Below are 55,632 nucleotides of genomic sequence, written 5' to 3' on the forward strand. Positions count from 1 at the left end.
CGGGCACCGCCGCGGCGAGGTCCACGAGATGCCCGGCGGCGCCATCGGCCACGCCGAGATCGGCATCGGCGACGCGGTGCTGATGCTCGCCGACGCCGACGCCGCGGGCGGTGTCCCCGTCGCCGCCCCCACCCCGGGGCAGCCGCACTCGCACACCCTGCACGTGCGCGTCGGCGACGTCGACGCGGTGTTCACCCGCGCCGTCGACGCGGGCGCCCACCCCGAGCGCCACCCCACCGACTACCCGTACGGGCGCGTCGGCGTGCTCGTCGACCCCTTCGGGCACCGGTGGATGCTCAACGCCGAACCCGCCCACCCCAGCAGGGCCCGCGCCGGGGACGTCGGCTACACCACCATGGTCGTCGCCGACGCCGAGCGGGCGAAGACCTTCTACGGTGCGGTGCTGGGCTGGACGTTCAGCGGCGGGTCGGTGCCCGGCGGCTGGCAGGTCGAGGGCCGCGACATCGGCCTGTGGGGCGCGGCGGGCGCGGCGCCGCGGGTGGACCTGTGCTTCCGGGTCGCCGACCTGGGCGCCGCGCTGGAGCGGGTGCGCGAGCAGGGCGGCACCGCCTCGGCCGTCGACACCAAGCCCTACGGCCTCTACGCCGAGTGCGCCGACCCCGACGGCACCGCCTTCCAGCTCTGGCAGAGCGTGACCTGACGGTCCTGGCAGGGCTTTCGCCAGGTCGGAGGCCAGGAGCGACACCACCGGCAGGCGGGCGCTGACGTCGAGGCCGCGATCTGGGGCGGTGTGTGGCGGCGTTGCCCGACAGGCCGTCGCGTCGCCGCAGGTCGCAGCGACCTGACTCGCAGCGACCTGACGAAGCCCTGCTAGAAGGCGGGCCAGGGGATGGGGCGCCCCGCCGGGTCGGGCACCGGGAACAGCGGGGCGCCCAGCAGCCGCGCCACCCGGGTGCGCAGCGCCTTGACCTCCCGCAGCGTCAGGTGCTCGCCCAGGGTGTCGGCGACGGTGCCGTCGAGGCCGGACTTGAGGCGGGCGAGGGCGTCGAGGATGTCGGCGGGCAGCGGCTCCCCCGCCCACCCCCACAGCACCGTGCGCAGTTTCGGCTCGGCGTGCAGGCAGATGCCGTGGTCGACGCCGTAGACGCCGCCGTCGGTGCCGTGCAGGACGTGCCCGCCCTTGCGGTCGGCGTTGTTGAGCACGATGTCGAGGGCGGCCAGGCGGGCCACGGCGACGTCGGCGGCGTGCACGAGCACCGCGGGGTCGCCGTGGCGGTCCAGGGCGCGCAGCACGGTGCGCCAGCCCGCCGGGACGTCGCCGGGGGCGCGGATGTCGACGAGGTCGTCACCGTCCTTGGTGTCGACCCACAGCTGCACCATCCCCGGCCCGAGCGGCCCGTCGCGCAGCACCGTCGGCGGGATGACGTCCAGCCCGGCGGCGCGGGCGATGAGGTGGGCGGCGACCTCCCGCCCGGCCAGCGTCCCGTCGGGGAAGTCCCACAGCGGCCGTTCCCCGCGCACCGGCTTGTACACGCAGCGCGCGGTGACCCCGTCGAGGGTGATGGCGCAGAACAGGGTGACGTTGGAGGCGTCGACCAGCCTGCCCTCGATGTCGATGTCGCCGCGCGTCAGGAAGTCCCCGGCGGCCGGGTCGGTGGGGGAGATCACCTCAGGTCAGGTTTCCTCGCCGCGGCGGTAGCCGTTCTGGCGGGGGCAGACGTGCCCGACCGGGTCCAGTGGCTCCCCGCACAGCGGGCACGGCTTGCGCCCGGCCTTGAGGACGCGCCCGGCGCGCTCGGCGAAGGCGCGCGCCATGACCGGAGTGAGGAACACCCGCACCGCGTCGGGGCCTTCCTCGGTGTCGTCGAGCACGACGGACTCGTCGACCTCGCCCTCGGTGATGGCCAGCAGCTCGATGACCACCGCGCTGCTGTCGGCGTCCCAGCCCAGGCCCATCGTGCCGACCCGGAACTCCTCCTCGACGGGCACGGTCAGCGGCTCGGAGTCGACCTGCTCCTCCTCGACCTCGTCGGGGACCTCGGCGCCGAAGCGGCGGTGCACTTCCTCCAGCAGCGACCCGATGCGCTCAGCGAGCACCTGGACCTGCTGTTTCTCGATGGTGACGCTGACGGTTCTGACGTTCTCGACCGCCTGCAGATAGAACGTGCGGTCGCCGGGCTGCCCGACGGTGCCCGCGACGAAGCGGTCGGGCTGGCGGAAGACGTGAATGACGCGAGCCATGGCACCTTTGACCTTATTGCACGAGGCGGGGACGAGCAGGTCGTGCCCCCTGGACAGCGTTGACGTGTCCACCGTATCGGTCGGCGCCGGGGACCTCGGTAGGGTCGTGGGCGTGGTCAGGATCGCCGCCCACGGCGCGTGGGAGTCCCCTATCGATGCCGCCGACGTCGCGCGCGCGAGCAGCACCCCCGCGTGGGTGACCCAGCACACCTCCGGGGTGTGGTGGACGCGCTCGTGCCCGGACGAGGGCGGGCGGCTGGCGGTGATGCGCGAGGGCCGCGACGGGCCGGTGCGGGTGCTGGGCGCGCCGTGGAACGCCCGCAACCGGGTGCAGGAGTACGGGGGCCGCCCGTTCGTCCTGCTCGGGGACCGGCTGGTGTTCACCGAGTGGAGCGACCAGCGCCTCTACGCCCTGGACACCGGCGCCGACGGCGCGCAGCCGCTGCCGCTGACCCCGGCGCCCGCGCGGGAGCACGGCCTGCGCTACAGCGACCTCACCGCGGGACCGGGCGGGACCGAGGTGTGGTGCGTGCGCGAGAGCGTCACCGGCGATGCCCCCACCGACGTCACCCGCGACCTGGTGGCGGTCTCGCTCACCGGCGGGGTCCGGGAGCTGGGCGCCTCGCACCACTTCATGACCGCCCCCTCCCCGTCGCCGGATGGCCGGTTCGCGGCGTGGATCGGCTGGTCGCACCCCGAGATGCCGTGGGAGTCCACCGAGCTGTGCGTGGCCGCCGTCGGCGCGGACGGGCGCCTCGGGCCGCACCGGGTGGTCGCGGGCGGGCCGGGTGAGTCGGTGTGCCAGGTGGTGTGGGAGGCGCCGGACTCGCTGCTGGCGGTGACCGACCCGGGCGGCTGGTGGAACCTGGTGCGCGTGGGCCTGGACGGGTCGGTGGCGACCCTCGCCCCCGGGGAGCACGAGCTGGGCGGCCCGCTGTGGCAGCTGGGCCGCCGCTGGTTCGCCCCGCTGGGCGGCGGGCGGCACGCGGTGCTGCGCTCGGGGCGCCTGGCGATCCTGGACGAGCGCAGCGGCACCGTCACCGACGTCGACTCCGACTTCGCGGTGTGGACCGCGGACCTGCACGCCGCCGACGGGGTGATCGCCGGGTGCGCGGCGGGCCCGCGCACCGACTGGACGGTGCTGACCCTGGACCTGTCCACCGGCGAGCAGCGCGAGCTCACCACCGCGACGACCCCGGACCCGCGGTACCTGCCCGAGCCCGAGCACCGGGTGATCACCTCCCCGGACGGGCACGGCGTGCCGGTGCTGCTGTACCCGCCGACCAACCCCGACTTCACCGGCCCGCCGGGCACGGCCCCGCCGTACCTGGTCTACCCGCACAGCGGCCCCACCACCGCCTTCCACACCGCCCTGGACCTCGACATCGCCTACTTCACCAGCCGCGGCCTCGGGGTGGTCGCCGTCGACTACGGCGGCTCGACCGGCTACGGGCGCGCCTTCCGGGAGCTGCTGGCCCAGCGGTGGGGTGTCCTCGACGTCGCCGACACCACCGCGGTCGCCGCGGCCCTGGCCGCCGACGGGGTGGCCGACCCGGCGCGGCTGGCGGTGCGCGGGGGCAGCGCCGGGGGGTTCACCGCCGCGCTGGCCGTGGCCACCGGCGGGGTGTTCGCCTGCGCGACCCTGATGTACCCGCTGCTGGACCTCTCCGGCTGGCCCGAGGGGCGCGTCGAGACCCACGACTTCGAGTCCCGCTACGTCGAGGGGCTGGTGGGGTCGCTGCCCGAGCACGCCGCGCGCTACCGGGACCGCTCCCCGCTGACCCATGTCGCGACAGTGGCGGTGCCGGTGCTGGTCTTGCAGGGCGCCGAGGACCCGGTGTGCCCGCCGGAGCAGGTCGACCGGTTCGTCGCCGGGCTGGGCGTGCCGCACGCGTACCTGAGTTTCGACGGCGAGCAGCACGGGCTGCGGCGCACGGAGTCGATCGTCGCCGCGCACGAGGCGGAGCTGTCCTTCTACGGGCAGGTGTTCGGGTTCACCCCGCCCGGGGTGCCGGTGCTGGAGCTGGCCCCGTGAGCAGGCTGCGCCCGTCGCGGCTGCGGGAGGGCTGCACCGTCGCCGTCGTCGCCCCGGCGGGCCCGGTCGAGGCGGACCTGCTGGCGGCCGGGGTCGCGGCGCTGGAGTCGTGGGGGCTGGCGGTGCGCGTCGGCGAGCACGTCCTGGACCGCCACCCGACGCTGCCCTACCTGGCCGGGCGCGACGCCGACCGGGCCCGCGACCTGCAGGACGCCTGGTGCGACCCACAGGTGGACGCGGTGCTGTGCGCGCGCGGCGGCTACGGCTCGCAGCGCATGGTGGACCTGCTGGACTTCGCCGCCCTGGCCCAGGCGGGCCCGAAGGTGTTCGCCGGGTCCAGCGACGTCACCGCCCTGCACGCGGCGTTCGCCGGGCTGGACGTGGTGACGCTGTTCGCGCCGATGGTGGCGGGCGCCCTGTTCGACGCCGAGGCCCGCGAGCACCTGCGGGCGACGCTGTTCGAGCCGGAGTCCACGCTGCTGCTGCGCGGCCCGCACGCGGCCACCGCCGAGCACGGCGTCGCCGAGGGCGTCACCTGCGGGGGGACGCTGAGCCTGCTGGCCGCGGACCTGGGGTCCCTGGACGCCACCCCGCCGCCGGACGGGTCGATCCTGCTGCTGGAGGACGTCGGGGAGGACCCGTACCGGGTGGACCGGCTGCTGACGCAGCTGCTGCGGGCGGGCTGGTTCACCGGGGTGTCGGGGATCGCGCTGGGCTCGTGGAGCGGCTGCGGGCAACCGCACCAGATCTACGACGTGGTGGCCGACCTGCTCGGCGGGCTGGGGGTGCCGATGGTGTGGGAGCTGGGTTTCGGGCACTGCCCCGGGCAGCTGACCATCCCCCTCGGCGTGCACGCCCGCCTGGACGCCGACGACGGCACCCTGACGGTGTCCGAGCCCGCCCTCGCCTAGGCCCCGCACCGGGTCGCGGTGGGAATCGGCGGCACCGGAGCCGCGATCTTCGCGGGTCTTCCCGGCCAGGTCGGATATCAGCGGCACCCATCAGGGCAGGAGAACTCACCTACAATTCACGGGTGGATGTTCGGCTTATCGGGCATGTGCGGATAGTGGATTCGGTTGGCACCATCGAGCTCGGACGGCCTCAGCGTCGCCTCGTGCTCGCCGCGCTGGCGATCGATGCGGGCGTGATCGTCGCCGTGGAAGAACTGCAGCGCAGGGTGTGGGACGACGACGTCCGGCCCGAAGGCGCGCGCCGCGGCCTGCACGCGCACATCAGCGCGTTGCGCCGGGCCCTGCGTCCGTTGGCCGACCACGGGCCGGTGCGGATTCTCAGCCGCGCCAACGGATATGTGTTGGACGTCGACCCGCACGCGGTGGACATCCTGCGTGTCGATCGGCTGATGGCGCGGGCGCAGGCCGATCCGGAACCGGACAGTGCCCTGCGTCTGTTGCGGGAGGCCAGACAAACGGCGGAGGGCACGCCGTTGACCGGGCTCGAGTCGCGGTGGGCCGAGGGGGTGCGACTGCGCTGGCACACCAGGTATCGCGATGTGCTCACCGCCTGGGCGCGGGCGGAGATCGGCGCGGGACATCCCGACGTCAGTGTGGAGCCGTTGCGTCGACTGGCAGGCGACCACCTCCACGATCAACATCTGGTCGGCACGCTCATGCTGGCTCTTTATGCCACTGGGCGGCCGAAAGACGCGCTGGATTTGTTCCAGCGGGCCTATCAGCAGATCGTGAAGCAGGACGGCGTGGAGATCGGGCCGGAATTGACCCAAACGCAGCTCGGCATTCTGCGCGGCGATCTGCCCACAGCGGCGCCGGGCACGCGTCGCGACCGCGTCGTCGGGCCCGACCGAGCGGTCGGTGGCCCGGTGCGGATCGGCGCGCTGCCGCCACGAGCCGACAACTTCCAGGCCCGAGCGGCCTCCGAGGTGCTCCGCGCGGCGACCGGGCCCGGGCAGACCACCGTGCTCACCCAGGTGGTCGCGGGCCTCGGCGGGGTGGGCAAGACCCAGCTCGCGGCGGAGTTGGCCCGGCAGCTGCTGGCCGAAGCGGAGCTGGACCTGCTGCTGTGGGTGTCAGCGCTCAGCCGCGACGCCGTCGTCTCGAACTACATGGTCGCCGGGTCGGTGCTCGCGCTCGGTCCTGAGAACGAGGCGCCCGAGCGGACCGTCGCCCGGCTGCTGTCCTTCCTGGCCACCACCACCCTGCGCTGGCTGGTGGTCCTGGACGACCTCGCCGGTCCGGCGGACATCCGTGACCTGTGGCCGCCCGAGCGGCCCAACGGGCGCACGGTGGTCACCACCCGGCGGCGTGACGCGGACCTTCTCACGGGACGCAACCTCGTCGAGGTCGCGGTGTTCACCGAAGCGGAAGCCACGGCGTACATACGGCGCAAACTGGGGCGCTTCCCGCTGCTGGCCGACGACGTGCTCGGTGTCGTGGCCGACCTGGGCGCGTTGCCGCTCGCCCTGAGCCACGCCGCCGCCTACATGATCGACCTCGATCTGCCGTGCAGCGCCTACCGGACGCGATTCGCCGATCACAAACGCCGCCTCACGGACCTGTTCCCCGCCGCGGGCACCCTGTATGACGGCACCTCCCACACGGTGGCGACCACCTGGTTCACCTCGATCCAGGCCGCCGACAGGTTGCCCCCGGTCGGCCTCGCGCAACCGCTGCTGGAGATCGTCAGCTCGCTGAACCCCCACGGCATTCCCGAAGGCGTTTTCGCCGCGCCGGCCGCGCAGCGGTACTTCGCCGGGCGTCTGGGACGACGACCGGGTCCGGAGGAGATCCGCGACGGGTTGCGCGGCCTGCACCGGTTTCACCTCATCGACCACACCGACGGGATCATCCGTGTGCACGCCCTCGTGCAGCGGGCCGTGCGGGAGGTGCTCGGCGCGGAGAAGTCGACGGCCGTCGCGCGCGCCTCCGCCCAGGCGATCCTCGAGATCTGGCCCGCCGCCGACGTTGACGACGGCCAGTTGCTGCGCGCCAATGCGATGGCACTGCAGGACAACTGGTCGGCGGCGATCTGGGACCCGACCCGCGGCATCCACCCGGTGATGCTGCGCACCGTCGAGAGCCTGGGGTTCGCCGTTCAGCTCAGCGAGGCGATTCGGCTGTGCCGCCAGCTGACCGAGAGGGCGGTCGAGCACCTCGGCGGGGATCACCGCGACACGTTGACCCTGCGCAACCAGCTCGCCGTGTGGCTGGGCGACGCGGGCGAGTCCCGGGAAGCGATCACCAGCCTCGGAGCGCTGGTCGTGGACACCACAGCGGCGCTGGGGCGGGATCATCCGTTGACCATCAGCGTGCGAAGGGACCTCGGCTACCAGTGGGGCCAGGCCGGGTTTCCGGCGAAAGCGGTCTCGGAACTCGACACGGCGCTGCAGGACCAGCGGCGTGTCCTCGACCCGGATGACAGGGCGATCGCCACCACGCGTGTCCAATTGGTGTTTTGGCGGGCCAAGGCCGGGGACACCGGGACCGCGATCAGCGAGTTGGAGGCGCTCGCGGCCCAGGCGGCCCGGCAACGGGGCGCCCACCACCCGGAGACATTCGAGTTGCGCGGCCTGCTGGCCCAGTTCCGCCCGGATGCCGCGCGGTCGGCTCAGGAGATGCGGCAGGTGCTCGATGACATGCGGCAGGCGTTGGGCGCGAGTCACCGGACCGTGTCGGTCATGCGGCTCAACACGGCCATGCGCCAGAAGGATGCGGGCGATCTGACCGCCGCTGCCGCCGCGCTGGAGGAACTGCTCGTCGATCGGATGAGATCCCATGGGCCCTACCACCGCGACACGGTCGCCACCCGCCACGGCCTCAGTGAGGTTCGCACCGAGCTGGGCGACTTCGCGGGTGCCGCGACCGAGTTGGCGGAGGTGATCGAGGGCATGCGCCGGTTGGCGGGCCCGATGCACTCGGACACGCTCCGACGGCGATTCGAGCACGCCCATGTGCTCGGGCTCGCAGGCCAGCCCGAGCACGCCGCCGACCTGTTGCGGTCGCTCCTCGCCGACCAACTCAGGGTTTCCGGCGATGAGACGGACGAGTCGGTCGCCACCCGCGATGCCGTGGCCCGATGGGAACGCGCCGCGGAAGACGGCGACCCCTGACCGCCCCCGAGCAGGCGTGTCCCAGCGCGCACGAACGATGCCACCGGTTCTCCGGGGCGGCAACAATCCGTCAACATCGCGGTCCACAGCCGGGTTCGACTCTGTGTGCTCAGCGCACACCGACCCGGAAGGGATCTCATGAGCTTTCTCGGCCGCAGCAACTCCCATCGATGGGCTCGTCGCCGCAGGGCCGTCGTCGTGGCGCTCAGCGTCATCCTGGCGTTGGTCGTCAGTGGCGGTACCGCCCACGCGGTTGGTTACAAGCAATTCACCTCGGGAAACGACTTCAGGTCCGGGGACTGCACAATGTTCCGCGGTGCGTCCTGGACGCTGTCCTCGGACGGGACGGCAGAGTTCAACGGAGTCGTCACCAGCGGCGACAACAACGACGCGTGGCTGATGTGGGTCGACCTGAAGAACGCCTACGGCCAGTCGATTGGCCGTCTCGTGGCCAACACCCACTGGGACGACCTGACGAAGTTCGTCAAGAACCTGCCTGATCGCACCCGTCAGTACTCGTGGAACCAGATGGGCACCTATCCAGCCCACCTCTTCGCCCAGACCCACACACTGACGATGAGCTACCGCTGCTGATCGAGGGGCCGGCCAAGGCCACGGGCAGGACCGTGCCGCGCCTGGCGCTGGAGGTCGAGCGGCTCCGCAGTGAGCCGTCCCGGACGCGACGTGGCCCCGCCAGATCTCGGCGGGGCCACGTTCGACGTGGTGGTGGGGTGTGGTCAGTCTGGCCGGAGCGGGTCGACGAGTTCGATGCCGACGCGTCTCCGCGGGGGGCGCCGGTCTGATGGGACTAGTGGGTTCCGGTCGCCGCGAGGGTGGCGGCGGCGGTGCGCAGGGCGGCCCCGGCGCTGGCCACGACCGGGTCGCCGTGGCCGAAGCAGGCGATCTCCACCCCGGGCAGCTCGGCCTGGGCGGTGAAGGAGGCAACGGCCTGGGCGGGGTCGGCGTTGAACACCCCGAGGATCACCTGCCCGTCGTGGGAGGCGATGGTGTCGCCGGTGAACAGCACCCCGTGGGCGGGCAGGTGCAGCGCGACGCTGCCCGGGGTGTGCCCGGGGACGGGGATGACGCGGGCGCCGTCGCCGAAGTCGAGGACCTCCCCGCCGTGCAGGACCACGTCGACCGGGCAGGGCGGGGCGGGCGGCACCCCGGGCACGATCCGGTCGTACAGCTCCTGTTCCCAGTCGGTGAGCACCGGCACCGGGGGCGGCGCCTCGCCCCGCACGAGGGGGGTGTCGTCGCGGTGGGCGTGCACCGGGGCGCCGTGCCAGGCGCGGACGTGCGCGGCGCCCCCGGCGTGGTCGTTGTGGCCGTGGGTGAGCACGATCCGGGTGATGGCGGCGGTGCCCAGGCCGAGTTCGGCGACGGCGGCGGCGATCGCCGGACCGGACCCGGCGGCCCCGGTGTCGATCAGGGTCAGCTGGTCCCCGTCGCGCCACAGGTAGGCCTGTCCGACGGGGAAGCGCAGCATGCTCAGCCGCTGGGTGATCCGCATGTCCGCGAGGCTAGGCCGCGCCTGTGGCGGGCGTCCCCGTGTTCGCCCAGGGCATGACGGCCGGGGTGGCGTCACCGGGGAACGTGCCCGCCACCCCGGCCGGGGGTCCTGTCAGCCCAGGCGCGCTTCGAGGGCCTCGATGCGCTCGACGAGGGATGTGAGGGCGGCGGCGGCGACCGCGGCCGACCTCTCCCCGCTCTGGGCGCGCAGGTGCACATACCCGGCCAGGGCGGCGGTGACGGTGGAGCGCACCACCCGCGGTTCGGCGCCTGCCGCGCGCAGCGCCGCCCCGCCGGGCCCGTCGGGTTCGGCGGCCAGGCCGAGGAGCAGGTGTTCGCAGCCGATGTAGTTGTGCCCCAGGGCGGCGGCCTCGGTGACGGCCAACTCCAGGGCGTTGGCGGCGTCGGAGCCGAAACGCTCCCCGGAGCCTCCGGCGCCCTCGGAGTTCTCTGTGCCCTCGTTCTCTGTGCCCTCTGCGGGGGTGAGGGCAGCGCGCACCCGGGCGGGGGTGATGTCGAGGGCGGCGAGCACGCGCAGCGCCAGGTTGCTGCCCTCGGCGAGGATGCCCTCGACGAGGTGGGCGGTGCCGACCTCGGCGGCGCCCTGGGCGCGGGCGGCGTCGATGCCCAGCCGCACGGCGGCGCGGGCGCGGTCGGTGAAGTGGGGCAGGTCGGCGTCGGCCTCGGCCAGCGTGGTCGCGCGGATCGCGGTGACGCGGCGCACGGACTGTTCGAGGGCGCGCTGGCAGATGGCCGAGACGGGCACTCCGGAATCGCGGACGGCCTCGGCGAGGTCGTCGGGCAGGTACACATTCACCTTGGGCATACCCCCAAGGCTACCCCTAGTTGGGGTTACACACGAGCGAGTTCGTCGCGGTCACTGAACAGGCGCAGCGGGTCCGGGCGCAGCAGCGAGATCCCGGCCAGCACCGACACCGCCACCGCGCAGGCGATGAACGGCCAGTTGTAGAGCAGGTCCTCCCCGTTCGGGGAGTAGGTCAGCACCAGGAACACCGCCCCGGCGACCAGGATCGCCAGCTGGCGCCGCTGCCAGGCCAACGCCGCGGCGATGACGAAACCCCAGCTCAAATACCAGGGCAGCATGGTCGGGGACAGCACGGCGATGGCGATGAACACGAACGCCATGCGCCGCACCGCGTCCGGGCCGCCGCCGCGCGCGCGCCACCACTGGCGCACGGCGATGGTGAAGAACACCAGCCCGCCCAGGACGCGCACGATGTTGACGAACCAGCTCTTGTTCGCCTCGACGAACAGCGAGACCACCGAGTGGATGACCTCCCCGATCGCCGTCGGCAGCGACAACCAGTTGACGATCATGGTGGGGGCGTTGACCGAGTTCAACCAGCCCAGGTCGAACGAGCCGAGCGCCAGGTACGTCGCCCCCACGAACGTGGCCAGGAACGTGGCCAGCGCCGCGCTGAACGCGCGCAGGAAGTTCCGCAGCGGCGTGGAACTCAAATGCCCCGCCCACACCCACACCAGGAACGGCAGCGCGATCATCGAGGTCGCCTTCACCGCCGCCCCCAACGTCACCAGCACCACCCCCAGCACGTGGCGTCGGTCCAGCACGCACAGCGCCCCCGCGGCGAGGAACCCCACCATCAGCAGGTCGTTGTGCGGGCCGCCGACGAGGTGCACCACCGTCATCGGCCCGGCCACCGCCAGCCACAGCGCCACCGGCAGCGACCCGCCCAGGTGCCGCACCAGCCCCGGCAGCGCCCACAGCACCAGCCCGAGCCCGACGAGCAGCACCAGCCGGGTCAGGATCACCCCGGCGATGACGTTGCTGCCCGACACCGCCGCCACCCCCTTGGCGAGCAGGATGAACAGCGGCCCGTAGGGCGCCGGGGTCGACACCCAGAACGGGTGCACGTTCTGCACGATCTCCGGCACCCCGAGCATGATCGGCCCGACCGCGTACGGGTCCATGCCGTGCAGCGGCAGCGCGCCCTGGGCGAGGTAGGAGAACACGTCACGGGTGAAGATCGGCGGGGCGATCAGCAGCGGCGCGGTCCAGCTCGCCGCGGCGATGAGCACCGCCCGCGACCCGACCCGCCCGGCCAGCACGTGCCTGCCCAGGCGCACCCACGCCCACACCGTCATCAGGAACCCGATGTAGAGCAGCCCCGTGGCCAGCATCTGCCCGTGCCCGTAGCGAATCCACGACAGCGGCCCGTGCCCCAGGACCGGGTCGCGGGCCAGGATGCCCGCCGCGCCGAAGGCCCCCAGCAGCACCAGCACGCTGCCCGCCGCGCCCAGGGCGATGGTGCGCACCGGCAGCGGTCCGGACACCGGCGCGACCGCGTCGACGGCGGGCTCTGCGTTGTGTGCGACCAAGGACTCGTCCGTGTCTGGGGAGGGGCCTGCGGTGGTGGTCATCGGGAGCTGAGCCTACACAGCCACATCCGGGGCGTTTCGCGCAATGCGCACCCTGGCAACCGCCGAACGGGTCAGGTGGGGGCGGGCCTGCCGGTGCGCGGGAGCGCCGCGAGCAGCGACCGGGTGTAGGGGTGCTCGGGCTCGGTGAGCACCCGATCCACGGGCCCGTGCTCGACGACCCGCCCGGCCCGCATGACCACCACCCGGTCGGCCACCGTCCACGCCACCCCCAGGTCATGGGTGATCACGAGGGCGGCCAGCCCGAGGCGGGCCCGCAGCCGCAGCAGCAGCGCCAGGATCTCCCCGCGCACCGAGGCGTCCAGCGACGCCACCGGCTCATCGGCCACCAGCAGCCGCGGCGAGAGCGCCAACGCCGCGGCGATCACCACCCGCTGGCGCTGCCCGCCGGAGAGCTCGTGCGGCAGCGCCGCCAGGTACCGCGACGGCGGCCGCAGCTCCGCCTCGCTCAACGCCCGGGCGACCAGCTCGTCCTCGTCGCCGGGGACCTTGTGCACCCGCAGCCCCTCGGCGACGGCGTCACCGACCCGGTGGCGCGGGTTGAGCGCGCTGCCCGGGTCCTGCGCGATCCACTGCACCCCCCGCCGATACGTGCGCAGCGCCCGCCCCCGCGCCGGGACCGGCTCCCCGTCCACCAGCACCTGCCCACCGTCGGGGCGCACCAGGCCCAGCACCGCGCGGGCCAGGGTCGTCTTGCCCGACCCCGACTGCCCCACCAGCGCCACGATCTCCCCGGCCCGCACGTCCAGGCTCGCCCCGTCCACCGCGACGGTGTCACCGAAACGCACCCGCAGGTCCCGCACCCGCAGCAACTCCCCACCGATGCGCTCGGTCCCCGCCGGGGGCGCCGCACCGGCGGTCGCGGGGGCGTGGCGGTGGCGCGGGTCGCCCACGGCGGGAAACGCCGCCACCAGCGCCCGCGTCTTCGGATGCCGCGGCGAGCCCACCACCCGCGCGGTCGGCCCGGACTCCACGATCACCCCGGCGTCCATCACCGCCAGGCGCCCACACGTGCGCGCCAGCACCGACAGGTCGTGGCTGATCAGCAGCATCCCGATGCCCCGCTCGGCGACCAGCCCCGCCAACAGGTCCAGCACCTGCGCCTGCACCACCACGTCCAGCGCGGTCGTCGGCTCGTCGGCCACGATCAGCCGCGGCCCGCACGCCAACGCCATCGCGATCATCACCCGCTGCTTCTGCCCACCGGAAAGCTCGTGCGGGTAGGCCCGCGCCCGCGCCGCGGGCAGCTCCACCTGGGTCAGCAGCTCGGCCACCCGCGCCCGCGCCTCCCCGGCCCCCACCCCCGGCTCGTGCAGGCGGATCGGCTCGGCGATCTGCTCCCCCACCCGGCGCACCGGGTTGAGCGCGTGCATCGCCCCCTGGAACACCACCGACGCCGACGCCCAGCGCAGCGCCCGCAGCGCCCCCCAGCTCAACGCCCCCACCTCGGCCCCGTCGAGCAGGATCGAACCCTCCACCGCCGCGGTGCGCGGCAGCAGCCGCAGCAGCGACAGCGCCACCGTCGACTTCCCGCACCCGGACTCCCCCGCCAGGCCCAGCGCCTCCCCCGCCGCGACATCCAGGTCCACCCCGCGCACGGCGTGCTCACCCGGGTAGCGCACCCGCAGGCCCCGCACGCTCAACACCGGCGTCGGCTCGCTCACCGTCATCCCCGCTCCTCGAGCCGCGGGTCCAGCACCGTCTCCAGCGCCCGCCCGACCAGCGTCACCGCCAGCACGATCCCGGCGATGGCCAACCCCGGCGGCACCAAATACCACCAGGCACCCGCGGTGACCGCCCCGGTGCTCGACGCCGAACGCAGCATCGCCCCCCACGAGACCGCCGTCGGATCACCCAACCCCAGAAACGACAGCGTCGACTCCGCCACGATCGCCGTGCCCACCGCCAACGTCGTGTTGACGAACACCAGCGGCAGCACCCCGGGCAGCACGTGCCTGCCCACCACGTGCAACTGCCCACCACCCAGGGCGTGTGCCCGCTCCACGTACGGGCGCGCCGCCACCGTCAACGTCTGCGCCCGCACCAGCCGCGCCGCCGAGGGCCACGACGTCAACCCGATCGCCAGCACGATCGTGCCCACCCCGCGCTCCAGCACCGTCGACAACGCGATCGCCAGCACCAGCGACGGCAGCACCAGGAAGAAGTCGGTGACCCGCATCAACCCCGCCGACACCCACCCACCGGCCATCGCCGCCACCAACCCGACCAGCGTCCCGATCCCCACCGACAGCACCGCCGCCGACACCCCCACCAGCAGCGACACCCGCGCCCCCCACCACGTCAGCAACAACACCGAGCGGCCGTTCTCATCAGTGCCCAACCAGTACCGCCCACTCGGCGACGCCAGGCGCTCCCCACTCGCCCGAGTCACGTCCAACCCCGCCGGGTCCGACAGCCACGGCGCGAACACCGCCAGCAGCGCCACCGCCACCAGCACCCCCGCCCCGATCAGCCCACCGCGGCTCACGAGGCCCGCACCCGCGGGTCCAGCACCCGGTACAGCAGGTCCGCCGCCAGGTTCGCCAGCACCACCGCCGCGGCCAACACCAGGAACGTGCCCTGCAACAGCGGCAGGTCCGGGCCCCGCAGCGCCTCATAGGTCAACAGCCCCAACCCCGGCCACGAGAACACCGTCTCCACCGTGATCGCACCCGACACCACCAACCCCAGGTGCAGGAACACCAGCGTCACCGTCGGCAGCAGCGCGTTGGGCACCGCGTGACGGCGCAACACCTGGTCCTCGCTGAGCCCCTTCGCCCGCGCCGTCAGCAGGTGCGGCGCGCTGAGCTCCTCCACCAGCGACGAGCGCATCACCAACTGGTACTGCGCGTACACCACCGCCACGAACGTCACCACCGGCAACACCATGTGGTGGGCGGTGTCCAGCGCCTGGGACAGGAAATCCGGCGGCGTGTCCGGGTAGACGATCCCCCCGGACGGGAACAGCCCCGAGGTCGCCGAGAGCAGCAGCAACCCCAACCAGAACGTCGGCACCGACCACAACCCCAGCGCCACCCCCGTCGCCACCCGGTCGAAACGCCCCCCACGCCGCCACGCCGACCGCGTCCCCAGCCACAGCCCAAACGCCACCGCGATCACCGTCCCGGTCCCCACCAGCAGCAGCGTCGGCCCGACCCGCTCGGCGATCTTCTGCGCCACCGGCACCCGGAAGGTGTAGGACACCCCCAGGTCCCCGCGCAGCAACCCGCCCAGGTAGCCGAAGAACTGCTCCAGCATCGGCCGGTCCAACCCGTAGGCGGCCTCCAGCTCCGCGATCTGCGCCGCGCTGACCGGGCGCCCCCGCGTCATCGTCGTCACCGGGTCCCCCGGCAGCGCCCGGAACAGCAGGAACCCCAGCACCGCGATCAGCCCCAGGCTCAACGCGGCCCCACCGACCTTGCCCGCCACGTACCGGCCCAGCGCGCGCCGCGCGGGCCGCTCGACGGGCGCGACCTCGACCGGGGCGTCGCTCACTCGCGATCGCCCGCGCTCGCCGAGCGCCGCCGCGCCAGCAGCCACCCCGCCCCCGCCAGCAGCACCACCGCGCCGCCGACGATCCCCAGCACCAGCCCGGTGTTGGAGCCCGACTCCTCCCGCGCCAGCGGGGCACTGCTGTAGTAGCCCCAGTAGGACTGCTGATTCATGATCACCCCACCGGGGTCGGGGGACACCTGGAAGGCGGCGAAGCGGTCGGAGCGGTAGGCCTCCAGCATGTCGTCGTAGCCCAGGATCACCATCGGCGCCAACTCGTGCAGCCGCTCCTGCATCCGCTTGACCAGCTCCGCGCGCGCCCCCCGGTCGAACTCCGCGACCTGCTGGGCGTAGAGGGCGTCATAGCGCTCATCGCACAGGAAGCTGTCCGGCGTGGCGCCTTTGCCATCAGCGCCCGGACGGGCCGCGCACGTCTGCAGCGACAGCACGTAATCCGGGTCCGGGTTGGCGCTCCACCCGCTGTAGGCCAAGTCGAAGGTGCCCGCCGTGGTGGCCTCGTTCACCTTGGAGTCCGACACCGGCTGGACCTCCACCGCGATCCCCAGGTCCTTGAGCCAGGACACGATGAACGGCGCCGACTGCTCATCGAAGTTCGTGCCCGCGTGCGCCAGCAACCGCAACCGCAGCGGCCGCTTGCTCACCGGGTCCACCCGCACCCCGTCACCGCCACGCGCGTACCCGGCGGCGTCGAGGTCGGCGTTCGCCCCGGCGATGTCGAACGGGCGCGGCTGCGGCGGGCTCCAGTGGAACTCGGCGAACAACGGCGGGATGTAGCCCGAACCCGGCTCCCCGTACCCGCCCCACACCTTCTCCACCAGCGTCTTCGTGTCGACGGACTGGGCGATCGCCCGGCGCAGCACCGGATCGCGCAACGCCGGGTGCCCGTCACCGATCGGCGCGCCGCTGGAGTCCGCGGCGCCGGGGTTCATCAGCAGCTCGTTGAACCGCTTGCCCTTGGCCTTGTTGCGGGTGATGCCCTGATCGCCGTCGAGCTCGTCGAACTGCGCCGGGGTCAACCGGTTGACCAGGTCCACCTCCCCGTTGCGCAGCGCGGCCACCGCGGCGTCGGAGTTGCGGTAATAGACGAAGTCCAGGCGGTCGATCTTCGGCTTGCCCCGCCAGTACCGCTCGTTGGCGACCAGCCGCGTGTACTGGCCCTCCTTGAACTCGGTGATCACGAACGGGCCGCTGCCCACCATCGGGAACTCCGGCGCCGCCCCCGGGTCACGCCCCGACCACACGTGCTCGGGCACGATCGGCACGTCCAGGGCGGTCATCGTCGCCTGCGGGGACTTGGTCTTCACCACCAGCGTCCGCTCGTCCTCGGCCGCCACCGAGTCGAACAGCGCCACGAAGTTGCCGTTCGCCGTGCGCGCGGTCTCATCGCTCATCATCAGGTTCAGCGTGAACGCCGCGTCCTTGGCCGTGATCGGCTTCCCGTCACTCCACTGCGCGCCCTCACGCAGCGTGAAACGCCACATCAGCTTGTCCGCCGAGGGCTCCCACGACTCCGCCAGCGCGGGCACCGGCGCCAACGTCTTCGCGTCATAGGTGCTCAGCTGCTCGAACGTGGTGCGCAGCACGTCGGTGCCGGTGCGGGTGATCGACAGGAACGGGTTGAGCGAATCGATCTCCTGGGTCACCGCCACCCGCAGCGTCGTCTCCCCCTGCGCCTGGACCTGGCCCGCGGGGACGAACCCCGCCACCGCCAACGCCGCCACCAGCACGACCCGCACGCCGACCACCCCCGGACACCCGTAGTTGGGAAGAAAGTAACCACCCGGAGCGAGTCGGAGTCAATGACCCGTCCAATACCGGTACCGTGATGCCGGTGCGCATCTTGATCTCCGCGGACATGGAAGGCGCCACCGGCGTCACCACCACCGCCGACGTCATCCCCGGCACCGAGGCCTTCGCCCGCTTCCGCCGCCTGCTCACCGCCGACGTCAACGCCGCCATCGCGGGCCTGACCGACGGCGGCGCCACCGACATCCTCGTCAACGAGGCACACTCCAGCCAGCGCAACATCCTCATCGAAGACCTCGACCCCCGCGCCCGCCTGCTCACCGGCCGCCACAAACCGCTCTCGATGATGCAAGGCATCGACACCGGCGTCGACGGCGTCGTCTTCCTCGGCTACCACACCGGCGCGGGCACCACCGGCGTCCTGGCCCACACCTACCTCGAGAACTCCATCACCGAGGTCCGCCTCGACGGCCACCCCGCAGGCGAAGGCGCCCTCAACGCCGCCCTCGCCACCGAACACGGCGTCCCCGTCATCCTCATCACCGGCGACGACCTCACCTGCGCCGACGCCGCCCACTACGCCCCCCGCGCCCGCCTGGCCCCCGTCAAAACCGCCATCAGCCGCTACGCCGCCATCTGCGACCCACCCACCGTCACCGCCGCCCGCATCCGCGACGCCGCCCGCCACGCCACCACCAGCGCCACCCGCACCACCCCCGACCCGCGCCCCCACCGCGTCGAGGTCGACTTCGACGCCACCCACCTCGCCGACGCCGCCGCCGTCATCCCCACCGTCGAACTCACCGCGCCCCGCACCGTCGCCTTCACCGCCGACACCATGACCGACGCCATGAAAGCCTTCAAAATCGTCACCACCATCGCCGCCCGCGCCATCGAAGGCATCTACGGCTGACCTACCCGGTCGCCCGCCACGCCGAAGGCACCACAGCCAACCGCTCCAAAAACTCCACCGCCCGCTGCACATCCAGCAACGGCGGCCCCGACCGGTGCGCGTGCGACGACCCGATCAACAACGCCGAGCGCACCTGCGCCCCCACCGCCTCCGGGAACATCCCCCACACCAACGCCCCCGCCCCCGCCACCAACGCCGCCGCCACCCCATTGCCCGACGCCGGACCCCACGGCCCCGGCACATCCTGACCCGGCGCCAACAACCCCCGCTGCGCGTCCTCGAACTCCACGAACCAACTCAACCGCCCCGACAGCGAACACGACGCCACCGGGATCACCCACGGATGCCCCGTCAACGCCACCGGACCCGCCGCCGCCGGAACCACCACCGGCACCCCCGCCGCCGCCGCGCCATCCACCGCCGCCACCAACGCCCGCCGCTCCCGCTCCGACCCATCAGTCACCGGCGTCCCCACCAGCACGATCCGCACCCCCTCGGCCACCAACCCCGCCACCGCCACCGCCAACCCACCCGGCGTCGCCCCCGCCACCCCCACCGGACGCACCACCACCGGCGACAGCGGACACACCGCCAACGGCTCAGCCGAGAGCACCGCCGCCAACACCCCCGCCTCAGCGGGCTCGGCCACCAACCCCACCGCCAGATCCGGCGACCCCGCCCCCCGCCGCCGCGCCGACGACAGCCGAACCAGGTCCATCAACGGCGAACGCGGCCCCGGCACGGACGTCAACCCCTCTCACAGCCCGCCGAACATGCGCGCACTGTAACGACCACAACACACCCCTGTACTCATCCAAGTGAGTGACACTCAACCCGAAGATGATCACTCACAGTCGCCCGCCCGAGAACTCCCGCACCGCCGCCACCACCTCACCCACCCCCCGCGTGTACAACCGCGTATCCACCGGCAACCCCGGACCCGACGCCACCGGCCACGCGTCCCGCCGATGCATCCCCCGCACCCCCTCCGTCTGCGGCGTCACCCCCGCCCGCACCCGAAACCGCAACGTCGGCCCATCCACCACCACCTCCCGCACCGTCTCCCACGGCAAAAACGCCGGCCCCTGCGCCGTCGGCACCCACACCCCACCCCCATCCAACGACAACGGCGTCTCCCGCCGCCTGCGCCGCGCCACAAAACCCACCACCTTCACCCCAGGCGCCACCAACCCAAGAACCACCCCCACCAGCACCAACCCCACCGACACCCCCACAACCACCAACACCACACCCAACCCCACCACCGCCCCGGCAACCCCCAACCACGGAACCAACCGCCGCCGCCACGCCACATGATCCACCTCGGCCACAAACCGCGCCCCGACAGCCACCATCGCCAGTCCTCCCCGATCAACTGGCACCAGAGGCTACTTGACCAGCACTAACACCCCGCCACGACCCGCCAGCCAACCCGAGAACGAGCAATGGCCGGGCGTCGCTTCCTCGTCGACACCCGGCCACCCAACCCCCATCATGCCGTCACCTGCCCACCCGATGCCAACGCGAATTTCCGCACCCCGCACACCACCGATTCGGCCACCCACCCACCATCACGCGCCGTATTCGGCCACCCCGCACACCCATCACCCCCGGTTCTCGGCCGCCGCCCCCGTCGACCCACCCACCGTCGCATCACCCGACGCCTGCCCCGGCTCCGGCTCCACGGGCACCACCCCACCCAGACCCCCACAGTCATTCACCCGCAGCACAAACGGCCGCGTCGCCGTATACCGCACCACCGACACCGACGCCGGGTCCACCACGATCCGCTGAAACGAATCCAGGTGCTGCCCCAACGCGTCCGCCAAAATCGACTTGATCACATCCCCATGGCTGCACAGCAACCACACCGCCCCCTCCCCGAACTCCGCCGCCACCCGCGCGTCATGCGCCCGCACCGCCGCCACCGCCCGCGCCTGCACCCCGGCCAACCCCTCCCCACCCGGGAACACCGCCCCCGACGGATGCCGCTGCACCACCGCCCACAACGGCTCCCCCACCAGATCCCGGATCGCCTTACCCGTCCACGACCCGTAATCCACCTCCACCAACCCCGGCTCCACCACCGGAACCAACCCCAACCCCGCCGCCAACGGCGCCACCGTCTGCCCACACCGCGTCAACGGCGAGACCACCAGCGACCGCAACGGCAACCCACCCAGGCGCCCCACCAACCCCGCCGCCTGCCCCTGGCCCACCTCATCCAGGAACACACCCTCACTGCGCCCGGCGAGCACCCCCGCGTTGTTCGCGGACGACCGGGCATGACGAAGCAGAACAACAGTGGCCACGCACCCGAGCCTAAGCCCCGATCACGTCGGGCTCACCGCCCCCGTCGCCAACAACCCGCACAACACCGCCCCCAACGCGATCCGATACCACACGAAAACCATGTAATTGTGCTTCGCCACATACCTCAACAACCACGCCACACACGCATACCCCACCACGAACGACACCACCGTCGCCGCGACCGTCTGCGGAACACTCGCCTGCAGACCAGGCCCACTGCGATCCAACACATCAGGGATGCTGAACAACCCCGCCCCGAACACCGACGGCACCGCCAACAAGAACGCGTACCGCGTCGCGTCCTCCCGCCGCAACCCCAGGAACAACCCCGCCGTCAACGTCCCACCCGAACGCGACACCCCCGGCACCAACGCCATCGCCTGCGCGAACCCCATCACCCAGCTATCCTTCAACGTCAACTTCGTCCGCACCTGCTTACCCGTCTCATCAGCCACCGCCAAGATCGCCGCGAACACCATCAACACGATCGCGGTGATCCACAGGTTCCGCAGCCCCGACCGGATCTCATCCTTGAACAACACCCCCAACACCGCGATCGGCACCGACCCGAAGACCACATACCACGCCAGCTTGTAATCCGGATCACTGCGCGCGTCCCGAGAGAACAACCCCCGAAACCACGCCGACAGCAACCGCCAGATGTCCTTGGCGAAATAGATCACCACAGCCGCCTCGGTACCCAACTGGATCACCGCCGTGAACGACGCCCCCGCGTCCTCCCCGAACCACAACTCCGACACGATCCGGATATGCGCCGACGACGAGACCGGCAGGAACTCCGTCAACCCCTGGACAAGACCAAGGACAAGCGCTTCAAACCAAGTCAAGAACCGACTCCCGAACGATCCAGGGCTTCCGCGGCGACCCGCAGCGCCGCCAGGCTTCGCTCAAGATCTTGCAGGATGGGTGAAACCGTCAACGTGGTGACCCCCGACTCCGCCAGGGCCTGCATCTTCTCCGCGATCCGCTCCCTGGACCCCAACAGCGACGTCTGGTCCACAAACCCCACCGGCACCGCCGCCGCCGCACCAGCGTGATCCCGCGCCAGGTACAAGTCCTGCACCCGCGCCGCCTCCGCCTCAAACCCCATCCGACACGCCAGGTTGTTGTAGAAGTTCTGCTCCCGCGACCCCATCCCACCCACGTACAGCGCCGCGTACGGCCGCACCACGTCCGCCGCCGCCTCCCAGTCCTCCTGCACCACCAACGGCATCGTCGGCACCACGTCGAACCCCTCGAGCGACCTGCCCACCTTCGCCCGCCCGCGCCCGATCAGCTCCAACGACTCCCGCCCGTGCTCCGGCGAGTAGAAGATCGCCAACCACCCATCGGCGATCTCCCCGGTCAACTCCAGGTTCTTCGGCCCGATCGACGCCAGGTAGATCGGGATCTCCTCCCGCACCGGGTGCACCGTCAACTTCAACGGCTTGCCCGGCCCATCCGGCAACGGCAGCGTGAAGTGCTTCCCCTCATAACTCACCCGCTCCCGGCGCAACGCCGAGCGCACGATGTCCACGTACTCCCGCGTCCGACCCAACGGCTTGTCGAACTTCACCCCGTACCAGCCCTCGGACACCTGCGGCCCCGACACACCCAGCCCCAACCGGAACCGCCCACCCGAGAGCGTGTCCAGCGTCGCCGCCGTCATCGCCGCCATCGTCGGCCGCCGCGCCGGGATCTGCAGGATCGCGCTGCCCACATCGATGCGCTCGGTCTGCGCCGCCACCCACGCCAACACCGTCGGCGCGTCCGACCCGTACGCCTCGGCGACCCACGCCACCGAGTACCCCAGCCGGTCAGCTTCCCTGGCCAGCGCCAGGTTCGCCGCGTCGTTGCCCGCACCCCAGTAGCCCATGTTCAGTCCAAGTCGCACCCGCGTGACATTACCCGCAGGTAGTACCAGTCCGGAGTGGCGCTCCCCACCAGCACCCACCCGCGTCCTAGGCTTCCCCGACGTGGAGCAACGACACCTCGGCCGCAGCGGCCTGCGAGTCTCCCGGCTCGCCCTCGGCACCATGACCTGGGGCCGCGACACCGACGCCGAGACCGCCGCGGCCCAACTCGTCGCCTTCACCGAAGCGGGCGGCACCCTCGTCGACACCGCCGACGTCTACGGCGACAGCGAAGCCATCCTCGGCGCACTGCTGGACACCGTCGTCCCCCGCGACGACATCGTCCTGGCCACCAAAGCCGTGGCCCGCCGACACGACGGCCCCTTCGGCGGCGGCGCCTCCCGCGGCGCCCTCCTCGCCGCCCTGGAAACCTCCCTGCACCGCCTCGACACCGACCACGTCGACCTCTGGCACCTGCACGCCTGGGACGCCAACGTCCCCCTGGAGGAAACCCTCTGCGCCGTCGACGCCGCCGTCCGCAGCGGCAAGGTCCGCTACGCGGGCATCTCCAACTACAGCGGCTGGCAGACCGCCACCGCCGCCACCCGCCAGGCCCACACCGCGGGCGCCGCCCCCCTGGTCAGCACCCAGGTCGAGTACTCCCTGCTCGAACGCGGCATCGAACGCGAAGTCGTCCCCGCCACCGCCCACCACGGCATGGGCATCCTCGCCTGGGCCCCGCTGGGCCGAGGCGTCCTCACCGGCAAGTACCGCGCCAACACCCCCGCCGACTCCCGGGGCGCCTCCCCCCAATGGGGCGGCTACGTCGAGCAGCACCGCGGCGACCGCGCCAGCCGCATCGTCCAGGCCGTGGTCACCGCCGCCGAGGGCCTGGGCGCCACTCCCCTGGCCGTGGCCCTCGCCTGGGTCCGCGACCGCCCCGGCGTAGCCGCCCCCATCGTCGGCGCCCGCGACACCACCCAGCTCAACGGCTGCCTCGCCGCCGAGACCCTCACCCTCCCCCTCGAGATCTGCGCGGCCCTGGACGACGTCAGCAAGCCCGACCTCGCCTACCCCGAACGCCACCTCGACTGACCCGGCAGACCCCCTCCTTCTGTGTGTTTTTGCTTTTGATGGTTCTCGATGCTGCGCAGGATCGGCGGTGTGGAACAGTCTAATATCTTGATAGTGAATATTGAATAGTTAGATTGTGAACGGTTGGTCAATCGAGTCATGGCGGCCAGCTGGGTCTCTGGGCAGTCCACGCCAGTGGGCGCGACCGGTCATGAGCAAACAGGGGTAGAGAGGGCGGAGAGGTCGACTACGAGAGGCACGTCCAGCACGCGACAAACGAGGACCTCCCCTGGAGCGCCCCCTCTCGAACCCTTCAACAGCGGCCATCCCGCGTGGGCGCCCTGTCCTCCTCGCGCAAGGCGCCCATCTGCGATGCCAGTCCCCTCCTTGGGCTCCACTTCGGCCTCAAGCGACATTCGCGGAACGAACGCAGTCGAATCCGGGTCGACCGCCGCACTCCATCTCGGTGACCAGCACCCAATCGCCCTCACCGCGCGCGCCCTTGCCCTCCCGTGTGCCTTCCTCGCCCCCTCTTCGCGCCCCTCCTCTCCCCTGCTCCCTCTCCTTGCGCCCCTTCCTCGCGCTTTGGACCTGGCCCTTCTACGGCGTTTTGTTCTTGTTCCGTCGTGCTTGTCATCACGGTGACCAGCCTCGCCAATCACCCGTTATCTTGATAGTCGATAGTGAATAGTGAGATCGAGCGTCGTGGGGGAGTCGGACCAGCAAAAGATCAAGGGGTCAGGAAGGTCGCCGCGGTCGGAGGTGACTCAGTGGAGTCAGACGATCTCGGACTCGGTGGTCGGCAGGAAGTAGTCCCGGACATCCGCCCGGTACATCAGCCGGGTGGCGGTCAGCAGGAGCGTCGCGGAGACGGCGACGGCCACGAGGTCGACCACTCCCCTGATCAATCCGATCGTCAGGGCCAGTGACAGGAACGCGCTCAGGCAGACCGCCACCCGCGCCCAGTCGCGTCCGCCGCGAACGCTGAAGGTGAACCACACCGTCAGCAGCAGGGGAATGGCGAACAGCATCGGATCGACGGCCGCGCGCGCCACTTCGACCACGGTCACCACGGCCTGGAGCAGCAGCAAGGCCGCCGCCGTCCGGATCGCGGCAGGCGGGTCGACCGGCCGCGGATCACCGAAGATCGGCAGGTGCATAGGATCGATCGACATTGATTCCTCCCGCACTCGTGCCCGGTTATTCGGTACTGCCGCACCTGTCGTTACAAACGGATAACCATCGGTTGTCCGGGCGACACAGCCCACATGGGCGTGGCTTGCCGCCGGTCGGTGCGGGATGCTGGAAGACGTCCTTTCAGCTGATGCCCGTCGGAGGAGTTCGTTGCGCCGTCCGGTCGCCACCGTGGCCACTGCCGTCCTGCTCGCCGCCGCGGGCTGTTCCTCCGAACAGCCCCGTGACGAGCTGATGGTCACCACGGACCCGGTGGCCGCCACGGCCGCCCGCTCCCCCGCCCCCACAGCCACCCCCACGGGCCAGGTCGTGCCCGCCGAGGCCGCCTCCGCGCTGGCCATTGCGTCAGGCACTCTCGCCGTGGCCACGGCAACCGGCGTCGACCTCTACGACCTCGACGCCCTGGACGCGGCGCCCCGCACCGTCGCGCTCCCCGGCCCGGTCGAGACCCTGACCACCGACGACGGCGCGCTGCTGGCCGCCGTGCCCAGCAAGAACCTCCTCGTCCGCGTCGACCCGGGCACCGCCACCACCACAAAGGTGTCCGTCGAGGGCGGCCCAGCCGCCGCGGCGAGGCACCCCGCCGGGACGCTCGTCGCCGTCCGCGACACCAAGGGCGTCGTCGTCATCGGCGCGGACGACGCCAGGAAGACCTTCTCCGGCGGCCTGCTCAGCGCCGACCAGGTGTATGCCGTGGGCGACCAGGCGATGGTCCTCGACCGGCTGCGCAACGCGGTGTTCCGAGTGGACTTCGCCGACGGCGACGTCGAGGAGGGGTTGCGCGCGGGCCAGGGCTCCACGAACGGCGTCGTCGACCGGTTCGGCCGCGTGCTGGTGGTCGACACCCGCGGCAACGCGCTGCTGGCCTTCGGCATGGAGCCGCTGCTGCTGCGCCAGCGCTATCCCGTGCCCGGATCTCCGTACGGCATCGCCTACGACGCCACCCGCGACCTGGCCTGGGTCACGCTGACCGCGACCAACGAGGTGGTCGGCTTCGACGTGGCGGGCGGCGAGCCCCAGGAGCGCTACCGGTTCCCCACCGTCGGCCAGCCGGACTCGGTGGCCGTGGACCCGGCCGATGGCCGCGTGGTCGTGGCCTCGGCGAACGGAGGAGGTGTCCAGGTGATCACACCATGACAGAAGGGGTGATCGACGGCGACTGGGAGTACCGGCCGCTGCGGCTGCCGCCCCAGGTGTCGCGGCTGACCGCGGCCACCCAGCTGGCCATCCACGCGGAGTTCTCCGGCTGGGAGCTGTCCAACGTGCGGCTCTACGCCGACGGCACGCGCAAGGTGTGGCTGCGGCGCAAGCGGCGGCCCGGGGCGGTCCCCGGGGTCATCACTTAGCGGGCAGGTTGGCCACGCCTTCCCACACCGCGCGCGAGCCCGCCTCGCCGACGCGGAAGACGTGCACCGACGCCGCTCCGGCCAGGCCGACGGCCAGCACCGCGGCCGCGATGACGGCGACGCGGGCGCGAGTGGTCCTGCCCTCGGAGCGCTCGGCGGACTGGTGGGCCGTGTGGGCGACCATCAGGGCCAGCACGGCGATCAGCTGCGGGACGACGAAGTAGATCAGGGCTTCGCCGAGTTCCTGGTGTAAGAGGATCGCCGGGTTCGACGGCAGTCTGCGCTGGAGGAGTTCCCCGCTCTGGGCGGCGATCGGGGTGAGGGCGGTGCCGACACCCACGATCGCGGCGACCACCCAGCCGACACGGCGGCGGGCTGCGGGCCACACCGCGATGGCCACGGTCCCCAGCGCGCCCAGCGGCACCAGGACGACCACCGCGTGGATGATCAGGACGTGCAGCGGCAGTCCGTTCACGAACTCGGGCATGGACACCTCCGGCTGATAGATCCTGAGTCTCTCGAAACTACGGTTCGATGACCCCACGGGTTCACAACTTTCCCCCACTTTGCGCAAGGCAGACGATCTTGGGCAGGACTCCGGCGGGAGCATGTGCCCGAAGCCGGGCAGGACCACCGCGGTGTCAGACCAGGGCGTCGGCGTGGGTGGTCCGGACGAGCTGGCCGACAACCATGGCGCCCATCAGGTACGTCGACGGTGAGGGCGGCTCCGTGGTCGAGGCCGGGCCTGTCCGGCCAGTGCGCGGCGGTCATCTCCGCGCCCAGGCGCAGGTCATCGCGGCGCACGGACTGTTCGAGGGCGCGTCTGCAGATGGCCGAGACGGGCACTTCGGACGCGCGGACGGCCTCGGCGTCTTGGCCTAGCGCGCGGTGGTGTCCGAGCGCACCGCCGCGCACCGGCCTGTGCGGTCTGACGGCCATGGCCTTGCCGCTGACCCGGTCGAGCCGGATACCGCGCAGGTCTTGGACGAGGCATCCGACGGAGTGCGGCAGGGCAGCGGAGGAGCCGACCAGTTCGCCTGCGGACAGGAACACAGAGCCAGCGAAGATATCGACGTGCCGGACGGTCAGCGCGATGACCGCGAGCCCGGCCCTGCCTGCGCGGTGTGGCCTGCCGCCCGACGCCTTGTCGGCTGGGTGGTCGCGGCGTCCGGTGAGGACGACCTGCTCGACCGGTCCTCCGCGACGAGCACGGCCTCCGCCCGCACGGCGGAAGCCAAATCCGGTCTGCCCACGGGGGGCGTAACGGCCCGGCGGTTCTCCCTGCGGGGCGCACTCTCGACGGCAGGCGCCGCATCGGCGAGCTTTGCCTCGGCTGGTGGGCGCCACAGCCAGTTGGGCGAGGTCGTCAGTTGGTCGGATGTCTCCGGGTTTGATGGACCGGACATGCCCGCGGTGGTCGTGGGCCAGGACGTGGACAGGTTGTTCGGTGGCGTGCGGGAGGGCGTCGACGATCTTGTGCGGGACGCGGCGGTGTGGGGCGTGGCTGTGCGCGAGGAGGGCCGTGACCTCGGCGGCGGGATCGCCCGCCGCGGCCACGGCCAGCTCTGCCCCGTCATCCAGGACGCCCCGCGTGGCCACGTCGCATCCTGGCACGCCGGTGTCAGCAGTTGCGCAGGAACCGGTCCAACACGCGCGTGCCGAACTGCAGGGCGTCGACGGGGACGCGCTCGTCCACGCCGTGGAAGAGCGCGGTAAAGTCGAGGTCGGCGGGCAGCTTGAGGGGGGCGAAGCCGAAGCAGCGCATGCCGAGGCCGCTGAACGCCTTGGCGTCGGTGCCGCCGGAGAGCATGTAGGGCACGGCGCGGGCGCCGGGGTCCTCCGCGACGATGGCGTCGGTCATGGCGTCGACGAGGGCGCCGTCGAAGGTGGTCTCGACGGCGGGCAGCTTGCTGACCCACTCCCGCTCGACGTGGGGTCCGAGGATGTCGTCGAGTTCGCGCTCGAAGGCGGCCTCGCGGCCGGGGAGCACGCGGCAGTCCACGATGGCCTCGGCCACGGAGGGGATGACGTTGGCCTTGTACCCGGCGTTGAGCATGGTCGGGTTGGCGGTGTCGCGGAGCGTGGCGCCGATCATCCTGGCGACGGTGCCGATCTTGCCGACCGTCCCGTCGAGATCGTCCTCATCGAACTCCAGCCCGGTGAGCTCGCTCATGGCGGCGAGGAATTCCCGCACGGACTCGGTGAGCACCAGCGGGAACCGGTGCGTGCCCAACTTGGCGACCGCCTCGGTGAGCTTGGTGACCGCGTTGTCCTCGTGCACCATCGACCCGTGCCCGGCCCGCCCGCGGGTCCGCAGCTTCATCCAGGCGATGCCCTTCTCGGCGGTCTCGATCAGGTAGGCCCGCACCCCGTCCTTCACCGTGATCGAGAACCCCCCGACCTCGCTGATCGCCTCGGTGGCCCCCTCGAACAGCTCCGGGCGGTTCCGCACCAGCCACTGCGACCCGTAGTCCCCGGCGGCCTCCTCGTCGGCGAGGAAGGCGAAGATGATGTCCCGCGGCGGCGTGGCCCCCTCGCGCTTGAACCGGCGCGCCGTCGCCAGCGTCATCCCCACCATGTCCTTCATGTCGACCGCGCCACGGCCCCACACGTAACCGTCCTGCACGGCGCCGCTGAAGGGGTGCACAGACCACTCGGACGGGTCAGCGGGAACGACGTCAAGGTGCCCGTGCACGAGCAGCGCCCCCCGCGACGGGTCCGCCCCCTCCAGCCGAGCGAAGACGTTCCCCCGCCCCTTGGCCCCCGACTCCACGTAGGTGGTCTCGTACCCCACCTCCGCCAACTTCTCCGCGACGTACTCCGCCGCCTTCCGCTCCCCCACAACCGTCGCCGGGTCCCCGGTGTTGGTGGTGTCGATCCGGATAAGTTCGCTGGTCAGCCCCACCACCTCGGCCTCAGCGCTAGACGGGGTCGACCCACCCATACCTGTCTCCTGCTCGCTCACACCGCCCTTCCTACCACCCTCCCCACCCAACGACCGCCCCGATTTGGGCCCCCCGAGGACGATCAGATAAGGTATCCCCACACCACGCGGGAGGGCCCAGCCCCACCCCGCACTGTCCGGGTGGCGGAATGGCAGACGCGCTAGCTTGAGGTGCTAGTCCCCGTTAAGGGGGTGGGGGTTCAAGTCCCCCCTCGGACACATAACTGCCCCACGGGTGCATTCTGAGTCTATCAGGTGCGTTCCGTGGGGCTTGTTGTTTCGGCTCTCTTCGGTTCGATGATGGTGCCGTTCACGGAGTGTCGGATGACCATTCCGGTACTCCGCAGGTAGCCCTCCACGCCAGCCTCCTGGACGCCGTCACCGTGGTGAGCAAGCCGTACCGCGATGGTCTCCAGGAGATGGTCCTCCCGCACATACAGCGGCTTCGGCACGTCGGGGCTCGGGGTGTGCGCGCTGGTGCGGCCATGGCGGCAGCGGTAACCAGGGCGCCTGTGGACCCAGTGCGAGTCCATACGCCGCCCGCACAGCCCACAACGCACCAGCCCCGACAGCCGATACCTGCGCGTACGGCCACACTGATCGACCCTCACCACCTGGGCCGCCTGCGCCGCAACGAAGTCCACCTCCGCGACCAACGGCTCGTGCGCCAACCGCTCCGAGACCGCCCACTCCCCCACCGGTCGCCGCACCGACGGCCGCCGACCACTCGCTGACCGCTGGCCACGGTCGGCAGCGGTCCGGCTCCACACCTGCCTGCCTGTATAGCGCGGATTCTCCAAGATCTCGATCACCGACCGCAACGTCCACCGCGCGCCGGAGCGATGCCGATTGCGGTCCCGGTCGACCGCCGACGGACACGCGACACCCCGCTCGTTCAACCCCCGCGCGATCCCCGCCGCGCTCTTCCCCGCGATCCGCTCAGCGAAGATCCACCGCACCGTCTCCGCGGTCGCCGGGTCCGGCTCCAAGCGCTGCAGACGACGACCCCACCCGGCATGGCGTCGGTTCGGATGCGGTCCCGCATCCACCAGGCGGTACCCGTACGGGGGCCGACCACCCAGGTACCGGCCTTGTTCCACCACCTGACGGCGCATCGCGGTCATCGCCCGATGCCGAGCACGCAACACCTCGCGCCGCGATTGTGCGCCCAACACCTTCACCAGCGCTTCATGCCACACACTGCCCCGCTCCACCGGCCCCTCGGCCTCCGGAAGCCACAACTGCACCCCGGCCTCATCCAGCACCGTCAACACCGCATCCAACTGACCAGCATCGAACGCCCGCTCAAACTCGCCCACCACCACGGCGTCGAACTCTCGGTCCGAACTCACCGCCGCGGCCAACAACGCAGCACCGGCCGGGCGCTGCATCCATGGCACCTGACGTGACACGCCGACGTCGAAGAACTCCGCCACGATCCGCCCGTGGCCCTCGATCAGGCGCGACGCGACGTCCCACTGCCACGCCCGAGTCGTCACCGGATCCTGAAACCCCACCGTCGAGGCACGGCCGAACAAGGCGAATCGCAACCCACCTGCCCCCTCTCCGGCTCGGTCCGACCCCCTGTTGCAACCCAACCACCGATCCAACGACGACCCACCAGAGTCCGGCATCCCTCGGCACCTCCCGCTCGACGGCCCTGCAAAACCGACGAGTCCCGGACAACGCGATGACGACGACGCCGCGACGATCACCCGAGCGGCCCAACGCGCCACACGTCAACGGGCGCGCGTGTGGCAAGGTCGTGATCATGCCGGTCAACAGGCGCGGGCCCGGAAGGATGACGGCCACCAAGACGACGAACAGGAAGGGCCCCGGGGTGGCCGAGGACAACCAGGGCCAAGACACGAACACCGCCCGGCTTGGCCGATCGACACCCGGCTCGTCAACGGCATGGCCCGCGCGGCGCGAGCCGAGTACGTTCCGGCCGCCCGTGCCGAGCTGCAGGCGTGGCTGGCCGCCGGGCCGGGGCCGCGGACGCTGCGCCCCGGGCGCGGGCGGGCCGGGGTCGAGCGGGCCCGCGCGGCGCGGGAGCTGGGCGCCGCCGAGCTGGTCCACCTCGGCGAGCACCTAGCCGCCGCCATCACCGAGGCCACACCGACGTTGCCCGGCTGGTATCGGATGCGCGCCGAGGACACCCCCACCGCGGCCGGGTTCGCCACCTACGCCCGCCCCCCACTGGTCAACGGGGCGCCGGTGCGGGCAGGGGTGTGGTGGCCGCGGCGCGGCAGGTGGACGGTGACGCTATGGGCCGAAGGCGAGCGGGGCCTCGAGGAAACCGCGCCCGCCGAGCAGGACCCGGACGAACTCGCGCGGACACCCGCCCGGCTCGTCGACATCGCCGCCGTGCCCGTCCCCCCGCCACAGCGGGCGGACCCGGCGACCCCGGTGGCCGAGGCAGGCGAAGCGGTGCGGCTGATCGTGGCCACATGGCTGCTCCTCGCCCAGGACCGCGCCCTCGACATCGCCGAAGTACGCGGGTCACGGTCGGTACGCCTCGCCATCGCCGTGGACGGGATGCTCCCGCCCGAGACCGCCGTGCGCGCCGTCGAACTCCGCTCCCCCGCCGAGAACGAGCACCAAGACGTCGAGGACGGGGCGGGCCCGCGCGGTTGGTGGCGACCCCAACGGGGCCCGGGTGGGCCGGTCGGGACGCGGCGACCATGGTGGGTGGTCAACCACCAACAGTGAGGTTGGCGGGGCGGTGCTGGCAGGCGCAGCCACCCACAGAACGCACCGGAACCCGCGCCAACCCGGATTGGGTCAACACGTTCGGACACCCTGGCCGATCGAGGCAGGACGCGGCCTTGCCCGCGGCTCCTCCTGGCCCATCGTGGCCGCGGTGATGGAGAGCCAGCACCCGGTCGGCATCGGCTCGTCAGGTGCTCAAAGGCTGTAGATGGTGAGGGTCGTCGGGCCGGTGAGGCTGCTGATGCCCGACCCGGCACAGGCGGCGGCGTCCGGCGTCACGAGGGTCGCGACCTGGACCGCGCTGCCCGGCGCGTACCGCCCCGCCGTGATCAGACCCGTGTTGGTGATCACGGCCTGTCCGCCGACCACGGTGGTGGTGAAGTTGTAGGTGAAAGTGGTCGGCGTGGCCAGCGGGTTGCCCCAGTTGTACGTGCGGGACGTCGAGCCGGCGTTGAGCAGTGTCGTGCAGGAGACAGTGTCGGTGAACACCTGGGTGTAGGACGCGGCGGGGGCCTGGAGGTCGGTGCAAGCGGGGAAGAACCCGGTGAGGACACCGGTCAGGAACGTGGGTGTGTTGGTGATGGGCGGGTCGTAGGTGATCGCCCAGGTACCGACACAGGTCTGGACGGGGGTCTCGGCGTGCGCCGAACCCGCGGAGGCCAGAACGCTCCCCGCCACCACGAGCACCGCCGCCGAGAAAGCGCCCAACGTCCGCGACCTGCTCATGGCGGTTCCCCTTTGCTCAACCCGTTCCGTGCTACGACCTTCCCCATGGTTCACGGGCGCAGGGGCGCTGAGTACCGCCGTTGCGGCATTCCGCGTGGCTGGTGCGGGAGCGTTGACATGGTGGCTACGGCTACACGGTCAGGTGCGCATCGAGCGGCAGCGCGGCGCGAACGCGGCCCAGGTCGCCGACCGCCTGCGCGGCAGGGGCGGGCGCCTGCTGGAGCGGCGCGTCGACGGCTCGGTGACCGAACTGGTCATGGGAGCAGACGATGACCGGTGACCGCAGCGACCCCGAGCCGCCGGTACAGGCCCCACCGCTCGGGCAGGACCGCCTCGGCGCCCCCGACCGCGAGCACGACGCCCCGTTCTCCACCTTCTACCGGGACTACACGCCCAGCCTGGTGCGGTTCCTGCGGTGGCAGGGCGTCCCGCTCGGCGAGGCCACCGACATCGCCCAGGAGACCATGACCCAGCTCTACCGCCACTGGCCCACCGTGACCAACAAGACCGCGTGGGCCCGCACGGTCGCCTCCCGCCGCTGGGCCCGCCGCATCGCCGACACACACCGCGAACAGCCCGTCAACGGCGACGACCTCGACACCCTCGCCGCCGCGAGCCTGATCAGCACCGAGCAAATCCTCGCCTACGAACAGCGCCACCACGCGCTGCGCCTGCTCAACACCCTGCCGCCCCGCCAACGCCAAGTACTGGCCTGGACCCTCGACGGCCACACCCCCACCGAGATCGCCGAGGAACTCCAGATCACCTCCGACGCCGTGCGCGCCAACCTGCACAAAGCCCGCCGCACCATCGCCCAGCACGTGCGCAAGGAGCAGCGATGACCCCCACCCACGAACCACACGAACCCGAGCCAGACGACCTCTCCCCCGAAGCACTCGCCGAAGCCGACACCTGGCTGACCCGACAGCACCACGACACCGGCACCGACCTCACCAACACCCTCGACCTCGACACCGGCCTAGGCGAGATCCTGCTCGCGGGCCACCACCGCGACACCGGCACCGACCTCACCAACACCCTCGACCTGACCGCAGGCCTCGCTGCCATCCTGCCCACCACCACACCCACCACACCGCCACCCACGCGGTTCACCGACCTGCTCGACCGGCTATCCGCCACACCCACCACCCGCCTGACACACCGACACCTACTGCGAGCACTAGCCACCGACATCTTCCACCACGCCACCAGCGCGAACGCCCGCCCCACCCGCACCCGCGACCTCGACCTCGTCCGAGCCCGTACCCTCGCCCTCGACCTCGTCTTCGACCGCGGCCACACCCGCGCCAGCAACCTTGACCGCGCCCGCGACCACGCCATCGACCTCGCCCGCGACCTTAACCGCGCCCTCGACCTCGCCCTTACCCGCGCCCTCGACCGCGGCCACACCCTCGACCGCGACCTCGACCTCGACCATCAGAGGGACGTTGAAGCACAGATCCTTGCTCTCGCCGGTCAGCTCTGCACAGCGGTGTGTGAGGCTGTAGTCCGTTCCGGGGTCGGCCAGCTGGTGCGTGCGATCAACCGGGAACCCATTGTGGACACCTCGTGGCTGGACATGGCGACCATCGACGCCCACACCGCAGACCGCCTCCATGACCTGACCGATGACTTCGTGACCGCCGACCTACGCCAAGTCAACGTGACGAACCTGGATCTGATCGGTGTGCAATGGTCGAGGTCGACCACCAAATGGCCACCAGCCGACGAGGAATGGATCCTGACAGCATCCGAACCAGGACCCGGCGGGATCTACACCATCCGCGCGGCATCCGCGGGCGACGGCCTCACAACGGCACCCACCCCAGGCCCGATATCGGTCTAACCACCCGCAGGGGCGGACACGATCGAGGCGCCGTTCCGGCCACGCAGTAGGCCGAGGCCTGCGGATGCTGCGCCCCGGGTGCGGGCGGACCCGCGTGGCCGAGCACTTGGCCGCCGCCGAGCTGGTCCACCTCGCCGAGGGCTTGGCCGACGTCGTCGCCGACGCCGCGGCCAGGGCGGGCCCGCGCGGTTGGTGGCGACCCCAGCGGCCCCGCGCGGGCCGGTCGGGGCGCGGCGGCCGTGGTGGGTGGTCAACCACCAGCGGTGAGGCCATCGGGCGGGTGAGGCCGCGCAGTTAGCCCGCGTGCCGGTTGGCCCCTTGGACGGCCAAGCCTGCGACGATCGCCTCCATGACCACTCCCACCGGTATCCCGTACCAGCAGCTACACGAGCAGGCGCACCGCACGGGTGTCGAGGCCGCACGCGCCGCGGGCTGGGACCACAGCAGCGGCTCGGTGTACGTGATGCTCAGCAACGGCGGCTATCTCGACTGGTGCAAGGCCAACGACCTGCAAGTGGTCAACAGCAACTGCCTTGTGGTGCGCCTGCCCACGGACGAACTCGACTGGCCTGCCACCGCCCACCAGTCCTACACGCCCCAGGTCCGCTATGGGTCGGCCTACGTTGCTGTCCTCTCCGACAACGGTGTAGGGGCCGCCGTAACCAAGGGCTCTGACTGAGGCGAGCGCCCACGCCCCCAGCGAGCCCCGCGCGGGCTGGTCGGGGCGCGGCGGATGTGGTGGGTGGTCAACCACCAGCGGTGAGACCGCGCGAGGACCAGGGGCTGGCCCGCACCTACGATGCCCACGCGCCCGAGCACGTGGAGGAACCCTGATGTCCGATGCCCCCAGCCATCGGTCGTGGGTGGCGAGTGGGAGATCCACGTCGACGGCACCGTGACCCACCTCAAGCCCGCCCAGCCCGGCGACGAGGGCAACGACGACCCGACACGGGGACCGAAGTCCAAGCCGGTCGGGCCCCGCCGGTCCCCTTCGATGCTCACGGCCGCGACGATCGAGGGCAACTCACACCACTACGCCCGGGTCCACTGACCAGCAACGGTGACGGTGCGCCACGTCTTCGAGGTGACGCGTGCCGAGCGGCCGGAGGCGCGCACAGCGGGTGAATCCGGGGGCTCCGGCGCTGTGGGGAACCTGCGTTGTCGGTGCGGGCCGCGAGGATCACGGAAACGCGGGAGGGAGCGGCACTATGACGGACTGGTGGGGCATCGCGGGTGACGGGGCCGGGTGGGCCGCGGCCGGGATCGCCGTTGCGGCGATGTTTGCCAGCCGTCGCTCAGCCAAGGCGGCCGAGGGCTCGGAGACCGCGGCCAAGGAGTCGGCGGCCAGCGCGGCCACGCTGGCCCGGGTCGAGACCGACCGCGAGCACCGCGAACTCGAGCCGCGACTGGAGTACGCGCTGACCTTCGACAACGACGACGCCGGGCCGTTCGTCGGCCCTGGAGCCAGGGGCCGGCTGGTCATCACCCTGACCGGGCCCCACGACTTGGATGACGTCACCGTGGCCATCCGCGACCACCGGCCCGTTCGCATCACGGGCGGAGCCATCGCCGAGGACGTGGCCCCGAGGAGCTGGAATACGTGGAGGTTCCAGCAGTGGGACGACGGGCGCACCGTTCCCGGCCGCCCGCTGGCCCGCCTCGACCAGCTGGTGTTCACGCTCTTCCCGATCGGGCCCCCGCCGCCGCAGTACACAGCGCAGTTGCTCGCCCAGGACAAGAACGCCCCTCTGCGACTGGTCGTCACCTGTACCCGCGCGGGGTACGAGCCGTGGGTCTTACGGGTCGATGTCACGCCCGAGCCCACGGACCTCGGGTTCGTCCACTGACACCTCGGCCGCTGGCGTCGCGGTCCGGCGGCGAGCACCAGGCCGCCAAGCATGGGTTGTCAGGGGCGCATGGTCGTGTGTGCGCCGAGGTCATCGTTGTCGCGGTGCCTGCTGCTGATGGACTGCGGTCTCGCCGCGCCAGCCAAGTTGCCGAGGCCGCTTCTGAGGCGCCGAGAACGGACTTCGAGAACGTAGAGGACGCCCAACAGGGCTACCACCAGCATGGCCATGATGATGAAGATCGGCATGGTTCTCCCTGAATAAGGGCACGCTCCGGACGTGCCGGTTCTCTTGAGGCTAGGGGCATCCACGCGCCGAAGACAGGAACTTGATCGGGACTTAGGGAACCAGGCGTCGGAGGACTCGTCCACGGACCGAAACGTTTCGACGCCCTCGCCCACATCTCCCCCGCGCACAGTGAGAACGTCAACTTTCTCCGGTGCGATCAAGGGCGGCATCCACGGCGAACTCGCCCAACTCGACGCCACCGGGGACCGGCCACCGCGCGTACGCGACACCGCGCCGAGCGAGTTCGCGGTGTGGGGAACCCACGGCCCCCGCGCCCTCACCGGCGAAAGCCTGCCCGGCAACCACCTGGCCCGCCCACCGCGCAACCGGTGGCACGGCAAGACAGAACCGCACTAACGCCCGTGGCGGTCACGGCCACAGCAGCGGCACCGCCGTGGTGGCCTGTCCGTGCGAAGGCCCGCACGAGCGGGGGCGCCGCCGCGGCGGTTCGCCGACAAGCGCCAGACCGTCAAGGGACCGGGCCGCTTCATGCCCCCCGGGGGGGCGAAGCAGGTCGCGCAGCCCGTCGGCGTCGTCGTGATCGCCGACGAGTGCCGCGAAGCCGGGCGGCGGGCAGGTCCCAGCTCGGAGAGCAGCAGCAGCCACGCGGACACCGCCCCGTAGAACACCGACGACGGTGCCTGGCGGCAGCTGATCGGCGCCGTCACGGTGCCCGTGCCGCGGCGAACCGGCCGCATGCCCGCCCCTCCGGCCGTCGAGCTCGGCGAGCCGCGCGGCCAGGGGCGCGGGCACGAAAGCGGGCGCGCGGCGCGGAGCCGTCGAGGTCGATGTCATAGGAAGTGCCAGCCACCGATGCGATTGACGACGCTCGCCGTGTGAATCACTATCCGCTACGCCCTCGATAAATAGCGTCCACCGCCACCTATGGGCAGAAGAATTGACGTGACCGTTCCAGACGGAACAGGCGAGGTTTTATTTACTGCGTTGATACTTGTGAACTTGCTGGCCAGGGCTGATGTGACACAAGCCCCGAAGTTCGCTATATCGCGATTCCGGGGCTTGTGTCAGATATTTGGTCGAAGTCCGTGGCAGCGGTCTTGGACCGGTTGTTTCCCCTTGGTTGCTCGGCTGGTAACCGCGCGATCACGCTGGGGGATTGCTATCACCATGCGCTTGCACCGGCCACGAAGGGCTGGCTCCTTCAGCGTACCCCTGTCGCAGGGGGTTTCGCGCCGTTTGGGACTGGTTGAGACACCGCAGACCTGCGCCGACACGGCAATGACGTCGTCGTTCACGCACGCTGTGCCCTGGCGTGGCAAGCCCTGGTTGAGACGCGATGAGTCGCCGTGTGGGCGCTTTGTCTCATTGGTGGTCCGCTGAGACGGGGGGTGGGGCAGTTGCGACGTTCGCGTCGCGGCCCGTCTCATCTCGCCCGAGGGGGCGGAAACATTCGCGTCGCTCTCGCGTGAACCGGATCGCAGGGTGTATTCATAGAGTGATTCCCGGAGCACGAGGTGCATCGGGACTCGCATTCCCCGCGTTGGTGGCAGCCGTGCTGGGAATGGGCTTGGTGTGTGGAGACTTGGCTGGAACCACGCGAATCATGTTCATCAGGGGTGCCCGGGCTTATCGGGAACCCCCGGGATCGAGGGAGATCACCGTGTCCGCAGAGGTCATGCCCCCGGAGTCAACGCCGAATCGGACGTCGGTGACCTACCCGCAGGTGCTGCTGGCCTGCGTGGTGTTCGGTTTCGTCGCCCTGCTGATCGCCTTGGGCCACCCGCCCACCGACGCGGTGACCACAGCGGCCGGGACCGGGGCACTGGCGGCGGCTCTGAGCATCGTTCCCTGTGGCGCCCGTGCCGCCGGTCGCGGCCTCGCCCGACTCCTGCGTGCCGGTCTGACCGCCGAGGGCGGCCCCAGATGACCACCCCACCCAAGCTCAGTGAGCTGCGGGAACGACTGTTCCTGCTCGATCTGCGCAGCAGCTTGGGCCCCGGAGACGAACGCCGCATTCTGGCCCGCATACGGAGCGAGCACGACCGCAAGACCGCCGAGCGCGCCCTGCGGCACCGATCCGACGACTGGGCCGTGTACCACCTGATCCTGGAGGCGGGTGCGGTCCCGCCCGACACCCGGTCGCGTCTACGCGAGCATTGGCAGTCCGCGGACGGCTCCCTCCCCGCTCCGGAACCCAGGCCCGTGCAGGCGCCTCCTTCCTCGTCCGGCCCCGGATACCCCCACCACCGAGCCCGAACTTCTCACCCTGCTGCGCTGGCTACATACGAGCTCGGGGGTTGGGAAGACCGCGCTGGCCAAGAAGACCGGCATCACGCGCAGCCAGGTCCACCGCATCCTCCAACAGGATCGGGGCACCATGCCGACCAAGCCCGAGCAGGTCCAAGCCCTGCTACGCGCCTTCGGCCTGCCCGAGGCCCACGTCACCGAGTACATGACCCTGTGGAACACCATCAAGACCGACCAACACCCCACCCCCACGGCTGCACCCATCGACACCGAACCTGTCATCCCGCGATCCGATCAAGCCACCAGGAACATAAAGAACAATCCGAGAGAGCCACGCCAGCCCCAGGGAAAGAAGATCCCACCTGGCTTTCGGTGGCTCTCGGCATACTCATCCTTGTTGTCGGGTTCATCGGGTTGATCGGGTTCATCATGTGGATTGTGTGGGCGACTGGCCCTGACGTTTCATCTTCGGTTCGACCTCGGCCCCAACCCGCCCATCGCGTGCCCAGTGGCGAGACCTGCGACGACAACGTCTGGAGGTTTTCCTCACGTCAACGAACCATCGAAGCCACGACCCAGCATCCCAGCCCCAGCAAGTTCCTGACCGTCACCGTTGATGTCGCCATCGACGGTTGCCGCAACAACGCAGCAGAAGAAGTGGCCGTCTGGAAGCTCCTGATCGACGGCGAGACCGTCCGCGACGGAGTCGCATTCGACAATTCGCTTGGGAACACCGGCGAGGGGAAAGTGATGTTGCCTCCGGGAGCAACGCTGGAATTCATCGCCGAACGCAACGACACGCCTGACTGTCTACCAACCCTGTCCCTCACCATCAGCTACGACACCGAACCAGACAAGGCGCGATGAACAAAAGTGACCAAGACGCGCTGCCGGACCGATGTCGCCATCGCCGAGGTACCGGCCGCGGTCTGTGAGGTCGCCGAGGTGCGCGGATCGCGGTCAGTGCGCCGCCGCGCCATCGCCGTGGACGGGGGTGCTCCCGCCCGAGGCCGCGGTACGCGCCGTCGAGCTGGTCGGCTCCCTCATCGAGAACGAGGGCCAGAACGTCGAGACCAGGGCGAGCCCGCACGGCGCAAGCCTCCGGAGCGCAACGAACACACCTGCCCGATTTGCCTGTCCGTCCCCGCCAACCGTGCCGCAAGATGGTGTCCAAGCCGGGAGCGAGGATTCTGTGTCTGGGCGCCGTGATGGCCACCATGCACCCCCAGCGGCCCGGCGCCGCACCGGCCCGAACCACCACCCCCGCCCGCACTCCCCGCCCACCGCGAACAACCGCACCGGCCCCAGCCGAACGGCAGGACCCCGCACGCGCCGCGTTCGTCCCGCGCCACCTACGCGACCTGCACACCGACACCGACGGGCGCTGGGCCCGTTCGACAGGGCCCGCCGCGACGGGCTTGATCCCGAACCCAGACCGGGCAGACGGGCGCTGGTCGGCCGCCGTGGTCGCCGTGATCGAGGGGCGGCTCGACACCATCCGCGCGGCTGTGGGCGCCCAGCCCGACGTCGGCGCGTCGACCGCGGCCGAGGTGTTGGCGGCCTGGTTCGGTGTCGACGTCGACACCGCCGTCCTGGTCGAGCTGGACCGGCGCGGCCTGGTGACACAGGTGGGCGAGTACCACAGACACCCGATGTACGACGGCCGCGCCCTGGAACGCCTCACCGACCGCACCGAGCGTGCGGCGGACCGACGTCGAACACCTGATCCGGGCCGGACTGCTCACCGCCACCAAATGGGCCCGCAACCCCCGCCGGTCCAAGCGCTCAGGCACGGTCGTGCCGCTCTACCGGGTAGGCGACCTGAACACCCTGGCCGCCGAACAGACGATCGGACTGGGCCGCGGTACGGACGACACCGAGGGGGCGCAGGTCCCCCTGGCCGCCCTCCCCGACACCCCGACCGCCCGGTAACCGAGAACGTGCCCGGGGCGAAGCGCGGCGTGGGCCACGGGGCCCACGCCGCGCTAGGACGCTAACGGATGAGGTACTGGATGAGCTGGCCGAGCACGAAGAGGACGACCGGCAGGACACCGGATGAACGCCGTGGAGGCGTGCACTGAGCACAGTGACGGTGTCGCCTGGGGGTGATACGCCGCTTAGGCATGGATGACACTCCCTCTATCGACCGGCCGGAGACATGGCTCTCCTACAAACCGGCGGAATCGGCCTGTTTCAGGCCGTTAGAGGAAGATCGACACAGATGCGAGCATCCCAGGCGCGAGGTTCATGGTCAAGACCGAGTTGAAGTAGATGCCGCGCTGCTCAGAACCGCTTTGCCGCAGATCCAGCGGGCCGAACTCGTCCACGCGGATCACAAGAAGCGCAGGTCTCCTCTGGCCGCGCTGCCGACGCCCCGACCGCCCGGCAGCCGAAGACGCCGCCCGGCTCGCGCGGGGTGCGTGCCCGGGTCCGGTGGGGCAAGGCGGGGCGGTGCGTGAAACCCACCAACAGCGCGAGATCCGGGAGGCCCGGAAGGTGATCCGGGCCGGGTCCGACGCCGTCCGCAAGATCGGCAACCGGTCACCCCGGTGGCGGCCCACCACCCCACGACGGGCGGCCGGTGGTCGTGGACGACCAGCGGAGCCAGGCCATCCTCGCCGTCCTGGTCCCCGAAGCCCGCAGCGAGGTCACCCGCTGGACCCAGCTACTCCAACCCGACGTGCTGATCACCCTCGCCGCCGCACTGGAAACCGCGGCCGACACCCCCGACCTGCCCCCTCCCTCGCCAGGGCGCTGGCCCGGTTCGCCGCCACCCTGCCCGACCCCGACCCGGCATGGACACCAGACCAACCGCCCGCAGATGCGGGGGAACCCTGACCGCGCGGCGGGTTGCCTGATGGCCATATGGGCGCGGTTCACCGCGACCAATCTCCACAACAGCCTGACCAACCCGGCGACCAATACCGTTCGGGCACGGTGGGCCTCATGACCACGGGCCCGAACCCGCGTTCACCTCGCACAGGCCGGGCAGCGTGACGGCCATGCCCGAGATCCCCGCGTGGATGGCCGCCCTGCCCGCCCTGGCCGGTCTGTGCCCTGGCCCTCGGGCCCAACTTCCCACCGCGAGCAGGTCTTCCGCCGTTACGGTGAGCGGTAGGCGACCCCTAGATGATTCGACCGCTCGCCATCCCTTGGCACTACACAATTACAGCTCGGTGGTGCCAGTTTCCGCAGGTCGTCTCTAGGTGGTCTCTCTTGATATCAGAGGGTGTTGGCCACATCGGCAAATGCCAGTCCGACCGAAGACCTTCGACCGCTAACCGTCGACCGACCGCCGATTGGCGACGGAGCATCCTGCGCTCCTGTTGATCGGCCATAACCTCGGTGATGACGAAGCGGTCATGGATGTCGGTCCCGGCCACGCCTGCCAGCGCGGCCGGGACCATCGCTGACCAGCGCCTTTACTCGCTGCCAGCAGAGGTCCGCCTCGTCGAGCACCGTTGACCCAGCCCTGAAAGGCGACCTGTAATGAGGCTAGAACCCTCGAACGACCCCGTGCCAGCGAGAGGCGACGACCAGGCACCCTCCGGCGACAGACGGCACCCCGACCGGCCGCCCAGCACCCCGCAGACGCTGATGGGCGTCCTCGCTCACGCGCTCGCCTCATGGGAGATGACCACACGGCTGGTAGCCGTGATCGCGGTCTGTATGTTCCTGGTCATCAGTGGCATGTGGCTGCTCGACGCCACGCTCACCATCGGGCCGGTCCAGATCACCCGGGTCCCATAGAAGACCGCGGGGCGTCCGCCACGGCGGACGCCCCGCCATCCCGGCCCTCACCTTCCGCCCACGTCCAGACCCTCACCATGCACGCCGAGGAGGGCGAGGCCCGCGGCGCGCAGAGCCACGTCGCCGGCAACTGGGCACCACCCGCCAGAAGACCAACCTCCCAGCCAACGCCCGTCGGGCACGGTGAGGCGCATGATCGAAACCTGAACCCGCACCCACCCCGCACCGAGCCGGGTTCACCCCGCACCGGCCGGGCAGCGTGAACGCCCTGCCCGAGATCCCCACGTGGATGGCCGCCCTGCCCGCCCCTCACCCTGGCCGATCGTCGCCTTGGCCCTGGTAGTCCAGCTCCCCCGACTGCTGACCGCGACCGTGGAGGCCCTGGCCCACCTGGTCGCCCTCCACTCCCGCCCCGCCCGACGCCGCGCCGCCCACCGCATCCTCGAACACGGCCACACCGTCGAGGCCGCCACCGCGGCCCAGCCGGGCGAACCATGACCGGACCCCGGCCGGGCCCGCGCGCCGCGGCCGGTCGACAGGCGAGGGCCCGGGAGGATGGGCGACCACCAGGACGACGAGCAGGAAGGGCCCCGCCGGTGGCCGAGGACGACGAGGGCCAGGATCACGGCCCGGCCTGGCCGGTCGACGCCCGGCTGGCCGACGGCCTGGCCGCACGGCGCGAGCCGAGTACGTCCCGGCCGCCCGCGCCGAGCTGCACGCCTGGCTGGCCGCCGGACCCGGGCCCCGGACACTGCCCCCGGACGCGGACGGGCCCGGGTCGACCGGGACCGCGCCGCCCGGGAGCTGGCCGCCGCCGAACTGGTCCACATCGGCGAGCACCTGGCCGCCACCGTCACCGAGGCCGCACCGCCCCTGCCCGGGTGGTACCGGGTGCGCGCCGAGGACACCCCCACTGCGGCCGGGTTCGCCGCCTACACCCGTCCCCCGCTGGTCGGCGGGGTGCCGGTACGGGCGGTGCTGTGGTGGCCGCAGCGCGGCGGGCGGGCGGTGGCGCTGTGGGGCGAGCGCGTGCCCGAGGAAACCGGGCCCGTCGACCAGGGCGCGGACTAGCTCGCGGACGCACCCGCCCGGCTGGTCGACGTCGCCGCCGTGCCCGTCCTCCCGCCGGGCCGGGCGAATACCGCGGGCCCGGTGGTCTAGGCGGGCGAGGCGGTGCGGCTGGTCGTGGCCACCTGGCTGGTCCTGGCCCAAGACCGCGCGGTCGAGGTCGCCGAGGTGCGTGGGTCACGGTCGGTGCGCCGCGCCATCGCCGTGGGCGGGGTACTGCCGCCCACGGCCGCGGTGCGCGCCGTCGAGCTTGCCCGCTCCCCCGACGAGAACGAGGGCCAGGCCGTCGAGGCCGGGGCAGGCCCGCGCGGGTGGTGGCGACCCCGACGAGCCCCGGCCGGACCGGTCGGGACGCGGCGGCCGTGGTGGGCGGTCAACCACTAACGGTGAAGCCGCCAGGCGGACGGGGCACCCGTGTCGGCCGCGGCGCGCTGTCGCCTGAACGAGTATCGCGCAGCTCACGGCCCCGGGTGATGATCACCGGCCGGTGGCGTGCGACAGATGTGCGACAACCCGGGGCGATCGTGGTGGCATGGACCTGTTCCCCCTGCCCGCGGTGGTGACCATGATCGGCCCGTCCGGCGCGGGCAAGTCGACGCTGGCCGCGCGGTGGGCCGCCACCGCGCCGTGTCTGGCGGTGTTGTCCTACGACGTCGCCCAGCACGAGCTGTCCGGGGACTGGCGCACCGCCGCCCCGGCCACGTCAGTTGTCGGGGAAGGGCTTTCCCTCCGGCCAAGGCGACGGCAAGCCAAGCGTTTCACCGGGGTGGGCGCTCGGTTCTTGGACCGACACCAAGGTGCCGCCGCTGTGTTTAATCTGCCGCCACATGGGCAGGGAAGGGCAGATTCTTCCGTGCGGGTTGTGCCACAATTCCGGGACGAGCCAGCCCCAAGTGTTGTACATCGGGTCGCGCGCAATCAGGATACCGTCGGCCCCGCGCGCTTTTGATGCGTCGTCGGACCAGTAACCGTCATCCCTCTTGTAGGTGCTTGTTTCCCCGGAGAGGTGTTCACGCTCGACCTTAGTACCGTAGACCGCTTGGAAAACGTCGTCTTGATCGAGGTTGAAACTGCTAACGGAAACAGCGACGACCAACGGCTTGGACAAGCGTCCGTAAGCGCTACCCTTGTCCTTGAGTGCCCCGAGCAAGGGTTTAACATCGTCGACAATATAGACACCGCCCGCGGACAGCGCCGCGACCGGACGGAAGTCTTTACGCACCTTTGCCTGCTCGGACTTCGGAAGAAATCTGATCGATACTTCCCAGCCGTCTTGCTCCCATTCGACGGTGTCGGACACCTCACCGTCGTTCGATGTGCCATCTTGGCCGAGTTGGCGCAGCTTCGCATCCACCCGTTTCTTGATCCGAGCAACCGGTGGCGATGTTGGGCCAACTTTGGAGATGTCCACCAATAGGTGGAAGTCCGGGCTTTCCACGGTGTTGAGTTTATCAATGATCGTTGCCCATCGCGCCTCTTCGGCCGACTTCGCGTCGCTTCCCGAGATTCGACGCGCTTCGACGTAGAACGACTCATCCCCCTTTGTGGCCAGAAAGTCCGGCCGCCTGGTCGTATGCTCCAGTTCAGGGTGGCACTCGACGTCGTATCCCGCGCCGGTGAGCATCGCATGGAGGTAGAGCTCCCAGAGCGCCCCGCGATGGTTGACATTGCTTCTACCGTCACGAATCCGGGAGGTGATCTCCTTCTTTTCGCCGTCGGGATACACCGCCACCCACGACTCGATCCGGTCCCGCACTTGATCCCAGTACGGACCCGCAACCCGATTGAGAAAAACGAAGTCCGATTCACTGTAGGACGCAGGTCGGTTGTTGTCTCTGGCCAGATTGTCAAAAACGGTCACGCCCATATCGTTCAGGACGGGCCGCTTTAGTCGCAACCGGAACACCCCCGACGTCGGTGGCCCGGGGCGGAGCCGGTCCTCGCCTACGATGCCCACGCACCCGAGCACGTGGAGGAACCCGCGATGTCCGACGCCTCAGCACCCGGCCCGACATCATCGTGGTCGCTGTCTACGTCGAGACCGACACGGCCAAGACCACCAAGGCGGCCGGTCGTCGGTGGCGACCTCATCGGCGCCGACCTAGTTGGCACGGATCTCGCAACGATTCGAGGCGACCGCACCACCATCATCATCACCGGGGTCGTCACTGATGAGGCGACCATCGGCGCGTGGTGGTGACCGCGGGGAAACGGACGTCCACCCCGGTGCGAGGCAGCCAGGAAGCCGTCCGGGCAAGTACCCGCGGTGACCAACGAGCGTCACGACCAGCGAATAGAGTGGTGATCGTGGCGGGTTTGCATGTCTGGGCTACCGAGGCCAACGCGCTGGCCCTGGCCAACAAGGCCGCGCACCTGGGGCGACGTGCTCAGGACGCGTGGAAGGCGTCTCAGCGTGACGCTGCCGCGCTGATGGTCGGGGATGAAGAAGACTGGTGGGAGGTCCACAAGCTGACCCGCCAGGCCACCGGCCTGGCCACCCACCTGCGCCGGCAGGAGCGTCAAGCGGGGCGCTACATCGACAACGTGACGTCGCTGGTGGTCGCCCACCTGAACATCGCCATGCAGGCCAACGGGTGGGCGGACCGGCGGTGGCTGCCCGTCCTGACCCGCGTCGCCGAGCTGCGCGGACGCCGCTACGGATCGGCCAACAACACCGACCGCCCCCCGCTGAAACCTGGGAAATCGCACGTCCAACGAGCCGTTTGAGGCCCTGACGGCCCCACTGGGAGGCGTAAGGCCATCCAGGCATGGGGATACCCGGTCTATCGCCCGTTAATTTACAAGAATTTCTAGGGCACCATACGAATTTTCGGGCAGTTTAAATGATTTCCGCGTCAGGACGATAATTTATGTGCACATTTTGGCGGGTACGTCCGGCGGGAAAAATGATTTACCACCAGCAGGGGGCCGCCATCCTGTGCACGTGGGACCTGCGGGGTGTGGGGCCGCGGCGGGGCTGGTGGGGGTGCCCCTGAAGACCGAGGACGCGCAGTGGCGCAAACCTGGCGCGCTCACCCCAGGGCGCGTCTGGCATCGGCGATGCGTAGCACGGTCGTCGCCCTGGTCACGCCGAGGTCGGCGACACCGCGCTCGACGGCAGGCCGCGCCGAGCGTGGCCCGCCCGCGGCGATGATCCGCTGCCCCGAGGAGTACGAGATCCGCCGGCAGGGAACAGCGGTGAGGGAAGTGCGATGGTACCGGTGTGGATCACGCCAACAGCACGCCGCGAACACGGGCGCCCCGAGCGCTCACGTCCCGAGCCAGGCGAGGCGCGGTGATCAAGTTGGCCTGCCGGGTCGGTGCCGCCCTGGCCGCGGTGCTGGTGGCGGTCTGCGTGTGGGCGGGGTGGCTGTCCCTGGCCGCGCTCGGGCAGTGGGTGTTGGCCCACGCCGTGCCGGTCGCGGTGACGGTGCTCGCGCTGGTGGTCGTGGTGGTTGTCGGGCGGTCGCTGAAGCCCGGCGGTGACGCGCCCGCGGCCCGCTCGGGGCTGGGCTGGCCCATGATGCTCGGCGCCGCGGTCGTGGTGGCCCTGGTCGGGTGGGTCGCCGTCGAGCACCTGCTCGCCGAGGCCGACCAGGCCGGACCCGCCGCCCGGCCGGGGGCCCGCGTAGAAGCCATCAAGACCGGGCTCGCCGCCGCCGCCGGGGCCGGGGCGGTGTTCGCGCTGCTGCTGGCCGTGCGCCGCCAGTGGCACCAGGAGACCAGCGCCGTCGACACGGTCCACGACGCCACTGAGCGCCGCATCACCGACCTCTATACCAAGGCGGTGGAACAACTCGGCAGCGACAAAGCCGCCGTCCGCCTCGGTGGCCTCTATGCCCTGCAACGCCTCGGCGAAGGCAGCCTCACCCAACGCGAGACCATCCTCAACGTCATCTGCGCCTACCTCCGGATGCCCGTCCCCACCCTCCCCACCACAAACACCACAGACACCGACGAAGAACCGGCCCCACTGACACCCGAGGAACAGCAACAACTGACACCCGAGGAACAGCAACAACACCAGCAGCGACTCAACGACCTCGCCCAAGAACAGCAAGTCCGCCTCACCGCCCAACGCATCCTCACCCGCCACCGACAACCCGGCCCGCACTACTGGGAAACCACCACCATCGACCTCACCGGCGCCAACCTCGCCCACGCCGACCTCGCCCACGCCGACCTCACCGGCGCCAACCTCGCCTACACCGACCTCACCGGCGCCGACCTCACCGGCAGCAGCCTCACCGCCACCGACCTCACCGGCGCCTATCTCACCGGCGCCTATCTCACCCACGCCAACCTCACCGACGCCAACCTCGCCCACGCAGGCCTCACCGGCGCTGTCCTTGGCAACGCCAACCTCACCCACGCCAAACTCACCCACGCTGGCCTCATCGGCGCCAACCTCAGCGGCACCAACCTCGCCGACGCCAACCTCTACTACACCGACCTCACCGACGCCAACCTCATCAGCGCCGACCTCACCGACGCCAACCTCACCCACGCCAACTTCACCGGCGCCGACCTCAGCCACGCCGACCTCATCGGCACCCACCTCGACCACACCAAATTCACCGGCGCCAACCTCAACGGCGCTCACCTCGAAGACACCAAACGCAACCGCGCCAACCTCACCGGCGCCATGGGTGTGCCCTTAAGTGGGCCAATCAGATTTGAATGAATCGCACCGAAGGTCGGCGTTCGCTAACTGGTGACCGGGTGTGGATGCGGGTAGCGGTGGAGGGTGGCGGCGGTGTTGAGCCTCAGACCGGGGCCGTGAGGGTGATGCGGGGCCACACCTAGTCGTGCAGGCGGTCGACGTGCTCGCGCAGCAGAACCGGGCCGAGGTCCGCCCGAACATCGAGCAGCAGTCCCAGTTCTTCATGGGCTACCACCACCAGCGCGGCCACGTCTGGGACGTCCTCGAATCCCTGAAGGCGCCCTTCACGCCATGACCGACACCATCAGCACCCAGGGCGCCCACACCGCGCCGCCCGGTCCCGGCGCCTTCCCCGCAACCCACACCATCCGCGGCGAGACCACCGAGGAAGGCCCGATGAGCACCGGCCCCGAGGCCGAGGTGGAGGTGCTGCCGATCGACCACGGAGCGCTCACCCGCGTCCCCGTGTGGGAGACACACCGGCGCGGCAAGAACCGGGCCGCCATCCTCCCCGGCGTCGACCCCACCCGCCCCAGCGGCCTCTACCGCGTGTTCTGGACGAAAGCAGGCGGCGAGGACCACTTCTACAAGGTGCCCACCCGGCCCCTGGTCGGGACGGCCGTGGAGTTCGCCGCCGACTACACCGACAGCCGGGGCAACCGCCGTCCCTGCCGGTGGTACGGAGTCATCCGGGCCCACACCGAGCAGCCCCTGACCATCCAGCACTGCGCCACCGCCCGCGAGGCGATCAACCTCGCCGCCGAACAACGCCTCGCCGACTCCCTCACCATCGACGACCTGCACCAGCAGGTGCTGGACCTGCTCAACTCCCAACGCACCGAACCCGGCCAACGCTGGTACCCCACCCGCCGCCACACCTACGCCACCCGAGGCAAACGCACCGGCAAAATCGCCGACTGGTCCTTCGTCCTGCGCACCGACGCCGCCGCCCGCGTCGAAGGACTGATCCCGACCACCCACCAGGAACCGGGACCACAACCCGCCGCCGACCCCACCAACGCCCCGCCGGCCACCCTCGCCTGACGATCGACGCGGTGCGCACGGCAAGCACCAAGCCGCCCGCGGCGGGCTCAAGGAACCGAGCCCGTCCCCGCGGCCTGGCTGCTGCACGCGGCCGGTCCACCTTGGCCTGGGGCGGCCTGGTCCTCGTCACCGACCGCCCGCCAGGGCCGCGCCCGCGTGCGGCGGGACGGCGGCCGTGGCCGGGTCGGTTGTGGTGTCGAGCGGGACGAGGGTCGATGCGTTCAGTGAGGGCGGTGGAGGATGTTGCGGACCTGCACGTGGCCCACGCGCGCATCGCCGGCGATGCTCCGCAGGCTCTCGCCCCACGCCCCCATGCGGCGGATCAGGTGGTCGCGGCGGACGCGGGCGGCCTCGAACTCGGCGCCGGCCTCGGCCAGCTCGGCGCGGACCTCGCGGCGCAGCCGCTCACGGTGCTCCCGCAGAACTCGCTCGGTGCCGCCGCGCGCTGTGGACACACGTCCCCCACAGCCTCGACCGACTCGGCCCCCTGATCACCGAAGCCGAGAAACTGGGCGCGGACTGACAGGGGCCGCGCCACTGGTTCGCCGAGCCCAACGCCGCAACACCACCCGCGACACCGTGAACCGGCACGCCGCACGGCCAGCGGCCTGGCGCCACCAACGCCCCCGGGAACGGCGAAGGTCTCAGCGATCATCCACCCCACCAGATCGCAGACCTGTCACACCCAGTCGATGCGGCCACGCGAATGGAATCGGCAGCGAATCTACGCTAAACCACCCGATGGGGCCGGCGGATACGTCGTGGTGGCGACCCCGCACAGCGGGATGTCACCGAATCTCCACTCGCAGCGTCATTCGCGCTCTTTTTGCGCTCCCCTCAAGCGGTACGCGTAAATCACAAGAACAACAGTTACCAACATCGCGGTTGGCAACAGCGTCAATTTAAACCACGGGACCCCCACGCGAGAGCCGCCGAAGGCAATGAAAAGATCAACGGAAAATGAGAGCATGCAGGCAGTCGCCAGCAGCGGCCACGCCAGCCTGCCCCCCACGCGCGAGTTGCGACTGTCGTCGATGACCACGTTTGCGGGTGAACCGTCGATGCTCAGCGCTGGCTGTCCCTCGACCAGTAGCGAATACCAGAGTTTGTGCGTTGTCGTGATCAAGCTGGGCCTGACGTGGAGGGCGCTCGCCGTCGTCTCGACACCAGGCGGGGAAACACCTTTTCGGCCGGGTTCGGAATTACTTTCCATCAAAGCGATGACCGGAACGTTGAAGTCGAATATCAACGGCCCCTGGAAACATCCGGGAGTGATGTCGTCATCGCTTCGGCTAACGATGAAGAGTGTGACCACATGCGGATCGTTCAACGCTTCGTCCGATCCGGGGCGGCGCACGATCACTTCCACTTCCCCCTGGAAAGCAGGATTCACGGGACGCACGATCGGCACAGCGGTGACGTTGTAGAAAAGGTGTCGCCGCTTGCGTGAGTAGCGGCGAGTGACCCATGCGGCGACGACGATCGCCGCTACAGCGACCACCACACCCCCCACCGACACCCATACCGCGGCGACGGTCCAACCCAACTCGTTGGCAACCTGAGATGTGATCGACACCGGCCAATGAAACCAGGGTTCCGGGACGAGTCATCCGGCAATCGGCCCACCGTGTCGAGATCGTGCTCGACGGCCCGGTCGTCGCGGCGCGGTCGGTTCACGGGGACCGGCCCGGGGGCCGGTGGCCTGGCGCTAGTCGACGAGCCCGGGGAACAGCGCGCGAGTCGGCGGCGGCCTCGGCGCTCGCCCACTCCACCCGTCGGCCGGTGGTGACCTCGGCCAAGCCGGACCGCAGCCCGTGCTCGTCGGGTCCATAGTCTGCCTCGGCCTCGCGGGCGAGGAACACGGCGTGGGGACAGCGGCCAGGATGCGGCAGGCCCGAGACTGTGCGGCATGGACATGTGGGCCGATGTGGCCGTGCAGGACGCGCGCGGGTGGTGGGACTTCATCGGCGGCGTCGTCGGCATCGCTGGGGTTGTGGTGACGGTGGCGGCGGTGCTGGTCGCCTTCGGCGCGGCGCGCAGCAGCAGCCGCTCGGCCGACGCCGCCACCGCCTCGGCGGAGGCGGCCAGGATCTCCGCCGAGGGCGCGGCCACGATGGCGCAGATCGAGAAGGAACGCCGCCACGACGAGCTGGAGCCGGTGCTCGCGTGCTCGGTTGTGGTCAACGGGCCGGGAACGACACCGCGCCCCGGGGTCACGGCGCTTCTGGACATCGCCTTGACCGGCCCGCGGGACCTGTCCGCGGTAACCGTCGAGATCCGGGACGACCGCGTGTGCCCGCCTGTTCCGGGGGAACCCGTCGTGTGGGCGCCGTGGCAGCTACGCCCCGAGGGCGACGGCGCGTCGACCGACGGGCGCACCGCGCCTTCCCGATCTCTGCGCCGAGGCAGCCGACTGGTCTTCGCCCTGGAGCCCAGCCCCGTGCCGTCGGGATGCTCCCCCGAAGCCTGGGCACAGGAATTCAGCCACCAACCCGTACGGCTGCTGATCACTTGCGAGAGCAACGGCCACGAAGGCGCGTGGACCGTGCCCGTGGACGTCCTGCCCCGCTCACGCGACCACGACCCGGACGCCACGCAGGCCCGCCTGATCACGGCCACTGTTGAAAGCCTTCACCCCTATAACGCGCAGCTACGCGGCAGTGGCGCGAGAGACCTCACGATCACCAACCACAGCAACCACCCTGTTCAGGAGGTGACCCTGCTGGGCTTCGCCGTGCCCGAAAGCCCTGCCATCACGGTCGACTGGGTCTACGGCGACGACCACTGGACCGGCGATGAGCACGGCGACCTGTTGAAACCCCCGCCATCCACCCTCCACCCCGGCACAGAGAACGACTATGAAGTACCCGTCAGCCTGACCTACGACCCGCCCCGCGACCCGCACGCTCCGGACGTCCCCGTGATCGCCTTCACCGACCACAACAACATCCGCTGGGTCCGCGTCGGGGACAACCCCCCACAACGCCATATCGAAGGCGTCCCCTATCCCATCGCCCCGGCACCCCCGACGAAACCGACTGGGAACGGGTGACCACCCCGCAGGACGGCGAGTAGCCCAGCACTGTGCGGGCCGGCTGGACGGTACCGGCAAGCGGCCCAGGTCATCGCGTCATCGCCCTGTGCCTGTCCGAGGTCGAGCAGCGTCGCGCCGAGGAGCAGGCCCTGCGGGAGCTGTTCGCCGCCGCGCTGTGGGTGCCCGTCACCCACGGCCTCGACCGGTTCGGCCCGTTGTTCATCGAGGCCGGGAAGCTGGGCGCTGGCTGGCAGGGGGCGCAGCGCCGCTTGGCCGCGCCCGACGTCGAGCGCCAGGCCGCCCTGCAGCGGGTCGTGGACGACGTCGCCGCCGAGGCCGAGGCCGACCGGAAGCGCACCGCCGCCGATGAGGCCGAAGACGAGGCCGCGCGCGCGGGTCCTGGCCGAGAGCACCCGGGCAGGTGCCGCATCGTCGGCGTTCCCGGTGTGTCGAGCGTGCGGCCCCCCGAACGTGTGTCCGCGCAGCTCACACCGCCCACCGGTGATCTCCGATCGGCGATCGGAGACAGAACGGCGACATCCCCGCGCGACTCTGGCGGGTATGGACTTGGTGCCCTTTCCGTCGGTGATCACCTTGATCGGCCCCTCCGGCGCGGGAAAGTCGTCATTGGCCGCGCGCTGGTCCGCGGCCGTGCCCGAGCTGGCAGTGCTGTCCTACGACACCGTCCAGCACGACCTGACCGGCGATTGGCGCACGGTCACCCCGGCCGCCGTCGACCAGGTGCACGAGCTGTTGCGGGCCCGGTGCGCGGCCGGACTCGGCAGCATCGTGGACGGCACCCACGTCCAACCCGACCGCCGTGCGGCCGTCCGGGCAATCGCCGCCCAGCACGGACTTCCCGCCGTCGCGGTCGTGCTGCGCGTCAGCCTCGCCACCTGCCTGCGCCGACAACAGGACCGCGCCCGCCGCGCCCCCGGCGACGACATCCGCGCCCAGTTCGAGGCGCTGGCCCCCCAGCTTCCGCGCCTGCTCTCCGAGCCCTACGCCGTCCTGGTCATCCGCCACCAGGACGCCGAGACCAGCCACCCGACCGGCAGCGATGACCGACAGAACCCGCACTAAGGCCGCCGTCGATCACGAACGTCCTCGGCGAGCGCGAACAGGCGATCCGCCTCCTGCCTCAGCGCCGCGGGGTCGTACTGCCGCCGGATGGCGTCCCCGGCGTCGTGAAGCCTGCGCGTCACCGCCTGGTGGTCCCGGTGGGCTTGGGTGCCGGGAATCCGACTGAGGAAGACCTCGAACATCGTCAGCCCTCACCTAGTTGGCGGTCGAGGCGCCCGGGTCGCGCTGTTCGCACAGCGCTGCCAGGCGTTCGGTCAGCAGGGCGTTCAGCTCGGGGATGGTGCGGCGCTCGCGCAGCATGTCCCAGTGGGTTCGCTGCCGCTTGACCCTGCGGGTGTCCGGGCCGGTGCTCTGGGCTCGTCGGCTTTCGACGCCGTGGCGGGGGCAGGTCCAGAACTCCGGCGGGCTGACACCCTTCTCGGCGCTGAACGCGCGCGTGAACTCGTGGCTGGGGTGCCCGTCGTAGGGCAGGGGGCAGCGATAGGACACCTGGGTCTGGGGTGCCGGTGCCTCGGTCGGTGAAGTCCGTTGGGCGCCGATATCGGGGGCAGGCCGGAGAGATCTGAGTGGACCGCGGGCATACATGGGTTTCCTCGGCTGCGTGGATGTGCCGCCGGTGGCGGCATGGTGGAAGGCAGGCCCGGGGCGGCGGGGAGGACCGCCCCGGGCCGATCGGGCCGACGATCACCGGAGGACACCCCCGGTGTGGGGGACTCGACGGCCCGCGTTCGGATAGCACCGACGTGGGGATCACGACGCCAGAGCGTTGACCAGTGCCAGGGCGCTGCCCGGGGGCAGGCGCAGGTCGGGGGCGCGGCGGCCGGTGCACAGGTGGGGGGCGTTGCGTTCGCCGGGGCGGGGCAGGTCGAGCAGGGCGTGGGCCATCTCCAGCGTGGTGCCGTGGCGGTGCCAGGTCACCATGCCCTCGGGGTCGGCGCGAAACGCCAAGGCGTCGTTCTCGGCGTGCAGGGTCAGCCCGTCCCACCAGCCGCCCGGCCACACCCACACCCCGTACCCGGCGATGATCTGCCCAGCGTCGTCGCGCGGGTAGCTGAACCTCCATCCCGCGCGCGCGAGCTTGCCCAGCATGTCGATCAGCTCCGGGGTCATCGGCGCCGTCCTCGGGGCGCGTGGCGGAGGGCGCTCAGCTCTCCGACCACCACGACCCCGATCGCCACCGCCGCGGTCACTCCGAGCACCAGCAGCACTTCCACGCGTGTCTCCTCTCGTGATCGGGGCGACGCTAGGGGCGTGCGGGGGCGCGATTTTCACACCGTGTGAAAGTCCCCCGATCGAGTGACTTCCCCGGTCAGGGGGCGATGCCCATGCGCCATGCCAGGCCGCGCAGGTCGCGGCCACCGGCGTCACGAATGGCCGCGGCCAGTGCCGTGACCACCGCGTCGCGGGCGTAGGGGTTGGCGCGCAGTTGTTGAGGGGCAATCCGTTCGGCGCGCATCAGGGCGGCGATGCCCTCCCCGCGGCGGCGGCGTTCGCCGAGCAGGGCCCGGCCGTAGTCGGCCCAGTACGCCGCGCGGCGGGAGGCGGGCATGGCGTCGAGGTGGATCGTCGCGGCGGTGTCGTGCACCCAGGCGTGCCTGCCGGTCTCCACCCCGATGGCCACCCGCCAGATGCCGACGTTGGCCCGCCCGAAGTGCATCAATCCCGCTGGCCACGGGCTCACCTCGCCGGTGATGCGGTCGGCGACGTCGGCGGCCTCGCGCAGGTGGACCTCGGCGCGATCGGTGTCGCCGAGCACCGCCGCGGCGAACGCCGCACTCAGGTGCACCATGCCCAGCGTCTCCGGGCGCTGGGCGGTGATCGTGTCCGCCGCGCGCGTGGCCAACTCGTACTGCCGAGCCCGGTTGGTGCCGGAAATCAGGTGCACCCGCGACCACGACGCCACCGCGCACCACACCGGATCACCCAAGGCGTCGGCGGCCTGGGCGACACGGTCGGTGGCCAGCATCGCCGCGCCCGGAACACCGAGACGGGCCGAGAGGCTGTCGGCCGCGTGGTAGACGGTCACCAACGCCGCCAACGCCGCGCGCCGCGTCTTCGCCCGGCCCGCCGCGGCCAATAAGTCACGGATCAGGGCGGGCAGCAGTTCGGCCTGCCCGGCGTCGTCCCCGCCGGGGCGCAAACGCAGGTTGAGCCGATCGACGTCGGCAAGCACCAGCGACCACGGACGATCCGGGGCGTCGGGGTACTCATCCAGA

Annotated in this window: 63 protein-coding genes, 1 tRNA gene and 1 pseudogene (2 of these 65 cut by a window edge); 36 read left to right on the top strand and 29 right to left on the bottom strand. The window is 71.0% G+C overall.

The genetic code is table 11. The features are described from left to right. Positions 1-661 carry the 3' portion of a VOC family protein gene (locus ACTG9Q_RS24455; RefSeq protein WP_455575222.1) on the top strand. The gene continues 239 nt to the left of window position 1, outside the view, so the window shows 661 of its 900 coding nt (coding positions 240-900); its start codon lies beyond the left edge, outside the window; it ends in the stop codon at positions 659-661. 170 nt (positions 662-831) lie between these two features. Here the strand turns inward: ACTG9Q_RS24455 and ACTG9Q_RS24460 are convergent, their stop codons facing one another. Both ACTG9Q_RS24460 and ACTG9Q_RS24465 read right to left on the bottom strand, forming a co-directional pair. Then, on the bottom strand, positions 832-1,626 hold the full coding sequence (locus ACTG9Q_RS24460) for an SCO1664 family protein (RefSeq protein ID WP_455575289.1): 795 nt from the start codon (positions 1,624-1,626) through the stop codon (positions 832-834). 9 nt (positions 1,627-1,635) lie between these two features. Beyond that, a complete protein-coding gene (locus ACTG9Q_RS24465) occupies positions 1,636-2,202 on the bottom strand; it encodes a DUF3090 domain-containing protein (protein ID WP_455575223.1) in 567 nt (188 codons plus the stop codon). 112 nt (positions 2,203-2,314) lie between these two features. On the opposite strand from ACTG9Q_RS24465, the gene ACTG9Q_RS24470 reads away from it, so the two are divergent. The 4 genes from ACTG9Q_RS24470 (at position 2,315) to ACTG9Q_RS24485 (ending at position 8,915) form a co-directional block, all read left to right on the top strand. Beyond that, on the top strand, positions 2,315-4,237 hold the full coding sequence (locus ACTG9Q_RS24470; RefSeq protein WP_455575290.1) for a prolyl oligopeptidase family serine peptidase: 1,923 nt from the start codon (positions 2,315-2,317) through the stop codon (positions 4,235-4,237). Beyond that, complete coding sequence (locus ACTG9Q_RS24475) at positions 4,234-5,148, top strand: S66 peptidase family protein (RefSeq protein WP_455575224.1); 915 nt, start codon at positions 4,234-4,236, stop codon at positions 5,146-5,148. The genes ACTG9Q_RS24470 and ACTG9Q_RS24475 overlap by 4 nt, the downstream gene beginning before the upstream one ends. Positions 5,149-5,351: 203 nt before the next feature. Further along, positions 5,352-8,321: a BTAD domain-containing putative transcriptional regulator gene (locus ACTG9Q_RS24480; RefSeq protein WP_455575225.1), complete on the top strand. Its 2,970-nt coding sequence runs from the start codon at positions 5,352-5,354 to the stop codon at positions 8,319-8,321. A 138-nt stretch (positions 8,322-8,459) separates the two neighbouring features. Beyond that, positions 8,460-8,915: a DUF6294 family protein gene (locus ACTG9Q_RS24485; protein ID WP_455575226.1), complete on the top strand. Its 456-nt coding sequence runs from the start codon at positions 8,460-8,462 to the stop codon at positions 8,913-8,915. A gap of 214 nt (positions 8,916-9,129) precedes the next feature. Here the strand turns inward: ACTG9Q_RS24485 and ACTG9Q_RS24490 are convergent, their stop codons facing one another. The 7 genes from ACTG9Q_RS24490 to ACTG9Q_RS24520 all read right to left on the bottom strand — a co-directional run bounded on the left by ACTG9Q_RS24490 (position 9,130) and on the right by ACTG9Q_RS24520 (position 17,500). Then, the gene (locus tag ACTG9Q_RS24490; RefSeq protein WP_455575227.1) at positions 9,130-9,834 is read right to left on the bottom strand and encodes an MBL fold metallo-hydrolase; all 705 of its coding nucleotides are present in this window, start codon (positions 9,832-9,834) and stop codon (positions 9,130-9,132) included. Between the two features lie 111 nt (positions 9,835-9,945). Next, a complete protein-coding gene (locus ACTG9Q_RS24495) occupies positions 9,946-10,659 on the bottom strand; it encodes a Clp protease N-terminal domain-containing protein (RefSeq protein WP_455575228.1) in 714 nt (237 codons plus the stop codon). A 26-nt stretch (positions 10,660-10,685) separates the two neighbouring features. Beyond that, on the bottom strand, positions 10,686-12,233 hold the full coding sequence (gene mptB, locus ACTG9Q_RS24500; protein WP_455575229.1) for a polyprenol phosphomannose-dependent alpha 1,6 mannosyltransferase MptB: 1,548 nt from the start codon (positions 12,231-12,233) through the stop codon (positions 10,686-10,688). A gap of 71 nt (positions 12,234-12,304) precedes the next feature. Beyond that, on the bottom strand, positions 12,305-13,921 hold the full coding sequence (nikE, locus tag ACTG9Q_RS24505) for a nickel ABC transporter ATP-binding protein NikE (RefSeq protein ID WP_455575230.1): 1,617 nt from the start codon (positions 13,919-13,921) through the stop codon (positions 12,305-12,307). After that, positions 13,918-14,739 (bottom strand): ABC transporter permease, encoded by an 822-nt coding sequence (locus ACTG9Q_RS24510; RefSeq protein ID WP_455575231.1) that lies wholly within the window; start codon positions 14,737-14,739, stop codon positions 13,918-13,920. The genes nikE and ACTG9Q_RS24510 overlap by 4 nt, the downstream gene beginning before the upstream one ends. Next, the gene (locus tag ACTG9Q_RS24515; protein WP_455575232.1) at positions 14,736-15,746 is read right to left on the bottom strand and encodes an ABC transporter permease; all 1,011 of its coding nucleotides are present in this window, start codon (positions 15,744-15,746) and stop codon (positions 14,736-14,738) included. Before ACTG9Q_RS24515 ends, ACTG9Q_RS24510 begins: the two co-directional genes overlap by 4 nt. Beyond that, complete coding sequence (locus tag ACTG9Q_RS24520) at positions 15,743-17,500, bottom strand: ABC transporter substrate-binding protein (protein WP_455575233.1); 1,758 nt, start codon at positions 17,498-17,500, stop codon at positions 15,743-15,745. Before ACTG9Q_RS24520 ends, ACTG9Q_RS24515 begins: the two co-directional genes overlap by 4 nt. Positions 17,501-17,595: 95 nt before the next feature. Between ACTG9Q_RS24520 and ACTG9Q_RS24525 the strand changes: the two genes are divergently transcribed. Further along, positions 17,596-18,423, top strand: a complete 828-nt coding sequence (locus ACTG9Q_RS24525; RefSeq protein WP_455575234.1) for a M55 family metallopeptidase — start codon at positions 17,596-17,598, stop codon at positions 18,421-18,423. 1 nt (position 18,424) lies between these two features. Here ACTG9Q_RS24525 and ACTG9Q_RS24530 read toward each other — a convergent pair whose 3' ends face one another. The 5 genes from ACTG9Q_RS24530 to ACTG9Q_RS24550 form a co-directional block, all read right to left on the bottom strand. After that, positions 18,425-19,045 carry a hypothetical protein gene (locus tag ACTG9Q_RS24530; protein ID WP_455575235.1) on the bottom strand — a complete coding sequence of 207 codons (621 nt, stop codon included), beginning with the start codon at positions 19,043-19,045 and terminating at the stop codon, positions 18,425-18,427. Between the two features lie 226 nt (positions 19,046-19,271). Then, positions 19,272-19,778, bottom strand: coding sequence for a hypothetical protein (locus ACTG9Q_RS24535; RefSeq protein ID WP_455575236.1), 507 nt, complete (start codon positions 19,776-19,778; stop codon positions 19,272-19,274). A 249-nt stretch (positions 19,779-20,027) separates the two neighbouring features. Further along, positions 20,028-20,735 (bottom strand): MSMEG_4193 family putative phosphomutase, encoded by a 708-nt coding sequence (locus tag ACTG9Q_RS24540; protein WP_455575237.1) that lies wholly within the window; start codon positions 20,733-20,735, stop codon positions 20,028-20,030. Positions 20,736-20,756: 21 nt separating this feature from the next. Further along, a complete protein-coding gene (locus tag ACTG9Q_RS24545) occupies positions 20,757-21,584 on the bottom strand; it encodes an undecaprenyl-diphosphate phosphatase (protein ID WP_455575238.1) in 828 nt (275 codons plus the stop codon). Then, positions 21,581-22,630, bottom strand: a complete 1,050-nt coding sequence (locus ACTG9Q_RS24550) for an LLM class F420-dependent oxidoreductase (RefSeq protein ID WP_455575239.1) — start codon at positions 22,628-22,630, stop codon at positions 21,581-21,583. The genes ACTG9Q_RS24545 and ACTG9Q_RS24550 overlap by 4 nt, the downstream gene beginning before the upstream one ends. Before the next feature lie 82 nt (positions 22,631-22,712). Between ACTG9Q_RS24550 and ACTG9Q_RS24555 the strand changes: the two genes are divergently transcribed. Continuing rightward, positions 22,713-23,684, top strand: coding sequence for an aldo/keto reductase (locus ACTG9Q_RS24555; RefSeq protein WP_455575240.1), 972 nt, complete (start codon positions 22,713-22,715; stop codon positions 23,682-23,684). Between the two features lie 755 nt (positions 23,685-24,439). Here the strand turns inward: ACTG9Q_RS24555 and ACTG9Q_RS24560 are convergent. Next, complete coding sequence (locus ACTG9Q_RS24560) at positions 24,440-24,838, bottom strand: hypothetical protein (protein WP_455575241.1); 399 nt, start codon at positions 24,836-24,838, stop codon at positions 24,440-24,442. Positions 24,839-25,028: 190 nt separating this feature from the next. Between ACTG9Q_RS24560 and ACTG9Q_RS24565 the strand changes: the two genes are divergently transcribed. Both ACTG9Q_RS24565 and ACTG9Q_RS24570 read left to right on the top strand, forming a co-directional pair. Next, positions 25,029-25,994, top strand: coding sequence for a YncE family protein (locus ACTG9Q_RS24565; RefSeq protein WP_455575242.1), 966 nt, complete (start codon positions 25,029-25,031; stop codon positions 25,992-25,994). Continuing rightward, the gene (locus ACTG9Q_RS24570) at positions 25,991-26,203 is read left to right on the top strand and encodes a DUF5703 family protein (RefSeq protein ID WP_455575243.1); all 213 of its coding nucleotides are present in this window, start codon (positions 25,991-25,993) and stop codon (positions 26,201-26,203) included. Before ACTG9Q_RS24565 ends, ACTG9Q_RS24570 begins: the two co-directional genes overlap by 4 nt. Here ACTG9Q_RS24570 and ACTG9Q_RS24575 read toward each other — a convergent pair. Continuing rightward, positions 26,196-26,690: a DUF2231 domain-containing protein gene (locus tag ACTG9Q_RS24575; RefSeq protein WP_455575244.1), complete on the bottom strand. Its 495-nt coding sequence runs from the start codon at positions 26,688-26,690 to the stop codon at positions 26,196-26,198. The two genes, ACTG9Q_RS24570 and ACTG9Q_RS24575, sit on opposite strands and share 8 nt — an antisense overlap. Before the next feature lie 203 nt (positions 26,691-26,893). Between ACTG9Q_RS24575 and ACTG9Q_RS24580 the strand changes: the two genes are divergently transcribed. After that, complete coding sequence (locus tag ACTG9Q_RS24580) at positions 26,894-27,085, top strand: hypothetical protein (RefSeq protein ID WP_455575245.1); 192 nt, start codon at positions 26,894-26,896, stop codon at positions 27,083-27,085. 739 nt (positions 27,086-27,824) lie between these two features. Here ACTG9Q_RS24580 and ACTG9Q_RS24585 read toward each other — a convergent pair. Next, positions 27,825-29,147: a M20/M25/M40 family metallo-hydrolase gene (locus ACTG9Q_RS24585; RefSeq protein WP_455575246.1), complete on the bottom strand. Its 1,323-nt coding sequence runs from the start codon at positions 29,145-29,147 to the stop codon at positions 27,825-27,827. Positions 29,148-29,282: 135 nt separating this feature from the next. On the opposite strand from ACTG9Q_RS24585, the gene ACTG9Q_RS24590 reads away from it, so the two are divergent. Further along, positions 29,283-29,366, top strand: a tRNA-Leu gene (locus ACTG9Q_RS24590). Between the two features lie 32 nt (positions 29,367-29,398). Here the strand turns inward: ACTG9Q_RS24590 and ACTG9Q_RS24595 are convergent. Beyond that, a complete protein-coding gene (locus ACTG9Q_RS24595) occupies positions 29,399-30,697 on the bottom strand; it encodes a recombinase family protein (protein ID WP_455575247.1) in 1,299 nt (432 codons plus the stop codon). A gap of 364 nt (positions 30,698-31,061) precedes the next feature. Between ACTG9Q_RS24595 and ACTG9Q_RS24600 the strand changes: the two genes are divergently transcribed. Beyond that, entirely contained in the window at positions 31,062-31,859 is a 798-nt protein-coding gene (locus ACTG9Q_RS24600) for a hypothetical protein (RefSeq protein WP_455575248.1), read from the top strand. Between the two features lie 195 nt (positions 31,860-32,054). On the opposite strand, the gene ACTG9Q_RS24605 is transcribed toward ACTG9Q_RS24600, so the two are convergent. Continuing rightward, positions 32,055-32,585, bottom strand: coding sequence for a hypothetical protein (locus ACTG9Q_RS24605; RefSeq protein ID WP_455575249.1), 531 nt, complete (start codon positions 32,583-32,585; stop codon positions 32,055-32,057). A gap of 142 nt (positions 32,586-32,727) precedes the next feature. Here ACTG9Q_RS24605 and ACTG9Q_RS24610 point away from each other — a divergent pair, with 142 nt between their 5' ends. The 7 genes from ACTG9Q_RS24610 to ACTG9Q_RS24640 all read left to right on the top strand — a co-directional run bounded on the left by ACTG9Q_RS24610 (position 32,728) and on the right by ACTG9Q_RS24640 (position 36,278). After that, on the top strand, positions 32,728-32,865 hold the full coding sequence (locus ACTG9Q_RS24610) for a hypothetical protein (RefSeq protein WP_455575250.1): 138 nt from the start codon (positions 32,728-32,730) through the stop codon (positions 32,863-32,865). Next, positions 32,855-33,427 carry an RNA polymerase sigma factor gene (locus tag ACTG9Q_RS24615; protein ID WP_455575251.1) on the top strand — a complete coding sequence of 191 codons (573 nt, stop codon included), beginning with the start codon at positions 32,855-32,857 and terminating at the stop codon, positions 33,425-33,427. The genes ACTG9Q_RS24610 and ACTG9Q_RS24615 overlap by 11 nt, the downstream gene beginning before the upstream one ends. Beyond that, a complete protein-coding gene (locus ACTG9Q_RS24620; protein ID WP_455575252.1) occupies positions 33,424-34,431 on the top strand; it encodes a hypothetical protein in 1,008 nt (335 codons plus the stop codon). Before ACTG9Q_RS24615 ends, ACTG9Q_RS24620 begins: the two co-directional genes overlap by 4 nt. 64 nt (positions 34,432-34,495) lie before the next feature. Further along, positions 34,496-34,729, top strand: coding sequence for a hypothetical protein (locus ACTG9Q_RS24625; protein WP_455575253.1), 234 nt, complete (start codon positions 34,496-34,498; stop codon positions 34,727-34,729). 51 nt (positions 34,730-34,780) lie between these two features. Beyond that, positions 34,781-35,110 carry a hypothetical protein gene (locus ACTG9Q_RS24630; protein ID WP_455575254.1) on the top strand — a complete coding sequence of 110 codons (330 nt, stop codon included), beginning with the start codon at positions 34,781-34,783 and terminating at the stop codon, positions 35,108-35,110. A 180-nt stretch (positions 35,111-35,290) separates the two neighbouring features. After that, complete coding sequence (locus ACTG9Q_RS24635; RefSeq protein ID WP_455575255.1) at positions 35,291-35,482, top strand: hypothetical protein; 192 nt, start codon at positions 35,291-35,293, stop codon at positions 35,480-35,482. 157 nt (positions 35,483-35,639) lie between these two features. Next, the gene (locus tag ACTG9Q_RS24640; protein WP_455575256.1) at positions 35,640-36,278 is read left to right on the top strand and encodes a hypothetical protein; all 639 of its coding nucleotides are present in this window, start codon (positions 35,640-35,642) and stop codon (positions 36,276-36,278) included. 59 nt (positions 36,279-36,337) lie between these two features. On the opposite strand, the gene ACTG9Q_RS24645 is transcribed toward ACTG9Q_RS24640, so the two are convergent. Next, positions 36,338-36,526, bottom strand: a complete 189-nt coding sequence (locus tag ACTG9Q_RS24645; protein WP_455575257.1) for a hypothetical protein — start codon at positions 36,524-36,526, stop codon at positions 36,338-36,340. Positions 36,527-36,695: 169 nt separating this feature from the next. On the opposite strand from ACTG9Q_RS24645, the gene ACTG9Q_RS24650 reads away from it, so the two are divergent. From ACTG9Q_RS24650 to ACTG9Q_RS24675, 6 genes are all read left to right on the top strand, one after another. Then, positions 36,696-36,923, top strand: a complete 228-nt coding sequence (locus tag ACTG9Q_RS24650; protein WP_455575258.1) for a hypothetical protein — start codon at positions 36,696-36,698, stop codon at positions 36,921-36,923. Between the two features lie 51 nt (positions 36,924-36,974). Next, positions 36,975-37,190, top strand: a complete 216-nt coding sequence (locus tag ACTG9Q_RS24655) for a hypothetical protein (protein ID WP_455575259.1) — start codon at positions 36,975-36,977, stop codon at positions 37,188-37,190. A gap of 997 nt (positions 37,191-38,187) precedes the next feature. Then, the gene (locus tag ACTG9Q_RS24660; protein ID WP_455575260.1) at positions 38,188-38,454 is read left to right on the top strand and encodes a hypothetical protein; all 267 of its coding nucleotides are present in this window, start codon (positions 38,188-38,190) and stop codon (positions 38,452-38,454) included. Between the two features lie 189 nt (positions 38,455-38,643). After that, on the top strand, positions 38,644-39,192 hold the full coding sequence (locus ACTG9Q_RS24665) for a helix-turn-helix domain-containing protein (RefSeq protein ID WP_455575261.1): 549 nt from the start codon (positions 38,644-38,646) through the stop codon (positions 39,190-39,192). 83 nt (positions 39,193-39,275) lie between these two features. Then, positions 39,276-39,641 carry a hypothetical protein gene (locus ACTG9Q_RS24670; protein WP_455575262.1) on the top strand — a complete coding sequence of 122 codons (366 nt, stop codon included), beginning with the start codon at positions 39,276-39,278 and terminating at the stop codon, positions 39,639-39,641. Between the two features lie 831 nt (positions 39,642-40,472). Next, a complete protein-coding gene (locus tag ACTG9Q_RS24675; protein ID WP_455575263.1) occupies positions 40,473-40,706 on the top strand; it encodes a hypothetical protein in 234 nt (77 codons plus the stop codon). Between the two features lie 269 nt (positions 40,707-40,975). Here the strand turns inward: ACTG9Q_RS24675 and ACTG9Q_RS24680 are convergent, their stop codons facing one another. After that, a complete protein-coding gene (locus tag ACTG9Q_RS24680; RefSeq protein WP_455575264.1) occupies positions 40,976-41,101 on the bottom strand; it encodes a hypothetical protein in 126 nt (41 codons plus the stop codon). Positions 41,102-41,361: 260 nt separating this feature from the next. Here ACTG9Q_RS24680 and ACTG9Q_RS24685 point away from each other — a divergent pair, with 260 nt between their 5' ends. From ACTG9Q_RS24685 to ACTG9Q_RS24705, 5 genes and pseudogenes are all read left to right on the top strand, one after another. Beyond that, a complete protein-coding gene (locus ACTG9Q_RS24685) occupies positions 41,362-41,724 on the top strand; it encodes a hypothetical protein (protein ID WP_455575265.1) in 363 nt (120 codons plus the stop codon). 1,130 nt (positions 41,725-42,854) lie between these two features. Continuing rightward, entirely contained in the window at positions 42,855-43,022 is a 168-nt protein-coding gene (locus ACTG9Q_RS24690) for a hypothetical protein (RefSeq protein ID WP_455575266.1), read from the top strand. 57 nt (positions 43,023-43,079) lie between these two features. Next, positions 43,080-43,595 carry a hypothetical protein gene (locus tag ACTG9Q_RS24695; RefSeq protein WP_455575267.1) on the top strand — a complete coding sequence of 172 codons (516 nt, stop codon included), beginning with the start codon at positions 43,080-43,082 and terminating at the stop codon, positions 43,593-43,595. A gap of 102 nt (positions 43,596-43,697) precedes the next feature. Next, positions 43,698-43,976: a hypothetical protein gene (locus ACTG9Q_RS24700; protein ID WP_455575268.1), complete on the top strand. Its 279-nt coding sequence runs from the start codon at positions 43,698-43,700 to the stop codon at positions 43,974-43,976. 181 nt (positions 43,977-44,157) lie between these two features. Continuing rightward, a pseudogene (locus tag ACTG9Q_RS24705) lies at positions 44,158-44,259 on the top strand (hypothetical protein); the annotation flags it as partial. Between the two features lie 36 nt (positions 44,260-44,295). On the opposite strand, the gene ACTG9Q_RS24710 reads toward ACTG9Q_RS24705, so the two are convergent. Beyond that, a complete protein-coding gene (locus ACTG9Q_RS24710; RefSeq protein WP_455575291.1) occupies positions 44,296-45,453 on the bottom strand; it encodes a hypothetical protein in 1,158 nt (385 codons plus the stop codon). A gap of 440 nt (positions 45,454-45,893) precedes the next feature. Between ACTG9Q_RS24710 and ACTG9Q_RS24715 the strand changes: the two genes are divergently transcribed. The 4 genes from ACTG9Q_RS24715 (at position 45,894) to ACTG9Q_RS24730 (ending at position 49,299) form a co-directional block, all read left to right on the top strand. After that, positions 45,894-46,319 carry a hypothetical protein gene (locus ACTG9Q_RS24715; protein WP_455575269.1) on the top strand — a complete coding sequence of 142 codons (426 nt, stop codon included), beginning with the start codon at positions 45,894-45,896 and terminating at the stop codon, positions 46,317-46,319. Between the two features lie 568 nt (positions 46,320-46,887). Further along, entirely contained in the window at positions 46,888-48,276 is a 1,389-nt protein-coding gene (locus ACTG9Q_RS24720) for a pentapeptide repeat-containing protein (protein ID WP_455575270.1), read from the top strand. A gap of 124 nt (positions 48,277-48,400) precedes the next feature. Beyond that, on the top strand, positions 48,401-48,550 hold the full coding sequence (locus ACTG9Q_RS24725) for a hypothetical protein (protein ID WP_455575271.1): 150 nt from the start codon (positions 48,401-48,403) through the stop codon (positions 48,548-48,550). Then, positions 48,547-49,299 (top strand): hypothetical protein, encoded by a 753-nt coding sequence (locus tag ACTG9Q_RS24730; RefSeq protein ID WP_455575272.1) that lies wholly within the window; start codon positions 48,547-48,549, stop codon positions 49,297-49,299. The genes ACTG9Q_RS24725 and ACTG9Q_RS24730 overlap by 4 nt, the downstream gene beginning before the upstream one ends. Before the next feature lie 221 nt (positions 49,300-49,520). Here the strand turns inward: ACTG9Q_RS24730 and ACTG9Q_RS24735 are convergent, their stop codons facing one another. Together ACTG9Q_RS24735 and ACTG9Q_RS24740 are read right to left on the bottom strand one after the other, a co-directional pair. Next, positions 49,521-49,754, bottom strand: coding sequence for a hypothetical protein (locus ACTG9Q_RS24735; protein ID WP_455575273.1), 234 nt, complete (start codon positions 49,752-49,754; stop codon positions 49,521-49,523). 356 nt (positions 49,755-50,110) lie between these two features. Then, complete coding sequence (locus ACTG9Q_RS24740) at positions 50,111-50,875, bottom strand: hypothetical protein (RefSeq protein WP_455575274.1); 765 nt, start codon at positions 50,873-50,875, stop codon at positions 50,111-50,113. Positions 50,876-51,226: 351 nt separating this feature from the next. Here ACTG9Q_RS24740 and ACTG9Q_RS24745 point away from each other — a divergent pair, with 351 nt between their 5' ends. Then, on the top strand, positions 51,227-52,351 hold the full coding sequence (locus tag ACTG9Q_RS24745) for a hypothetical protein (RefSeq protein ID WP_455575275.1): 1,125 nt from the start codon (positions 51,227-51,229) through the stop codon (positions 52,349-52,351). Here the strand turns inward: ACTG9Q_RS24745 and ACTG9Q_RS24750 are convergent. Further along, complete coding sequence (locus ACTG9Q_RS24750) at positions 52,303-52,746, bottom strand: hypothetical protein (protein ID WP_455575276.1); 444 nt, start codon at positions 52,744-52,746, stop codon at positions 52,303-52,305. The genes ACTG9Q_RS24745 and ACTG9Q_RS24750 overlap by 49 nt on opposite strands. A gap of 148 nt (positions 52,747-52,894) precedes the next feature. On the opposite strand from ACTG9Q_RS24750, the gene ACTG9Q_RS24755 reads away from it, so the two are divergent. Then, the gene (locus tag ACTG9Q_RS24755; RefSeq protein ID WP_455575277.1) at positions 52,895-53,416 is read left to right on the top strand and encodes an AAA family ATPase; all 522 of its coding nucleotides are present in this window, start codon (positions 52,895-52,897) and stop codon (positions 53,414-53,416) included. Here ACTG9Q_RS24755 and ACTG9Q_RS24760 read toward each other — a convergent pair. From ACTG9Q_RS24760 to ACTG9Q_RS24775, 4 genes are all read right to left on the bottom strand, one after another. Next, entirely contained in the window at positions 53,413-53,598 is a 186-nt protein-coding gene (locus ACTG9Q_RS24760) for a hypothetical protein (RefSeq protein ID WP_455575278.1), read from the bottom strand. The two genes, ACTG9Q_RS24755 and ACTG9Q_RS24760, sit on opposite strands and share 4 nt — an antisense overlap. Positions 53,599-53,611: 13 nt before the next feature. Then, positions 53,612-54,001: an RNA polymerase-binding protein RbpA gene (locus ACTG9Q_RS24765; protein WP_455575279.1), complete on the bottom strand. Its 390-nt coding sequence runs from the start codon at positions 53,999-54,001 to the stop codon at positions 53,612-53,614. 165 nt (positions 54,002-54,166) lie between these two features. Beyond that, complete coding sequence (locus ACTG9Q_RS24770; protein ID WP_455575280.1) at positions 54,167-54,526, bottom strand: hypothetical protein; 360 nt, start codon at positions 54,524-54,526, stop codon at positions 54,167-54,169. Positions 54,527-54,725: 199 nt separating this feature from the next. Continuing rightward, positions 54,726-55,632: the 3' portion of a helix-turn-helix domain-containing protein gene (locus ACTG9Q_RS24775; RefSeq protein ID WP_455575281.1), read on the bottom strand. 290 nt of this gene lie beyond the right edge of the window; the window shows 907 of its 1,197 coding nt (coding positions 291-1,197); its start codon lies beyond the right edge, outside the window; the stop codon is at positions 54,726-54,728.

It is taken from the genome of Actinokineospora lacus (genome assembly GCF_053813445.1).

Excerpts from the sequence above, each read along its gene's own strand:
- ACTG9Q_RS24465 (WP_455575223.1), bottom strand. The coding sequence starts at position 2,202 with ATGGCTCGCGTCATTCACGTCTTCCGCCAGCCCGACCGCTTCGTCGCG.
- ACTG9Q_RS24485 (WP_455575226.1), top strand. The coding sequence starts at position 8,460 with ATGAGCTTTCTCGGCCGCAGCAACTCCCATCGATGGGCTCGTCGCCGC.
- ACTG9Q_RS24490 (WP_455575227.1), bottom strand. The coding sequence starts at position 9,834 with ATGCGGATCACCCAGCGGCTGAGCATGCTGCGCTTCCCCGTCGGACAG.
- ACTG9Q_RS24495 (WP_455575228.1), bottom strand. The coding sequence starts at position 10,659 with ATGCCCAAGGTGAATGTGTACCTGCCCGACGACCTCGCCGAGGCCGTC.
- mptB (WP_455575229.1), bottom strand. The coding sequence starts at position 12,233 with ATGACCACCACCGCAGGCCCCTCCCCAGACACGGACGAGTCCTTGGTC.
- nikE (WP_455575230.1), bottom strand. The coding sequence starts at position 13,921 with ATGACGGTGAGCGAGCCGACGCCGGTGTTGAGCGTGCGGGGCCTGCGG.
- ACTG9Q_RS24535 (WP_455575236.1), bottom strand. The coding sequence starts at position 19,778 with ATGGTGGCTGTCGGGGCGCGGTTTGTGGCCGAGGTGGATCATGTGGCG.
- ACTG9Q_RS24560 (WP_455575241.1), bottom strand. The coding sequence starts at position 24,838 with ATGTCGATCGATCCTATGCACCTGCCGATCTTCGGTGATCCGCGGCCG.
- ACTG9Q_RS24570 (WP_455575243.1), top strand. The coding sequence starts at position 25,991 with ATGACAGAAGGGGTGATCGACGGCGACTGGGAGTACCGGCCGCTGCGG.
- ACTG9Q_RS24575 (WP_455575244.1), bottom strand. The coding sequence starts at position 26,690 with ATGCCCGAGTTCGTGAACGGACTGCCGCTGCACGTCCTGATCATCCAC.
- ACTG9Q_RS24580 (WP_455575245.1), top strand. The coding sequence starts at position 26,894 with ATGGCGCCCATCAGGTACGTCGACGGTGAGGGCGGCTCCGTGGTCGAG.
- ACTG9Q_RS24585 (WP_455575246.1), bottom strand. The coding sequence starts at position 29,147 with ATGGGTGGGTCGACCCCGTCTAGCGCTGAGGCCGAGGTGGTGGGGCTG.
- ACTG9Q_RS24600 (WP_455575248.1), top strand. The coding sequence starts at position 31,062 with ATGGCCCGCGCGGCGCGAGCCGAGTACGTTCCGGCCGCCCGTGCCGAG.
- ACTG9Q_RS24605 (WP_455575249.1), bottom strand. The coding sequence starts at position 32,585 with ATGAGCAGGTCGCGGACGTTGGGCGCTTTCTCGGCGGCGGTGCTCGTG.
- ACTG9Q_RS24615 (WP_455575251.1), top strand. The coding sequence starts at position 32,855 with ATGACCGGTGACCGCAGCGACCCCGAGCCGCCGGTACAGGCCCCACCG.
- ACTG9Q_RS24620 (WP_455575252.1), top strand. The coding sequence starts at position 33,424 with ATGACCCCCACCCACGAACCACACGAACCCGAGCCAGACGACCTCTCC.
- ACTG9Q_RS24625 (WP_455575253.1), top strand. The coding sequence starts at position 34,496 with ATGCTGCGCCCCGGGTGCGGGCGGACCCGCGTGGCCGAGCACTTGGCC.
- ACTG9Q_RS24630 (WP_455575254.1), top strand. The coding sequence starts at position 34,781 with ATGACCACTCCCACCGGTATCCCGTACCAGCAGCTACACGAGCAGGCG.
- ACTG9Q_RS24640 (WP_455575256.1), top strand. The coding sequence starts at position 35,640 with ATGACGGACTGGTGGGGCATCGCGGGTGACGGGGCCGGGTGGGCCGCG.
- ACTG9Q_RS24645 (WP_455575257.1), bottom strand. The coding sequence starts at position 36,526 with ATGCCGATCTTCATCATCATGGCCATGCTGGTGGTAGCCCTGTTGGGC.
- ACTG9Q_RS24695 (WP_455575267.1), top strand. The coding sequence starts at position 43,080 with ATGGGCGACCACCAGGACGACGAGCAGGAAGGGCCCCGCCGGTGGCCG.
- ACTG9Q_RS24730 (WP_455575272.1), top strand. The coding sequence starts at position 48,547 with ATGACCGACACCATCAGCACCCAGGGCGCCCACACCGCGCCGCCCGGT.
- ACTG9Q_RS24755 (WP_455575277.1), top strand. The coding sequence starts at position 52,895 with ATGGACTTGGTGCCCTTTCCGTCGGTGATCACCTTGATCGGCCCCTCC.
- ACTG9Q_RS24760 (WP_455575278.1), bottom strand. The coding sequence starts at position 53,598 with ATGTTCGAGGTCTTCCTCAGTCGGATTCCCGGCACCCAAGCCCACCGG.
- ACTG9Q_RS24765 (WP_455575279.1), bottom strand. The coding sequence starts at position 54,001 with ATGTATGCCCGCGGTCCACTCAGATCTCTCCGGCCTGCCCCCGATATC.
- ACTG9Q_RS24770 (WP_455575280.1), bottom strand. The coding sequence starts at position 54,526 with ATGACCCCGGAGCTGATCGACATGCTGGGCAAGCTCGCGCGCGCGGGA.